This is a genomic window from Methylobacillus caricis, assembly GCF_020532705.1.
Taxonomy (GTDB): domain Bacteria; phylum Pseudomonadota; class Gammaproteobacteria; order Burkholderiales; family Methylophilaceae; genus Methylobacillus; species Methylobacillus caricis.
Genome location: NZ_JAJAVD010000001.1, coordinates 1,608,037 through 1,665,707, shown reverse-complemented (window position 1 = coordinate 1,665,707; position 57,671 = coordinate 1,608,037). Strand labels below are relative to the sequence as shown.

General features: G+C 51.6%; 56 protein-coding genes (1 of these 56 running past the window's edge). 28 read left to right on the top strand and 28 right to left on the bottom strand.

The genetic code is table 11. The features are described 5' to 3' along the window. The first annotated feature begins 48 nt into the window (after positions 1–48). The 6 genes from fabA (at position 49) to LG200_RS07790 (ending at position 6,369) form a co-directional block, all read left to right on the top strand. Positions 49–564 carry a 3-hydroxyacyl-[acyl-carrier-protein] dehydratase FabA gene (gene fabA, locus LG200_RS07815; protein ID WP_226757009.1) on the top strand — a complete coding sequence of 172 codons (516 nt, stop codon included), beginning with the start codon at positions 49–51 and terminating at the stop codon, positions 562–564. Positions 565–643: 79 nt separating this feature from the next. After that, positions 644–1,873 carry a beta-ketoacyl-ACP synthase I gene (gene fabB / locus LG200_RS07810; RefSeq protein WP_226757008.1) on the top strand — a complete coding sequence of 410 codons (1,230 nt, stop codon included), beginning with the start codon at positions 644–646 and terminating at the stop codon, positions 1,871–1,873. A 63-nt stretch (positions 1,874–1,936) separates the two neighbouring features. Further along, positions 1,937–3,358: an aminotransferase-like domain-containing protein gene (locus LG200_RS07805; RefSeq protein WP_226757007.1), complete on the top strand. Its 1,422-nt coding sequence runs from the start codon at positions 1,937–1,939 to the stop codon at positions 3,356–3,358. A 187-nt stretch (positions 3,359–3,545) separates the two neighbouring features. Beyond that, complete coding sequence (locus LG200_RS07800) at positions 3,546–4,484, top strand: LysR family transcriptional regulator (RefSeq protein ID WP_226757006.1); 939 nt, start codon at positions 3,546–3,548, stop codon at positions 4,482–4,484. A gap of 87 nt (positions 4,485–4,571) precedes the next feature. Further along, positions 4,572–5,771: an NAD-dependent formate dehydrogenase gene (locus LG200_RS07795; RefSeq protein WP_226757005.1), complete on the top strand. Its 1,200-nt coding sequence runs from the start codon at positions 4,572–4,574 to the stop codon at positions 5,769–5,771. Between the two features lie 91 nt (positions 5,772–5,862). Then, positions 5,863–6,369, top strand: coding sequence for an HPP family protein (locus LG200_RS07790; RefSeq protein ID WP_226757004.1), 507 nt, complete (start codon positions 5,863–5,865; stop codon positions 6,367–6,369). A gap of 47 nt (positions 6,370–6,416) precedes the next feature. Here LG200_RS07790 and ccoG read toward each other — a convergent pair whose 3' ends face one another. Next, positions 6,417–7,832 (bottom strand): cytochrome c oxidase accessory protein CcoG, encoded by a 1,416-nt coding sequence (ccoG, locus tag LG200_RS07785; RefSeq protein ID WP_226757003.1) that lies wholly within the window; start codon positions 7,830–7,832, stop codon positions 6,417–6,419. Between the two features lie 132 nt (positions 7,833–7,964). After that, on the bottom strand, positions 7,965–8,333 hold the full coding sequence (locus LG200_RS07780; protein WP_226757002.1) for an Mth938-like domain-containing protein: 369 nt from the start codon (positions 8,331–8,333) through the stop codon (positions 7,965–7,967). Positions 8,334–8,461: 128 nt separating this feature from the next. On the opposite strand from LG200_RS07780, the gene LG200_RS07775 reads away from it, so the two are divergent. The 7 genes from LG200_RS07775 to LG200_RS07745 all read left to right on the top strand — a co-directional run bounded on the left by LG200_RS07775 (position 8,462) and on the right by LG200_RS07745 (position 16,398). Beyond that, complete coding sequence (locus LG200_RS07775) at positions 8,462–9,736, top strand: pyridoxal phosphate-dependent aminotransferase (protein WP_226757001.1); 1,275 nt, start codon at positions 8,462–8,464, stop codon at positions 9,734–9,736. Between the two features lie 52 nt (positions 9,737–9,788). Further along, positions 9,789–11,102 (top strand): homoserine dehydrogenase, encoded by a 1,314-nt coding sequence (locus tag LG200_RS07770; protein ID WP_226757000.1) that lies wholly within the window; start codon positions 9,789–9,791, stop codon positions 11,100–11,102. A gap of 61 nt (positions 11,103–11,163) precedes the next feature. Beyond that, positions 11,164–12,594, top strand: a complete 1,431-nt coding sequence (gene thrC, locus LG200_RS07765) for a threonine synthase (RefSeq protein WP_226756999.1) — start codon at positions 11,164–11,166, stop codon at positions 12,592–12,594. Between the two features lie 12 nt (positions 12,595–12,606). After that, entirely contained in the window at positions 12,607–13,401 is a 795-nt protein-coding gene (locus LG200_RS07760) for a thymidylate synthase (protein ID WP_226756998.1), read from the top strand. A gap of 142 nt (positions 13,402–13,543) precedes the next feature. Beyond that, on the top strand, positions 13,544–15,415 hold the full coding sequence (locus LG200_RS07755; protein ID WP_226756997.1) for a putative bifunctional diguanylate cyclase/phosphodiesterase: 1,872 nt from the start codon (positions 13,544–13,546) through the stop codon (positions 15,413–15,415). Between the two features lie 107 nt (positions 15,416–15,522). Then, entirely contained in the window at positions 15,523–16,050 is a 528-nt protein-coding gene (locus LG200_RS07750) for a PepSY domain-containing protein (protein ID WP_226756996.1), read from the top strand. A 147-nt stretch (positions 16,051–16,197) separates the two neighbouring features. After that, entirely contained in the window at positions 16,198–16,398 is a 201-nt protein-coding gene (locus tag LG200_RS07745) for a YjfB family protein (RefSeq protein ID WP_226756995.1), read from the top strand. 170 nt (positions 16,399–16,568) lie between these two features. Here LG200_RS07745 and LG200_RS07740 read toward each other — a convergent pair whose 3' ends face one another. The 4 genes from LG200_RS07740 to LG200_RS07725 all read right to left on the bottom strand — a co-directional run bounded on the left by LG200_RS07740 (position 16,569) and on the right by LG200_RS07725 (position 20,637). Continuing rightward, on the bottom strand, positions 16,569–17,015 hold the full coding sequence (locus tag LG200_RS07740) for a hypothetical protein (protein ID WP_226756994.1): 447 nt from the start codon (positions 17,013–17,015) through the stop codon (positions 16,569–16,571). 231 nt (positions 17,016–17,246) lie between these two features. Next, positions 17,247–18,617, bottom strand: coding sequence for a sigma 54-interacting transcriptional regulator (locus LG200_RS07735; RefSeq protein WP_226756993.1), 1,371 nt, complete (start codon positions 18,615–18,617; stop codon positions 17,247–17,249). Beyond that, positions 18,614–19,204, bottom strand: coding sequence for a hypothetical protein (locus LG200_RS07730; protein ID WP_226756992.1), 591 nt, complete (start codon positions 19,202–19,204; stop codon positions 18,614–18,616). Before LG200_RS07730 ends, LG200_RS07735 begins: the two co-directional genes overlap by 4 nt. Further along, positions 19,201–20,637 (bottom strand): HAMP domain-containing sensor histidine kinase, encoded by a 1,437-nt coding sequence (locus tag LG200_RS07725; RefSeq protein WP_226756991.1) that lies wholly within the window; start codon positions 20,635–20,637, stop codon positions 19,201–19,203. Before LG200_RS07725 ends, LG200_RS07730 begins: the two co-directional genes overlap by 4 nt. A 118-nt stretch (positions 20,638–20,755) precedes the next feature. Between LG200_RS07725 and LG200_RS07720 the strand changes: the two genes are divergently transcribed. After that, positions 20,756–21,241 (top strand): dihydrofolate reductase, encoded by a 486-nt coding sequence (locus LG200_RS07720; protein ID WP_226756990.1) that lies wholly within the window; start codon positions 20,756–20,758, stop codon positions 21,239–21,241. A gap of 61 nt (positions 21,242–21,302) precedes the next feature. Here the strand turns inward: LG200_RS07720 and LG200_RS07715 are convergent, their stop codons facing one another. The 4 genes from LG200_RS07715 to gnd form a co-directional block, all read right to left on the bottom strand. Beyond that, a complete protein-coding gene (locus tag LG200_RS07715) occupies positions 21,303–23,543 on the bottom strand; it encodes an arginine/lysine/ornithine decarboxylase (RefSeq protein WP_226756989.1) in 2,241 nt (746 codons plus the stop codon). Positions 23,544–23,642: 99 nt separating this feature from the next. After that, positions 23,643–24,209 (bottom strand): dCTP deaminase, encoded by a 567-nt coding sequence (gene dcd / locus LG200_RS07710; protein ID WP_226756988.1) that lies wholly within the window; start codon positions 24,207–24,209, stop codon positions 23,643–23,645. 71 nt (positions 24,210–24,280) lie between these two features. Further along, on the bottom strand, positions 24,281–25,759 hold the full coding sequence (zwf, locus tag LG200_RS07705) for a glucose-6-phosphate dehydrogenase (protein WP_226756987.1): 1,479 nt from the start codon (positions 25,757–25,759) through the stop codon (positions 24,281–24,283). A gap of 84 nt (positions 25,760–25,843) precedes the next feature. Beyond that, on the bottom strand, positions 25,844–26,755 hold the full coding sequence (gene gnd / locus LG200_RS07700) for a phosphogluconate dehydrogenase (NAD(+)-dependent, decarboxylating) (RefSeq protein WP_226756986.1): 912 nt from the start codon (positions 26,753–26,755) through the stop codon (positions 25,844–25,846). 124 nt (positions 26,756–26,879) lie between these two features. Here gnd and pgl point away from each other — a divergent pair, with 124 nt between their 5' ends. Beyond that, positions 26,880–27,587, top strand: a complete 708-nt coding sequence (gene pgl, locus LG200_RS07695) for a 6-phosphogluconolactonase (RefSeq protein ID WP_226756985.1) — start codon at positions 26,880–26,882, stop codon at positions 27,585–27,587. A gap of 225 nt (positions 27,588–27,812) precedes the next feature. Further along, positions 27,813–28,385: a hypothetical protein gene (locus LG200_RS07690; protein ID WP_226756984.1), complete on the top strand. Its 573-nt coding sequence runs from the start codon at positions 27,813–27,815 to the stop codon at positions 28,383–28,385. A gap of 69 nt (positions 28,386–28,454) precedes the next feature. On the opposite strand, the gene apbC is transcribed toward LG200_RS07690, so the two are convergent. Beyond that, on the bottom strand, positions 28,455–29,543 hold the full coding sequence (gene apbC / locus LG200_RS07685; RefSeq protein ID WP_226756983.1) for an iron-sulfur cluster carrier protein ApbC: 1,089 nt from the start codon (positions 29,541–29,543) through the stop codon (positions 28,455–28,457). A 120-nt stretch (positions 29,544–29,663) separates the two neighbouring features. Here apbC and metG point away from each other — a divergent pair, with 120 nt between their 5' ends. Then, a complete protein-coding gene (metG, locus tag LG200_RS07680; protein WP_226756982.1) occupies positions 29,664–31,721 on the top strand; it encodes a methionine--tRNA ligase in 2,058 nt (685 codons plus the stop codon). A gap of 64 nt (positions 31,722–31,785) precedes the next feature. Here the strand turns inward: metG and LG200_RS07675 are convergent, their stop codons facing one another. From LG200_RS07675 to aat, 11 genes are all read right to left on the bottom strand, one after another. Beyond that, positions 31,786–32,088, bottom strand: coding sequence for a ComEA family DNA-binding protein (locus tag LG200_RS07675; RefSeq protein ID WP_319004542.1), 303 nt, complete (start codon positions 32,086–32,088; stop codon positions 31,786–31,788). A gap of 128 nt (positions 32,089–32,216) precedes the next feature. Continuing rightward, the gene (pyrF, locus tag LG200_RS07670) at positions 32,217–32,912 is read right to left on the bottom strand and encodes an orotidine-5'-phosphate decarboxylase (protein WP_226756981.1); all 696 of its coding nucleotides are present in this window, start codon (positions 32,910–32,912) and stop codon (positions 32,217–32,219) included. Next, entirely contained in the window at positions 32,909–34,072 is a 1,164-nt protein-coding gene (gene lapB, locus LG200_RS07665; protein WP_226756980.1) for a lipopolysaccharide assembly protein LapB, read from the bottom strand. The genes pyrF and lapB overlap by 4 nt, the downstream gene beginning before the upstream one ends. A 65-nt stretch (positions 34,073–34,137) precedes the next feature. Further along, complete coding sequence (locus LG200_RS07660; protein ID WP_226756979.1) at positions 34,138–34,395, bottom strand: LapA family protein; 258 nt, start codon at positions 34,393–34,395, stop codon at positions 34,138–34,140. A 115-nt stretch (positions 34,396–34,510) separates the two neighbouring features. Continuing rightward, a complete protein-coding gene (locus LG200_RS07655) occupies positions 34,511–34,795 on the bottom strand; it encodes an integration host factor subunit beta (RefSeq protein WP_226756978.1) in 285 nt (94 codons plus the stop codon). Between the two features lie 11 nt (positions 34,796–34,806). Beyond that, positions 34,807–36,516 carry a 30S ribosomal protein S1 gene (rpsA, locus tag LG200_RS07650; protein WP_226756977.1) on the bottom strand — a complete coding sequence of 570 codons (1,710 nt, stop codon included), beginning with the start codon at positions 36,514–36,516 and terminating at the stop codon, positions 34,807–34,809. A gap of 88 nt (positions 36,517–36,604) precedes the next feature. Further along, positions 36,605–37,276: a (d)CMP kinase gene (gene cmk / locus LG200_RS07645; RefSeq protein ID WP_226756976.1), complete on the bottom strand. Its 672-nt coding sequence runs from the start codon at positions 37,274–37,276 to the stop codon at positions 36,605–36,607. 27 nt (positions 37,277–37,303) lie between these two features. Then, positions 37,304–38,587, bottom strand: coding sequence for a 3-phosphoshikimate 1-carboxyvinyltransferase (aroA, locus tag LG200_RS07640; protein WP_226756975.1), 1,284 nt, complete (start codon positions 38,585–38,587; stop codon positions 37,304–37,306). Further along, a complete protein-coding gene (locus tag LG200_RS07635) occupies positions 38,575–39,462 on the bottom strand; it encodes a prephenate dehydrogenase (RefSeq protein WP_226756974.1) in 888 nt (295 codons plus the stop codon). The genes aroA and LG200_RS07635 overlap by 13 nt, the downstream gene beginning before the upstream one ends. Before the next feature lie 201 nt (positions 39,463–39,663). After that, complete coding sequence (locus LG200_RS07630; protein ID WP_226756973.1) at positions 39,664–40,410, bottom strand: arginyltransferase; 747 nt, start codon at positions 40,408–40,410, stop codon at positions 39,664–39,666. Continuing rightward, on the bottom strand, positions 40,407–41,102 hold the full coding sequence (gene aat / locus LG200_RS07625; protein WP_226756972.1) for a leucyl/phenylalanyl-tRNA--protein transferase: 696 nt from the start codon (positions 41,100–41,102) through the stop codon (positions 40,407–40,409). Before aat ends, LG200_RS07630 begins: the two co-directional genes overlap by 4 nt. Before the next feature lie 140 nt (positions 41,103–41,242). Between aat and LG200_RS07620 the strand changes: the two genes are divergently transcribed. The 4 genes from LG200_RS07620 (at position 41,243) to LG200_RS07605 (ending at position 44,768) form a co-directional block, all read left to right on the top strand. Beyond that, positions 41,243–41,626 carry a hypothetical protein gene (locus LG200_RS07620; protein WP_226756971.1) on the top strand — a complete coding sequence of 128 codons (384 nt, stop codon included), beginning with the start codon at positions 41,243–41,245 and terminating at the stop codon, positions 41,624–41,626. A gap of 74 nt (positions 41,627–41,700) precedes the next feature. Then, positions 41,701–41,991 carry a hypothetical protein gene (locus tag LG200_RS07615; RefSeq protein WP_226756970.1) on the top strand — a complete coding sequence of 97 codons (291 nt, stop codon included), beginning with the start codon at positions 41,701–41,703 and terminating at the stop codon, positions 41,989–41,991. A gap of 3 nt (positions 41,992–41,994) precedes the next feature. Then, a complete protein-coding gene (locus LG200_RS07610; RefSeq protein WP_226756969.1) occupies positions 41,995–43,383 on the top strand; it encodes a TolC family protein in 1,389 nt (462 codons plus the stop codon). 2 nt (positions 43,384–43,385) lie between these two features. Further along, on the top strand, positions 43,386–44,768 hold the full coding sequence (locus tag LG200_RS07605; protein WP_226756968.1) for a multicopper oxidase family protein: 1,383 nt from the start codon (positions 43,386–43,388) through the stop codon (positions 44,766–44,768). A gap of 107 nt (positions 44,769–44,875) precedes the next feature. Here LG200_RS07605 and LG200_RS07600 read toward each other — a convergent pair whose 3' ends face one another. Further along, positions 44,876–45,067: a heavy-metal-associated domain-containing protein gene (locus LG200_RS07600; RefSeq protein WP_226756967.1), complete on the bottom strand. Its 192-nt coding sequence runs from the start codon at positions 45,065–45,067 to the stop codon at positions 44,876–44,878. Positions 45,068–45,215: 148 nt separating this feature from the next. Between LG200_RS07600 and LG200_RS07595 the strand changes: the two genes are divergently transcribed. Genes LG200_RS07595 through LG200_RS07580 form a run of 4 tightly spaced genes read left to right on the top strand, consistent with a single transcriptional unit; the run spans position 45,216 to position 50,426 of the window. Beyond that, positions 45,216–47,405, top strand: a complete 2,190-nt coding sequence (locus LG200_RS07595; protein ID WP_226756966.1) for a heavy metal translocating P-type ATPase — start codon at positions 45,216–45,218, stop codon at positions 47,403–47,405. Further along, positions 47,398–47,607 carry a hypothetical protein gene (locus tag LG200_RS07590; RefSeq protein WP_226756965.1) on the top strand — a complete coding sequence of 70 codons (210 nt, stop codon included), beginning with the start codon at positions 47,398–47,400 and terminating at the stop codon, positions 47,605–47,607. The genes LG200_RS07595 and LG200_RS07590 overlap by 8 nt, the downstream gene beginning before the upstream one ends. Continuing rightward, complete coding sequence (locus LG200_RS07585) at positions 47,594–49,255, top strand: sensor domain-containing diguanylate cyclase (RefSeq protein ID WP_226756964.1); 1,662 nt, start codon at positions 47,594–47,596, stop codon at positions 49,253–49,255. Before LG200_RS07590 ends, LG200_RS07585 begins: the two co-directional genes overlap by 14 nt. Before the next feature lie 22 nt (positions 49,256–49,277). Then, a complete protein-coding gene (locus tag LG200_RS07580; RefSeq protein WP_226756963.1) occupies positions 49,278–50,426 on the top strand; it encodes a mechanosensitive ion channel protein MscS in 1,149 nt (382 codons plus the stop codon). A 66-nt stretch (positions 50,427–50,492) separates the two neighbouring features. Here the strand turns inward: LG200_RS07580 and LG200_RS07575 are convergent, their stop codons facing one another. Further along, on the bottom strand, positions 50,493–51,761 hold the full coding sequence (locus LG200_RS07575) for an OmpP1/FadL family transporter (RefSeq protein ID WP_226756962.1): 1,269 nt from the start codon (positions 51,759–51,761) through the stop codon (positions 50,493–50,495). A gap of 90 nt (positions 51,762–51,851) precedes the next feature. Here LG200_RS07575 and LG200_RS07570 point away from each other — a divergent pair, with 90 nt between their 5' ends. The 3 genes from LG200_RS07570 (at position 51,852) to speG (ending at position 55,916) form a co-directional block, all read left to right on the top strand. Beyond that, positions 51,852–54,098, top strand: coding sequence for a YgiQ family radical SAM protein (locus LG200_RS07570; protein ID WP_226756961.1), 2,247 nt, complete (start codon positions 51,852–51,854; stop codon positions 54,096–54,098). Positions 54,099–54,230: 132 nt separating this feature from the next. Next, positions 54,231–55,034, top strand: a complete 804-nt coding sequence (locus LG200_RS07565; RefSeq protein ID WP_226756960.1) for a TraB/GumN family protein — start codon at positions 54,231–54,233, stop codon at positions 55,032–55,034. 315 nt (positions 55,035–55,349) lie between these two features. Beyond that, the gene (gene speG / locus LG200_RS07560; protein WP_226756959.1) at positions 55,350–55,916 is read left to right on the top strand and encodes a spermidine N1-acetyltransferase; all 567 of its coding nucleotides are present in this window, start codon (positions 55,350–55,352) and stop codon (positions 55,914–55,916) included. A 20-nt stretch (positions 55,917–55,936) separates the two neighbouring features. Here the strand turns inward: speG and LG200_RS07555 are convergent, their stop codons facing one another. The 4 genes from LG200_RS07555 to LG200_RS07540 form a co-directional block, all read right to left on the bottom strand. After that, positions 55,937–56,251 (bottom strand): DMT family transporter, encoded by a 315-nt coding sequence (locus tag LG200_RS07555; RefSeq protein WP_226756958.1) that lies wholly within the window; start codon positions 56,249–56,251, stop codon positions 55,937–55,939. 146 nt (positions 56,252–56,397) lie between these two features. Beyond that, a complete protein-coding gene (locus tag LG200_RS07550) occupies positions 56,398–56,547 on the bottom strand; it encodes a DUF2474 domain-containing protein (RefSeq protein ID WP_226756957.1) in 150 nt (49 codons plus the stop codon). Then, positions 56,534–57,541, bottom strand: a complete 1,008-nt coding sequence (cydB, locus tag LG200_RS07545) for a cytochrome d ubiquinol oxidase subunit II (RefSeq protein ID WP_226756956.1) — start codon at positions 57,539–57,541, stop codon at positions 56,534–56,536. The genes LG200_RS07550 and cydB overlap by 14 nt, the downstream gene beginning before the upstream one ends. Before the next feature lie 6 nt (positions 57,542–57,547). After that, a protein-coding gene (locus LG200_RS07540) for a cytochrome ubiquinol oxidase subunit I (protein ID WP_226756955.1) crosses the window boundary here: on the bottom strand, positions 57,548–57,671 show its end. Its footprint extends 1,307 nt past the window's final position; the window shows 124 of its 1,431 coding nt (coding positions 1,308–1,431); its start codon lies off the right edge, out of view — the gene reads right to left on this strand; the stop codon is at positions 57,548–57,550.

The following is a 57,671-nucleotide window of genomic DNA, read 5'->3' as shown; positions in this document are numbered from 1 at the left end:
CAGCATTTCAGGCGAAAATACCGAAATTGATAAGTACAGAATAATTAAATGCAAAAACAGAATAGTTTTACCTTTGAAGAATTGCTCTCATGTGGGCGTGGCGAAATGTTTGGGGAGGGAAATGCACAATTACCCCTGCCGCCCATGTTGATGTTTGACCGGATCGTCTCCATAACAGAGGATGGTGGGAGATATGGTAATGGCCAGATTGTGGCCGAGCTTGATGTGAGGCCGGACCTTTGGTTTTTTGGCTGTCATTTTGAAGGTGACCCGGTAATGCCTGGCTGCCTGGGCCTGGATGCCATGTGGCAGCTGGTAGGTTTTTACCTGGGCTGGATGGGTGGCCCGGGCCGTGGTCGTGCGCTTGGTGCTGGCGAGGTGAAGTTTTCTGGCCAGGTATTGCCTAGCGGTAAGCTGATTACCTACAGGATAGACTTGAAGCGTGTGATCATGCGCAAGCTGGTAATGGGTATTGCAGATGCCCGCATGGAAATTGATGGCCGTGAAATTTATGCAGCCAATGATTTGCGTGTCGGCCTGTTTACACGTACCGATAATTTCTAGTCATGTTAGCAGGGCATAAGGCCCTGCGGCGACAGTGTCACTGTCGTTGTATCAACGAATTAATGTAGGAGAACACGCAATGCGTCGTGTCGTCGTCACTGGGATGGGCATTGTTTCCAGTCTTGGTAACAACAAATCTGAAGTGCTGGACAGCCTGCGTGAGGGCCGTTCCGGTATCACGTTCAATCAGGAATATGCAGATCATGGTTTGCGTTCGCAGGTGGCGGGCTCGGTCAAACTGAATGTGCAGGAGCTCATAGACCGCAAACTGATGCGCTTCATGGCCAATGGCCATGCCTACGCCTGGATCGCCTTGCAGGAAGCGATTGCTGATGCCAGCCTGAGCGAGGACCTGGTTTCCAATGTGCGCACCGGCATTATTGTCGGAGGAGGTGGCCCGTCCACTGAAAGCATAGAGCAGAGCAATGCCGTGCTGGCAGAAAAGGGTATCCGCCGGGTTGGCCCTTACATGGTGACCAAGGCCATGTGTAGCGGCATTGTGGCGACCCTGGCTACTGGGGCCAAGATCAAGGGCGTCAATTACAGTATCAGCTCTGCCTGCTCAACCAGCGCCCATTGTATAGGTGCCGGTGTGGAGCAGATCCAGCTTGGCAAGCAGGACATTGTGTTTGCTGGCGGTGGTGAGGAAGAGCACTGGACCTTGTCATACTTGTTTGATGCCATGGGGGCGATGTCTACCAAGTACAACGACACCCCGGACAAGGCCTCGCGGACTTATGACTCGGACCGTGATGGTTTCGTAATTTCCGGTGGCGGCGGTATTGTCGTCCTGGAGGAGTATGAACATGCCAAGGCACGTGGTGCCAGGATATATGCTGAGGTTGTAGGCTATGGCGCCACTTCCGATGGCTACGACATGGTGGCACCAAGTGGCGAGGGCGCGGTGCGCTGCATGCAACTGGCATTGCAGGGAGTGGATGATGTCGATTACATCAATACCCACGGCACCAGTACCCCTGTTGGCGATACCAAGGAGCTGGAAGCCATCCGCGAAGTATTCGGTAGCGGTGCGCATGGCAAGCTGCCAGCAATTGCTTCCACCAAGTCATTGTCTGGCCATGCGCTGGGGGCTGCTGGAGTGAATGAGGCAATTTATACCCTGCTCATGATGGAAAACAATTTCATAGCGGCTTCAGCCAATATCGACAATCTTGATCCTGCCGCAGAAGGCTTGCCGATTGTGATCAAACGTATTGACAACGCCAACATCCAGACGGCATTGTCCAACAGCTTTGGCTTTGGCGGCACCAATGCCACACTGACATTCTCGCGCAAGAATCTGGATTAGTATGCACTGCAGGCGTCTGACGCCTGTAGTCTTCCAGCCGGGTTTGTCGCCTGCAGGGATTGCATGAAACTATACGAAAAACTCGTGCATGATATTGCCGAGGCCATACGCGCAGGCGTACTGGCACCTGGCGAGAAGCTGCCCTCCATACGCCAGGCCTGCCTGAATCACAAACTCAGCCCTGCCACCATCTTCAAGGCATATTACGAACTTGAAAACCTGGGCTTGATCCGTGCCCAGCCCAAGTCTGGATATTATGTCAGCAACCATGTGCTCAAGACGCTGGCAGCGCACAATACGCCGTTGCCCGAACAGGAAAGCATGACGGTTGCTGTCAGCGATATGGTGTTTTCCATATTGAGCTCCATCAAGGACCCGGCCACTGTTCCCTTGGGCTCCGCATTCCCATGGCCTGCATTGTTTCCGCTAGAGCGCCTCTCCCGGTCCCTGGCGCGGGCGACCAAACATATGGGCGCTGCGGAAATCGTGGAGTCCTTGCCACCCGGTAACCGTCATCTGCGCAGGCAGATTGCACAACGCTATCTCATGACCGGTATCCAGGCGGATACAGACAGTATAGTGATTACCAATGGCGCATTTGAGGCGCTTAATCTATGCCTGGAGGCCGTGACTAAGCCAGGTGACCTGGTGGTGATAGAGTCCCCGGCTTTTTACGGTTGTTTGCAGGCATTGGAGCGTTTGCAACTGAAAGCGGTGGAGATTCCGGTGGATCCGGTGCGCGGCATGGATCTGGAGTATCTGGAGCAGATGCTGGAGAAATGCCCGATACGGGCTTGCTGGTCCATGACCAGCTTCCAGAATCCCATGGGAGTTTCCATGCCTCCAGATCGCAAGCAGGCATTAGTTGAGCTAGTGACGCGCTACGAGATTCCCCTGATAGAAGACGATGTGTACGGCGAACTTTATTTTGGCTTGCAGGAGCATCAACCGGCCAAGGCCTATGATAAGCAAGGCTACGTGATGCACTGCAGCTCTTTCTCCAAGACCCTGGCGCCAGGCTACCGTGTTGGATGGGCCTTGCCGGGCCGCTATGAAAAAGAAGTGGAGCGACTCAAGGTCATCACCTCGCTTTCCACCAGCACTATTGCCCAGGCTGCCATTGCTGATTTTCTCCAGCATGGTGGTTACGACCGTCATTTACGCAAGCTGCGCGCCGGGTTTGAGCTGCAACAGCATCAATACCTGCATCTGGTCGCACAGTATTTTCCAGAAGAAACGCAGGTGACACGACCTAACGGAGGTTATTTCCTCTGGATTGCCTTGCCTGAGTATGTGGATGCCTTGTTGTTGTTCCGGCAAGCGCTGGAACAGGGCGTCAGCATTGCCCCTGGGCCTATTTTCTCGGTCAGGCACCAATGCAGGCATTGCATCAGGCTTAATTACAGCAAGCCTGTAGGCCCGGATGTGGAGCGTGCATTCAAGACTTTGGGACAATTGATCTCGGCCATGAAGCTGGGCAAATAGCATTCATTAAAAGGGTCCTAATGAGCGGCTGCCGTGTCGCGACAATGGACTGTCCCATAGGTTAGCAGTAAGCTTAAGCCTTTATTTATATTACCTTATAGCAAAACAGCATAATTTCATGTTGGGCGGCAATGCATGATTGTTTGAAAGACCGATCAACCGATACGTAAGCTAAAACAAGGCCTCCATGTTTATCCGCCAGATTACTTACCTCATTGCATTAGCGAAAACAGAACATTTTGGCCGGGCAGCCCAAAGCTGCAATGTATCCCAGCCAGCTTTGTCTTCAGCTATACAGCATCTTGAGGAAGAGTTGGGCGTTACCATCATTCAACGTGGCCAGCGGTTCCAAAAATTCACGCCGGAAGGTGAACGGTTATTGATGTGGGCCCAGCGCCTGGTAGCCGACTGGGAAAGCATGAAGGAGGAAGCTTTCCGCTTTAACAATCTGTTATCTGGGGTGCTTCGCATCGGCGTCATCCCTACTACAACCTCTGTGCTGCCCCTCATTACCGGACCTTATCAAGCTGCACACTCAGGCGTGCATCTGAAACTGCTATCACTCTCAGGTGAGGAGATTGCCCGGCAACTTGATGCTTTCGAACTTGATCTTGGCATCACTTATCTTGAATATCCTGGGCTGCAAGGGTTCCGCATTCTCCCCTTGTATCGTGAACGCTATGTACTGCTGACCAGGAGCACGGGAGAGTTTTCACCTGATAAAGCCTTGAGCTGGTCGGAGATCGCGGCGCTTCCTTTATGTTTGCTTGATGGCAGTATGCAAAATCGGAGGATCATCAATGCTGCGTTCAGGGATGCCGGTGTGACGCCGAATGTGGTTGTGGAAACCAATTCGGTTTTTGCCCTCTATTCACAGGTCCGGTGCGCCGGGTTGTACAGTATCGTGCCGCATAGTTTATTAAGCTTGTTTGAAATGCGTCAGGAAGTCACGGCTATTCCATTGAGCCCAGAACTTTCAAGGCAGATTGGTTTGATTGCCCCCAAGAACCATTTATTACCGCCTGTGCTTGAAGAGTTCTGGTCAGTCACCCAGGCACTTGATTTGCAAACAAGGTTTGATAAGTTGATAACCGGCGTCTATGAACAGATTCATCTAAACAATTAGCCTTAGAGCCCCTCCGCAAAACAGAATCAGAAGCTCATGGCACTAGTATGCCATGCAACATAAAGCGAACTTCTGAGGAGAATCTAAATGGCTAAGATAGTACTGGTTTTATATGATGATCCCATGGATGGCTATCCGACATCCTATGCCCGGGATGACCTCCCACAACCTGAACGCTACCCTGACGGACAGACGTTGCCGACTCCCAAAGCTATAGATTTCAAGCCTGGTGTTTTGCTGGGCAGTGTGTCTGGAGAGCTGGGATTGCGCCAATATCTTGAATCGAATGGTCATCAACTGATCGTAACATCCAGCAAGGATGGCGCTAGTAATGTTCTTGATAAGGAATTGCCTGATGCCGAAATCGTGATATCCCAGCCCTTCTGGCCAGCTTATATGACAGCTGAGCGCTTTGCCAAGGCCGAGAAACTCAAGATGATCGTCACTGCAGGTATTGGCTCAGACCACACGGATTTGCAAGCGGCGATGGAGCACAATGTCACGGTGGCCGAAGTGACTTATTGCAATAGCAACGCAGTCGCTGAGCATGTCGTCATGTCGATACTGGCACTGGTCCGCAACTTCATTCCTTCCCACAATTGGATTACCAAGGGCGGCTGGAATATTGCAGACTGTGTATCACGTTCTTATGACCTGGAAGCCATGAATGTGGGCACGGTAGCCGCTGGCCGTATTGGTTTACGTGTATTGCGCTTGCTAAAGCCTTTCGACGTGAAGCTGCATTATATGGATCGCCACCGTTTACCAGAAGCTGTTGAAAAAGAACTGGATCTGACCTATCACAGCACGCTTGAAAGCCTCACCAAGGTGAGCGATGTGGTGACATTGAACTGTCCATTGCATCCTGAAACCGAGCATATGATCAATGAGAAAACGCTGAAGAATTTCAAGCGAGGCGCTTATCTGGTGAATACGGCTCGCGGCAAGCTGTGTGATCGTGATGCCATTGTCAGTGCGCTGGAAAGTGGCCAACTCGCTGGATATGCTGGCGACGTTTGGTTCCCTCAGCCTCCTGCGAATGATCATCCATGGCGCACCATGCCATACCATGCCATGACCCCACACATTTCAGGTACCAGCCTGTCTGCCCAAGCCAGATATGCAGCCGGAGTCCGTGAAATCCTGGAATGCTATTTCGAAAACAGGCCTATTCGCAATGAATACCTTATTGTCCAGAACGGTCAGCTGGCTGGTGTTGGCGCCCATTCTTACAGCAAAGGCAATGCCACGGGTGGTTCTGAAGAGGCGGCCAAGTTTAAGAAGTAGCGCTCTTGAATTTACTTTGTTCAATTTGAATGAAAACAGGCAATACAGTGTTGGTATTGCCTGTTTTTTTGCATAGCATGAAGGAGTTATCTTGTCTCTTATTCAAAAACTGAAAGGCGACGGTGCGGACCTGCCCGTACGTCCTGGCAATCAAGCCATTGCTTTGGCCTGGTTGGGCGGATTCCTGGCAATTGCCGTGGTTGCGATACTTTCGGATGCATTTGCTACCACTCTGGTGCTTGGCTCTTTTGGCGCCAGTTGCGTCCTAGTTTTTGGTTATCCTGATTTGCCATTTGCCCAGCCCAGAAACGTTGTCTTGGGCCATGTCCTCAGCTCATTGATCGGCCTGTTGTTTTTGAGCATATTCGGGTTTCATTGGTGGTCATTGGCGCTAGCGGTAGCAACTGCTATAGCATTGATGATGTACACCAGGACCACACATCCGCCTGCTGGCTCCAATCCTGTGATTGTTTTTCTCATCCTTCCAGGCTGGAATTTTCTGATTTTCCCCACATTATTTGGCTCTCTATTGATCGTTCTGGTGGCTCTCATTTACAACAACATCTCTCGCAAAGCCAAGTATCCGAAGTACTGGTAATAAAGAGTGGTTTCAAGGCTGAAGTGCGAGAGAACGTTAACGGAAGTTTATTTTGCAAAGAAGCTCATTTCCTGCGTCTTGGCTGCTCCGGGCTGTTTTTCTGGTGTGATGGTGAGGCTGAAACGATTGGTGCGAGCAGCCATGGGTCCTGCAAGGGATACACTGAAATCACTGGTGTAGGATTTTCCCGCCGGCACCACAATGCGCTGCCAGCCCCTGAAGCTGCCTTCAGGCAGGCCGCTGGTTTGGATGTGATAGGTTTCCCTTTCACCGGTTTTGTTGGTGATGCGTACCTGATAACGGTTACGTAGGCTACCATCGGAAAGCTGGGTCACGAGCGGCTGCCTTCCCTGCTCGACAATTGCGGTATAGGGCTCAAGTGAACTGGCAAGGTGCCAGGTGAAGATGGCGCTTGCTGCGAGCATGCTCATATAGCCCCCACGCTTGATTCTGGACCATCGTTTCATACCCTGATCGGTTTCCTTGATATTTTCATCGCGGTCAAAGCGGATCAACCCCCTGGGCAGCTTGACGGAGTCCATGATGTTGTTGCAGGCATCGACACACAGTCCGCAGGAGATGCAGCCGATCTGGAAGCCCTTGCGTATATCCACCCCGGTTGGGCAGACATTGACGCAGTAGTTGCAGTCTATGCAATCGCCAAACTCCTGCTCCTGACGGGATTGCGGAGTCTTTAGCTGGGCGGTTGGTGCCTGGCGGCCCTTGACGCCTTCACCTCGTGCACGGTCGTAGATAACGGTCACGGTGGAAGGATCCTGCATGACGCCCTGGAACTTGCCGTAAGGGCAGGCCACGAAACAGATGTCCTCACGTGCAAAGCCGGCTGCCACATAAGTGGTAGAGGTCAATACAGAAATGGTGATATAGGCTGCAATTGCCGCTTGTCCTGCAAAAATATCACCGAGCAGCTTGCCGGCATCTGCAAAGTAGAGGGTAAAGGTGAGGGCGGTGGCAAAGGATAGCAGCAACCACAAAGCATGAGTGCTGGCTATCAGTGCAATTTTCTTTGCGCTCCATGGGGCATTGCGCAGCCGTTTCTGTGCCTGGGCTTCACCCTGTATCCATTTTTCGATAAAGCGGAATGCATCGGTCCATAAGGTCTGGAAGCAGAAAAAACCGCAGAAGATGCGGCCAAACATGGCGGCGGAGACAAACAGCAGGATGGCTGCAAACACCAAGATGCCTAGCAGTACCATCAGGTCTTGCGGGAATAACACCAGGTTGAATATATAAAAGCGCGAATGCTGTATATCCAGCAATATAGCCTGTCCGGCACCCGAATCATTCTCCCATGGCATCCACGGCAAGAAAAAATATATGGCGAATGCGATGTTGAGAATAATGGATTTTACATTCCGGTAACGTCCCTTGACGCTGTAAGGGATGATGGGAATGACCTTGCGTACGCTGGTATGGCTGGATAAAGCGGCTTCTGCTTGCATAGCAATTCCTGAGATTTATGATGCTATGCAAATAATGGGGGCGTGGCGAGAATTAATACAGATTCAGATATGATTAAAAAAACCGTATCAGATTGATGCTGGCTATTGATGTGTATGGGTTTTATTGTATGGTTAGATAATCAGGGCCGCCGCCACATGCCGGCCTTCTGCCATCAGGATATTATAGGTGCGGCAGGCGGCTGCCGTAGTCATGCATTCGATACTGATTCCGGCTTCTATAAGCTGATGGCTGATGCGAGGGTGCAGGAATCGATGCGTACTGCCGGTGCCGAGCAGGATGACTTCCGGCTTGAGGGCAATGAGCTGGCTGAAATGTTCGGGAGCCAGGCTGTCGAAACTCTTTACATCCCAGTGCTCAATCAGGACGGCAGGCAGCACGATAATGCTGCCGCTGTGTTTTGCATGATTGACTTCTACCCAGTGGTCACCATAGCCGGTAATTAGTTGGCTTCCGGCAGCCTGTGTCAGATGTAATTTCATATCCAGAGTGTTTTGTCTTGAAAATTAAAGCGGATGGAACAAAGCGGCACTTGAGGATTACCCTTCAATTGCATGTCAACTCAAGGTAAGATAGCACATTTTTCCAATCCGAATTTAGCGGGCCAACCATGCAACCCATTGCCAAATCCAGCAAGCTCAATAACGTGTGCTACGACATTCGCGGCCCGGTATTGGCGCGAGCGAAGGAAATGGAAGAGGAGGGCCACCGCATTATCAAGCTCAATATCGGCAACCCGGCGCCATTCGGTTTTGAAGCCCCGGAGGAAATCCTGCAGGACGTGATCCGCAACATGGATGCCGCTTCAGGGTACACGGATTCCAAGGGGTTGTTTGCGGCGCGCAAGGCCATCATGCATTACACCCAGCAGAAGAACATTCGTGGTGTACACATTGATGACATCATCATAGGCAACGGTGTTTCCGAACTGATCGTGATGGCGATGCAGGCATTGCTGAACAATGGCGACCAGGTGCTGGTGCCCATGCCAGATTATCCGCTGTGGACTGCGGCCGTGACCCTGGCCGGAGGCGCTGCACGCCACTATCTCTGTGACGAGCAAACCGGTTGGCTGCCTGACCTCCAGGATATGGAGAACAAGATTACCGCGAATACACGCGGTATCGTGCTGATCAACCCGAACAATCCGACAGGCGCCCTATATCCGCGCGAAATACTGGAGGGCATCATAGAGATTGCCCGCCACCATGGCCTAGTGATTTTTGCAGACGAAATCTACGACAAGGTGTTGTACGACGGCAATACGCACACCTCGATTGCTTCGCTGGCGGATGATGTGCTGTTTGTGACCTTTAACGGCTTGTCAAAGAATTACCGGACCTGTGGCTACCGTGCCGGCTGGCTGGTTATCTCAGGGGAAAAGCGTCATGCCGCAGATTATATCGAGGGCCTCAATATGCTGGCCTCCATGCGCCTGTGTGCCAATGTGCCAGGGCAACTGGCGATACAGACTGCGCTGGGCGGCTATCAAAGCATAGATGATCTGGTGGCGCCTACTGGCAGGCTATGCAAGCAGCGAGATCTCGCTTACAGGATGCTTACGGAAATTCCAGGTGTCAGCTGCGTCAAGCCCAAGGCAGGTTTGTACCTGTTTGCGCGCCTGGATCCCAAGATATACCCGATCAAGGATGACCAGCAGTTCATCCTTGACTTGTTGCTGGAGGAAAAAGTCCTGCTGGTCCAAGGTACAGGCTTTAACTGGCATTCACCTGACCATTTCCGTGTAGTGTTTCTGCCCAATCTGGATGACCTGACTGAAGCTTTTACCCGGATTGCACGCTTCCTGGAAAATTACCGCAAGCAGCACAGCACTATCGCGCTGGTTGAGAAGAAAGAGACAAAACAGCATAGCGTGCAGGCTTGATCGCAGGCTGTGCTGATTACCGTTTGAAAAAAGCAAGAGAGCTGGAAACTGAATGAAACCCATCAATGTTGGTTTGCTTGGCATCGGCACTGTCGGTGGTGGCACCTATACCGTCCTTACCCGTAATCAGGAAGAAATTGCCCGTCGTGCCGGCCGTCCTATTCAAATTACCCGCGTTGCGGACCGTAATCTGGAGTTGGCCCGTGAGGTCACCGGTGGCAAGGCCGATGTGACAGATGATGCATTTGCCATAGTCACTGATCCTGCCATTGATATCGTGGTGGAATTGATTGGCGGTTATACCGTGGCCAAGGACCTGGTGCTCAAGGCTATAGAAAACGGCAAGCATGTTGTCACTGCCAACAAGGCCTTGATTGCCCTGCATGGTAACGAGATTTTTGCTGCCGCACAGAAGAAGGGCGTGATTGTGGCTTTCGAGGCTGCGGTTGCTGGTGGCATTCCCATCATCAAGGCTGTGCGTGAGGGCCTGGCAGCCAATCGTATCGAGTGGATTGCCGGCATTATCAATGGCACGACAAACTTCATTCTGTCAGAAATGCGCGAGAAAGGTTTGGCCTTTGCCGATGTGCTCAAGGAAGCGCAGCGCCTGGGTTATGCCGAGGCAGATCCTACCTTTGATGTCGAAGGAGTGGACGCCGCTCATAAACTCATGATTCTGGCCGCGATCGGCTTTGGTATCCCCATGCAGTTTGACAAGGCCTATGTCGAGGGAATCAGCAAGCTTGCTGCTGTTGATATTCGCTATGCCGAGGAGTTGGGCTATCGCGTCAAGCTGCTGGGGATTACCAAGCGCACAGACAAAGGCGTGGAGCTACGCGTACACCCGACCCTGATCCCGGAAAAACGCTTGATTGCCAACGTCAATGGCGCCATGAATGCAGTGCTGGTGAAGGGCGATGCTGTTGGCCCTACACTTTACTATGGCGCTGGCGCTGGCGCCGAGCCTACGGCCAGTGCTGTGGTGGCTGATATTGTCGATGTGACGCGTACCCACACGGTTGATGCACACCAGCGTGTTCCTCATCTGGCTTTCCAGCCCGACCAGCTGGTGGATCTTCCCATACTGCCGATTGGCGAGGTGAGCAGTGCTTACTACCTGCGCCTGCGCGTAGTGGATAAACCGGGTGTGCTGGCCGATATCACGCGTATTCTGGGTGACCGCCAGATATCCATAGATGCCATGATCCAGAAAGAACCACAGGAAGGCGAGGACCAGGCAGATATCATTATCCTGACCCACGTCACAGTAGAAAAGAACATGGATGCTGCCATCACCGAGATTGAAGCGCTGGATGCGGTGACAGGCAAGGTCACGCGCCTGCGTATGGAAGAGTTGAGCCGATAATGAAGAAAGGGTTGCAAAGCATGGAGATATTGTTGAACCTGCATGCCTTGCCTAGTTTGCGATGAAATACATTTCCACCCGCGGGCAATCGCCCGCTCTCAGTTTCACTGAAATCCTGCTGGGCGGCCTGGCTCCTGATGGCGGCCTTTACCTGCCGGAAAGTTATCCGCAGTTCAGTACAGCGGACCTGGATGCCATGCGTGGCATGAATTATCGCGATCTTGCATTTACATTGTTGTCACGGCTGATTGATGACATCCCTGCGGCAGACCTGCGTGCCATTGTTGACAAGACCTACCGTGCAGACGTCTATGCCTATGCGCGTCCAGGCCAGAGTGCGGAAGATATCACGCCGGTACTGAAGCTGGAAAAAGACCTTTACCTGCTTTCGCTTTCCAATGGACCTACGCTGGCGTTCAAGGATATAGCGATGCAGTTGCTTGGCAACCTGTTTGAGTATGTACTGGCCAAAAAGGGCCAGATCACCAATATTCTTGGAGCGACCTCCGGCGATACCGGATCGGCTGCTGAATACGCCATGCGCGGCAAGCAGGGCGTGAATGTATTCATGCTTTCGCCCCACCATAAGATGAGCCGGTTTCAGACCGCCCAAATGTTTAGCCTGCAAGATGACAACATATTCAATATTGCGGTCAAGGGCGTATTCGACGACTGCCAGGATATCGTCAAGGCGGTATCCAATGACCATGCATTCAAGGCCGAGAACAGGATAGGCGCAGTCAATTCCATCAACTGGGCCCGCGTTGCAGCGCAGGTGGTGTATTACTTCAAGGGGTATTTCGCGGTGACCAGCGATAATAGCCAGAAAGTCAGCTTTGCCGTGCCTTCGGGTAATTTCGGCAACGTCTGTGCTGGCCATATTGCCCGCATGATGGGCTTGCCGGTAGCCAAGCTAGTAGTGGCTACCAATGAGAACGACGTGCTGGACGAGTTCTTCCGTACCGGGATTTATCGTCCCCGAGGTGCTGCAAACACCTATCACACCTCCAGCCCATCCATGGACATCTCCAAGGCTTCCAATTTCGAGCGCTTTGTGTTCGACCTGGTAGGCCGTGATGGCGCCAAGGTACGTGAGCTATGGAAGCAGGTGGATGCAGGCGGTGCATTTGACCTGAATGCTGATGGCCTGTTTGAGAAAGTAGCGGATTACGGCTTTGTTTCGGGAAGCAGCAATCATGCCCATCGTATGCAGACGATCAAGACCATACGTGATCAATATAATGTCACAATTGATACGCACACTGCGGATGGCCTCAAAGTGGCCTTGGAACATCTCGAGGAAAATATACCAATGCTGGTATTGGAGACTGCACTGCCGGCAAAATTTGAAGATGCGATTATCGAGGCGCTAGGTGAGAAGCCAGAGCGCCCGGCAAGCCTTGAGGGCCTGGAAAGCCTGCCGCAGCGGTTTGAGGTGATGGATGCAGATATTGCTGCCATCAAGCAGTTTATTGTTGCTCATACTAAATAATCGGGAGATGGAATGAAGGTCTATCACGACTTGATGCGCCACGTACTGGAGCAAGGCCACAAGAAGGAAGACCGTACCGGTACCGGCACGTTATCCGTATTCGGCTACCAGATGCGATTTAATCTGGAACAGGGCTTTCCGTTGCTGACCACCAAGAAAGTCCATCTTAAGTCCATTATCCATGAGCTGCTCTGGTTCCTGCAGGGCAGCACCAATATTGCCTACCTCAAGGAAAACGGCGTCAGTATCTGGGATGAATGGGCTGATGAAAATGGCAATCTGGGCCCTGTGTACGGCTATCAATGGCGTAACTGGCCCAAACCGGATGGCAGCCATATAGACCAGATCAGCCAGGTAGTGAATACCCTCAAGAGCAATCCAGACTCACGCCGTATTATTGTGTCGGCATGGAACGTGGCGGATGTTGACCAAATGAAACTCCCGCCGTGCCATGCTTTTTTCCAGTTCTATGTCGCCGAAGGCAAACTGTCATGCCAGCTTTATCAGCGCAGCGCAGATATTTTTCTCGGGGTGCCGTTCAATATTGCTTCTTACGCCTTGCTCACCATGATGGTGGCCCAGGTTTGCGGTCTCAGGCCGGGGGATTTTGTACATACTCTGGGCGATGCCCACATCTACCTCAATCATGTGGATCAAGTGAAAGAGCAGCTTTCGCGTGAGCCTTTCCCATTACCTAGCATGCACATTAATCCAGATGTGAAAGATATTTTCAGTTTTCACTATGAAGATTTTACATTGGAAAATTATCAGTCGCACCCTGCAATCAAGGCGCCTGTTGCAGTCTGAGCCGGTTCGGCTGGCGGGATGCGAGCACCTGCTCGTGATATAGCCAGTTTGTATCTATGATAAAACCGACATGATATGTACTCATCGACGATGCCAGTACAGGCTATGTATAGCCATAGAATTTAAAAATGCGACTTAAGTAATGACTTCCTCTTCTTATAAATCCATGCCGCCGGTCTTACGTAAAGTCCATATACTTGCCGTTGGCCTGGCATTGCTGATAGCCACCTTTTCCCTGATATTGGTAGAGTATGCGGCTTTGAAAAACAGCCTCTCAGAGAAGTTGCAGGTGCAGATGCAGATTGTTGCCAGCAATATTTCTCAAGCCATTACTTCAGGCAAGCATGAAACGATAAACGATGTGCTCATGAGCTTGTCAGCGGCACCGGAGATTGATGTCGTGGCATTGTATGGTGCGCATCAGGAGCCTCTGGCTCAGTATATCCGCCGGGGGAAGCTGCCAGAGATGACAGCAATGTCGTCTATCAAGGAAGTCACTGTCGATGCAAATCTAGTGCAAGCTGAGATCTGGCAGCCCGTCATGGATAAAGGGGCGCCACGAGCCGTACTTTATGCCAGGGCCAACCTCAAGCAGCTCTATCGCCAGCTGCTTTGGTATATTGGCACGACCATCATGGTCATGCTGGTGACATTATATGCCGCCGCTACCTTGCTGAGCCGCCTGCAGCGCGCCGTACTCCATGCTGAAGAGCGAGCCGGATTCCTGGCCAATTACGATACGGTGACCCATCTTCTCAATCGGTATGCATTTAATCAGCGTTTCCAGACCTTGCTGGATGAGGCGCAACGCAATAATAATGTCTTGGCTCTCTTGGTATTCGATCTTGACGACTTCAAGGTCGTGAATGACACCTTGGGCCATGATGTCGGCGATATGCTGTTGCGGGTGGTGGCACAAAGGATGGTGGCGACAGCGGATCATGGCCATGTGATTTATCGTGTGGGTGGGGATGAGTTCGCCATGATCCTAGATAAGAGTGAAGAGGTGGAGAATATCCATGCAATTGCCAACCGCTTTATTGAAGCCCTCGCTGTTCCAATAGGATTGAATGACCGTAACCTTTATGTTGGGGTCAGCATTGGCGCCAGCCTCTATCCTTATGATGGCGAGGATGCCGCACATCTATTGCGGGATGCAGATGCCGCCATGTATTACGCCAAGAGTCGGGGAAAGAACAATTTCCAGATGTTCTCTGTGGAAATGCACCATAAAAGCTCCAACCGGCTAACCCTGGAAAGTGAGATGCGTGTTGCACTGGAACAAGGCCAGTTTGCATTGCATTACCAGCCGCAGGTGGCATTGCCAAGCCGGAAGCTGACTGGGATGGAAGCATTGATCCGCTGGCATCATCCTGAACGTGGTGTGCTGATGCCAAGCAGTTTTATTCCTATTGCCGAGGAAATAGGCCTGATTGTACCGATTGGACAATGGGTATTGCGAGAAGCCTGCAAGCAGGCCATGCAATGGAAGGCAATGGGCATGGGTCAGATGAGAATGAGCGTCAACCTTTCAGGCCGACAGTTTCGCCAAGAGTCCCTGGTGCAGAGCGTGACAAGCATTATTGAAGAAACCAATATGGATACAGACCTGTTGGAGCTTGAAATTACTGAAACAGTATTGATGGAGGATGCAGAAGCAACAATTACACGCCTGAAGGAGCTGAAAGCCATGGGTATTCATCTCTCCATTGATGATTTTGGAACGGGGTATTCCTCCATGGCATACTTGAAGCGTTTCCCGGTGAGCAGACTGAAAATAGATCGCAGTTTTGTCCGGGATATTCCGCATGATTCGGACGATGTTGCGATTACAATTGCCACTATACAGATGGCACACAGCCTTAAACTTGAAGTGGTTGCCGAGGGAGTGGAGAACCAAGTGCAGTTGCAATTCCTTTGTAAGCAGGGTTGCGATATTGCCCAAGGATTTTTATTCAGTCATCCTTTGGATCATCAAGCAATGGCGGCCATTGTGGCTGCTGGGCAGGCATGAGGTTGAGAGATTTTTGGGATTTTTTGGAATATTATGTCGGGATTTTTTCCCGAAATGTGAATTACAATATATAATTCAGCCAGTTCGTAATTCAATGGAGATGGAAAATGAAAAAAATTACAATGAGCATTAGCGCCTTGCTACTGGCTGCTGCCAGCAATCTGGCACTGGCTGACCATCATGAATTTCCCAAGACCAAAGTGAGCCTGGAAAAGTGTATGCAAGCTGCACTCAAGGTCAAGTCTGGGGATGTGGTCAAGGTTGAACTCAAGCTTGAAGATAAAACCCCGGTTTATGAGTTTGATATTGAATCCAGCGATGGTACTGCCTGGGATATTGAATGTGACGCCAACACTGGTAAGATAGTTGAAATTGAACAGGAAGTTGATTCTGCTGATCATCCTTTGTTCAAGGCCAAGATGAAGGTTAATGAAGCTGATGCACGCAAGACTGCACTGGCTGCCTATCCAGGTGAAATCATAGAAGTTGAATATGAAATCGAAAAGGACGGTTCTGCTTCCTACGAGTTTGATATCAAGACCAAAGATGGCAAGGAAATCAAAGTGGAAGTTGATGCTACTAGTGGCAAGATTGTAGAAGCCCATCAAGAGTTCTACCAAATCGGCAAGGAATAAAAGTTTCGACTGGACGGACAGTCAGCGCTCCTTCGGGGGCGTTTTTTTTGCCTGTCATTCAGGTAATAATTTTAGGATATGCTCAATCTGTATTCATTCTTGCCGTTAATTCAATATAAACCGAGAGTGTTATGAAGGAGTACCTCAATGGATGTGAATGCAATTGCCAGTGTGGCGACTGAATTGTCTGCTACCAAGTTACAGCAGGAGGTTGGCATGACAGTATTGAAGAAAGCGCTGGATATCAGTTCTTCCAATGCCCTGGCCTTAATTCAGGCCTTGCCTTCGATACCATCCTCGGCCAATCTTCCGGATCATTTAGGCCAGAATGTGAATACCACGGCTTGAAAGCCGTATATGAAACGTTCATCCAATCATCATGAGCAGTAAGCTGATCATATGAGTTAAGACAAAAATAAAGCCCTGTATGACAGGGCTTTATTTTTTGAGTAAAAAAAACAGACCTTCTCGGGGAGGATAAAGGCCTGCTATGAGGAGCTTGGAGATAACTTGTGTTGTTAAGCGCTGATCAGCTTGCCGCTTCTGATTCTGACCTGATCACCTACAGAGTAGCGGGGTTTGCTGTATTGCATAACGGTATTGAAGTTACCGTTAACCATTTTAACTTTAACCATATATGAAACGCCTGTTTTCTCGGCGTCATATACATTGTCAATTGCATTTTCAAATGAGCTAATCGACATCACTATACCGCAATCTTGGCAAGATTTTTCTTCACCAACGTCATTTGACTGGCGATTGGAGCTCATATGACTATTCATCGTACTGCCGATAGCCATAGTGGCATTCGGGTCAGTAATTAGCTCACGTGCCAGATCGGGGCGATAAGTGTGTGCAGTCGGGATTAGGCCGGTAATGGCTGCGCTGCCAAGAAGGCTGAATACGGTAAGAGCCGTTGCAGCTACCAGAACCATCGGGTGCGTCTTTTTAATATTGTTAGCCATTTTTTCTCCGACTGATTATCTTTTACTCACACTTTGCAGAAGCTGAGCTTTGCGATTACTACAGATATAGCGAAGAATGTGCCAACTTTAAAAAATATTTAAAAATCAAATAGATAGAATTTTTATAATATATCTGGTTTCATTCTAATCGTCTCCAAAATGAGACGGTTAGAATGGTGTCCGTGCAACCTATTGAAAAATAACAAAAATATACGTCTCTTAATTGAGACGTTAGCCTGGGTTGCTGTCGTTCTTGAACAATGCAGGCGTAAGCTGGTGGCGTTGCAAGAGTTTATAGAATTCCGTCCTGTTGCGCTGGGCTAGCCTGGCTGCTTGTGTCACCCCGCCATTGGTGGCTTTCAATAGTTTCACCAGATAGTCCCGTTCAAAGTTCTTGCGGGCAACCTCAAATGGTACGATCCCGCCTATATCTTCTTGCAGCGCTTTTTGTACAAGGGTAGCCGGGATGAGCGGAGTAGTGGACAGGACTACTGTTTGCTCCACAATATTTTGCAATTGCCGTACGTTGCCTGGCCAGGGTGCTGCAATGAGCAATTCCAGCGCTTCGGGTGCGAAGCCATTTAGTTTTTTCCTGTATTTGGTTGTCAGTTCATTCAGGAAGTTGTTGGCGAGCAAGGAAATATCCTCACGGCGTGCAGCTAGTGCTGGAATATCAAGTCCTACTACATTGATACGATAATAGAGATCTTCACGGAAGCGCCCGGCTTTCATTTCCTCGGCCAGATTGCGATGGGTGGCAGAAATCACGCGGACATCGATATTAATACTGGCGTTTGAGCCCACTGGTCGAATGGCACGCTCTTGCAATGCTCTCAGCAGTTTTACCTGCAGCGGCAAGGGCATGTCGCCGATTTCATCCAGGAAAAGCGTACCGCCATTCGCGGTCTGGAATAAGCCTTTATGGTCCCGTACTGCGCCGGTAAATGCGCCCTTGCTATGGCCAAACAGTTCAGATTCCAGCAGGGCCTCGGGGATGGCCCCGCAATTGATGGCAATAAACGGTTGCTGGTTGCGCGGACTGGCCTGGTGTATGGCACGGGCCAGTAACTCCTTACCCGTACCGCTTTCCCCTTGAATGAATACGCTGGCATCAGAGATTGCCATGAGTTTTGCTTGTCCCAGCAGGTTTTCCATCTGCGGGCTGCGAGTGATGATCGCTTTGCGCCATTCATGGTCATCATCAGTATTTGTGTGGGGCAAAGCGCCAGTACCAACGCGCAGAGCGGCTTCCACTTGTTGTAACAGGGATTTGCTATCAAACGGCTTGGTGAGAAAGCCAAATACACCGCGTTGAGTGGCATCGACGGCTTCGGGGATTGAGCCATGGGCGGTGACCATGATCACTGGCAATGATGGGTCGGACTTGTGGATGACATCAAACAGTGCCAGGCCATCCATCCCTGGCATGCGTAAATCGGTAATGACCAGGTTGGGACGACTGATGGCAATTTGCGACAAGGCTTCTTCTGCATTGGTGGCTGTCATTACCTGGTACCCTGCTGCCTTCAGTCTCATGCCCATTAATTTCAATATGTCGGGGTCATCATCGACAGTAAGGATTTTCTTTGTAACTTCAGTCATTTACTGCTTCCTCGACTAGAGTCTTTTAGTGATTTCTGCATCATGGTCCTCTCAATTTTTTTCAGCTCATCCAGCTTTTGCTGCAAGGCATCTGCCTTTTGCTGGGCATCATCTGCGCGTCTTTGTTCATCGCGGATGCGCTGGCTAAGTTTATTGGCTTCTATTGCATATTCCTTGAGAATAGCGGTGATTATTTTCTCTTCGGAAGTCAGCCGTTTTTCGCGCGCCAACTCATCAAGCAAGGGTTGTGCCTTGCTTGAATCGCGCAAACGGCTGCCGGGAATCGAATAGATCATGGCAGCCCTGACTTTTTGATGCAGTTCATCGTGATGGGCGCTGATTTTTTCCTGAATTTGTATTAATTCTTTTTTTTGCGCTTCTGCGTTCATTTCTGAAAAATCAGAGGCAAATTCCAATAGTGACGGGTTATGTACACTTGTACTGATAGAGGGGGGAGATGGATGCAGGGGGGTGCTATTTGATTTTGCTGTATCGGCGCTGCTTCCTGAAGGAGCGGGTGTTGTATGCGCACATGCCGTGACTAGCACACCAAGTAATAATGGGGGGAGTGAATAATGCAATTTCATGATTTTACGGCTTTCAATGGCAATGAAACGCGGAAATGTGCCCCGCGTTCTGAGGGCAATAAGATAATTTCGCCGCCGTGGGCATCAACATATTCCTTGGCAATAGAAAGCCCAAGGCCGCTGCCGCTGACCAGGCTTTCATATACGCTGTCGCCACGATAGAAGGGGTCGAACAGCTTCGCCTTGTCTGCGGACATGACGCCGGGGCCGCCGTCATGTACTTCAATAATGGCATGGCCCGACTGCTGTGTGATGCTGATGCGGATATTGCTGGATTGGGGGCTGTACTTGATCGCATTGGAGACCAGGTTGTCAATGACCGAGTGAACTTTCTCCCGGTCACCCATGATGTCGGTAGGGAAAAAGTCGCGTTGAATGTTGATGTGCTTGCTTGAAATAGTCAGCGAGTAGTCGCCAAGGATCTCTTCTGTCAGCTTGGTTAACGCAATCTGTTCAATCTTCAATTGTGGCGCATGAAACTGGACAGCGGTATAGCTCAGCAGGTTCTCAATCATTTTTTGCAAGCGCAGGCTGCTTTCACGCAATATGCCTGCAATTTCGCGCTGTTGTGGGGTAAGGGCGCCGCCAACCTCATCGCTGAGCAATTCGCTCCCTTCACGAATGGCAGTGAGCGGGGTTTTCAGCTCATGCGAGACATTGCGCAAGAAGCGCTGTTTCTGCTGATCCAGTTCATTAAGCTGTGCGCGCAGCCAATCCAGCCGTTCGCCCAGGCTGCGCAGGTCGCCTGGGCCATCAATGCTGATAGGCTCCTGATAATCGCCTTCTCCCAGCTTGCGGATGGCGGCATCCATACGGCGTATAGGTTGTGCCACTAGGAACGTAATGATGATGGCAACCAACAGGGCAACAGGAATCAGGGTAAGGGTCTGCCATAACATGATTTGCTGGGTACGTTCCGCCGTTTCCGCAAGGATGGCGGACTCACGGTCAATCTGCCTGTTGTTTTCATCGAGAATATTCTGGGCTTTGCTGGTAAGTTCGGTAAACTTCCCCACAATATTGTCAGCCGATATGGCCTGGGTCGGATGCTGCATCACGTCTTGATAGAGCGCCACTTCTTGCTGCGCTAGCTGGTGCAGTGAGCTTTTCTGTTTGCTTGTCAGTGGTAGCAGGTGCAGATCTTGCAATGAGTCAATAAATTTGTCATGGGCACGTTCGTAGTTATCCAGCAGCAGTTGGTCCTCCAGTACCAAGTATTGGCGTGCACTGCGCTCCATGAAGGTAATCTGTTCAACCAGGGCACGGCTGGCCCGTGTTGCCTGCACTGCCTGCGTGACCGTATCGCGGCTCTGTGTCGCCAACCTGTCCAGATAGAGTGCTGCATTACCAAAGGCAAAAAGCAGCGGCAACATGGCCAGCGCAAAGCCGATCAGTAAAAGTTTCAGGAATGATTTGGGGTAGGCGATCTGCAAACTTGTTATCCAGTATTGTTCAATGAGAACAATTTTATGTTAACCCATCTGTAAATTTATCGGGAGCGGTGATTGTCTTACAAAGTTGATAGACAAAAACTCCACGTATAATGGGAACATGGCTAATCTTTCTCTTATTGTCGCAGTTGCCCAGCAGCGGGTGATTGGGTTGAACAATACATTACCCTGGCATTTGCCCGAGGATCTGAAGCGATTCCGTGCATTGACTACGGGCCACCACATCATCATGGGACGCAAGACTTATGATTCCCTGAATAGGCTGCTGCCCGAGCGTACTACGGTAATTGTGACACGTAACCGTGATTATCAGGTGCCAGGCGCGTTGATAGCCCATTCCTTGCAGGAAGCTGTTGAATTGGCACGGGATGATAACGAGGTTTTCCTGATTGGCGGCGCTGAGTTATATCGTGAAGGCTTGCAGCTCGCAAACAGGCTTTATATCACAGAGATTGATGCCGTTTTTGAAGGGGATGCCTTTCTGCCGGAATTTGATCTGGAGGACTGGCGGGAAGTAGCACGCGAGCAACACATCAGTGCCAAGGGCCTGCCATTCAGTTATATTACCTATCAACGTCAAGCATGATTAAAGAACAAGGACCTCGAGATACATGATCAGCGAGGTCCTGATTGAATGATGGCTTAAGTTAGTTGGCGACGCAGTCTACATAATAGTTTGCCTTGCCATCCACGATTTCCTTGACCAATCCATGGACATCTGTCTCAAAGCCAGGGAAGCGCTCGTTGAACTCCCGTGCAAATTTCAGATAATTGATGATCACCTGGTTGAAGCGTTCCCCCGGAATCAGCAAGGGAATGCCTGGCGGGTATGGAGTCAGCAGCACTGCGGTAATCCTGCCTTCCAGCTCATCAATCAGTACACGGTCTATCTTGCGATGCGCTACCTTGGCAAAGGCGTCGGTAGGCTTCATGGCCGGCACCATATTGGATAAATACATTTCCGTAGTCAGGCGGGCAACGTCATTGGCCGTGTATATCTCGTGAATCTGCTTGCAAAGCTCTTTCAGGCCTATGCGCTCATAGCGCGGATGCTTGGCAACAAACTCAGGCAACACTTTCCATAGCGGCTGGTTCTTGTCGTAATCGTCCTTGAATTGCTGCAATGCTGTCACCATGGTGTTCCAGCGGCCTTTGGTAATGCCGATGGTGAACATGATAAAGAAGGAATAAAGGCCGGTTTTCTCCACAATCACGCCATGCTCGGCCAGGTACTTGGTGACGATGGCGGCAGGAATGCCAATCTCATCGGAGAATGCGCCATCCACGTCCAGTCCGGGCGTGATGATGGTGGCCTTGATCGGGTCCAGCATGTTGAAGCCTTCGGCGAGATTGCCAAAGCCATGCCAGCGTTCGCCAGCTTTCAGCATCCAGGCAGCGCGCTCTTCAATGCCTTCCTCGGACAGGTCATCCGGTCCCCAGACCTTGAACCACCAGTCGCTGCCCCATTCCTCGTCCACCTTGCGCATGGCACGGCGGAAATCCAGCGCTTCCATGATGGATTCTTCCACCAGGGCTGTCCCGCCTGGGGCTTCCATCATGGCCGCGGCGACATCGCAACTGGCAATGATGGAATATTGCGGACTGGTGGAGGTGTGCATCAGGTAAGCCTCGTTGAAGAGGTCGCGATCCAGTTGTATATCCTGGGCATCCTGCACCAGGATTTGCGAAGCCTGACTCAAACCAGCCAGCAGCTTGTGCGTAGATTGGGTGGAAAATATCATGGACTCCTTGCAGCGTGGACGGTCTGCGCCAATGGCATGGTAGTCGCCATAGAAGTCATGGAAAGTGGCATGTGGCAGCCAGGCTTCGTCAAAATGCAGCGTATCGATCTTGCCATCCAGCATTTCCTTGATTTCCTCGACGTTGTAGAGCACGCCGTCGTAGGTGGATTGAGTGATGGTCAGCACGCGCGGCTTGACTGTCTTGTCGCCGATGAAAGGGTTTGCTTCCAGCTTTTTCTGGATATTTTCCCAGGAAAACTCTTCTTTCGGGATGGGGCCGATGATGCCGAAATGGTTGCGGGTCGGCATCAGGAAGATCGGGATTGCACCAGTCATGATGATGGAATGCAATACTGACTTGTGGCAGTTGCGGTCCACAATCACCACATCACCCGGCGCTACCGTGGAGTTCCAGACGATCTTGTTGGAGGTGGACGTGCCATTGGTGACGAAGTAGAGGTGGTCACAATTGAAGATGCGTGCGGCATTGCGCTCGGAAGCCGCCACTGGGCCGGTGTGGTCCAGCAGTTGCCCCAGTTCGTCCACTGCATTGCAGACATCGGCGCGCAGCATGTTCTCGCCGAAGAACTGGTGGAACATCTGGCCGACTGGCGACTTGAGGAAGGCAACCCCGCCGGAGTGCCCAGGGCAGTGCCAGGAGTAGGAGCCGTCCGCGGCATAATGTGTCAGGGCGCGGAAGAAGGGCGGTGGCAGGCTGTCCAGATAGGTACGGGCCTCGCGCACGATGTAGCGCGCGACGAATTCCGGGGTATCCTCGAACATATGGATGAAGCCGTTGAGTTCTCGCAGTATCTCGTTGGGAATATGGCGCGAGGTCCTCGTTTCGCCATGCAGGAAGATGGGAATTTCCTCGTTGCGGAAGCGGATTTCATCAACGAACTTGCGCAGATTCTCCAGGGCTTCAGGTGATTCCTCGATGAATTCTTCGTCATCAATCGACAAGATAAAAGCGGAGGCGCGGCTCTGCTGCTGGGCAAAAGATGTCAGGTCGCCGTAGCTGGTGACGCCCAATACTTCAAAGCCCTCATCCTCTATGGCCTTCGCCAGTACGCGGATACCAAGCCCGGAAGAGTTTTCTGAACGGAAATCTTCGTCAATGATGACGACTGGAAAGCGAAATTTCATGAGGCCTCCTGAAGGCTGCCTGGATTTAAAAAAGCGGAATATAACACACTCAATTGTGCTTGATATGGCTAAAAGCCAATTGAGTGCTCGTGTGGTAAATCAGATCTTTGGCAGGGTCACGCCAACCTGGCCCTGATACTTGCCGCCGCGATCCTTATAGGAAGTTTCGCATTCCTCGTCCGACTCCAGGAACAACACCTGGGCACAGCCTTCACCGGCATAAATTTTGGCTGGAAGCGGGGTAGTGTTGCTGAACTCCAATGTGACATATCCTTCCCACTCAGGTTCAAATGGGGTGACATTCACTATGATGCCGCAACGCGCATAAGTGGATTTACCAAGGCACACGGTGAGTACGCTGCGCGGAATACGGAAATACTCAACAGTGCGGGCCAAGGCGAAAGAATTGGGGGGAATGATGCAATAATCGCTATCAAACTCCACAAATGAGTTTGGGTCAAAATTCTTGGGATCAACGATAGTGCTGTTGATATTGGTGAATACCTTGAATTCATTGGCACAACGAATATCGTAACCGTAACTGGAAGTGCCGTATGAAACGATCTTCTGGCCATTGACCTCACGGATCAGGGTAGGCTCGAACGGCTCTATCATACCGTGCTGCTCGGCCATGCGGCGTATCCATTTGTCGGACTTAATGCTCATTGTGTTCTCTTTCGCTGGAAAGACAAAAAGCGGAGTGCATTCACTCCGCTTTGGGTTGTTATGAAAAGGAATTACTTTTTATCGCCACCCAGCTCAATGCTGTAGCGCCAGAACTGGTCTTCATGTTCAAAGATGACCTTGGAAGCTTCCGGGTCGCTGCTGCCGGCAGGATATTGGTGTACAGGCTTGCGATCCTTTGCCCAGGCTTCAATCACCGGGTCAACCAAGCGCCATTGCGCTTCTACTTCGCTGATATGGAGGTAAAGGGAATTATCGCCTTCCATCAAGTTGAGCAGGAGCGCCTCGTAAGCGTCAATGCTTTCATCGCCGTCCTGACGATTGGCGGCATCCAGTTGGATAGTGCGTGTTGCGATATCCAGTCCTGGAATCTTGGACTGGATTTCCAGCTTGATGCATTCACGTGGCTGGATGCCGATAATCAGCCAGTTTTGGTCTTGGCCGTTGCCCAGTTGCAGCGGGGCCTTCTTGAAACGGATGGAGATGCGGGTGTCGGCTTCATGCAGGCGCTTGGCTGTGCGGATATAGAACGGCACGCCTTTCCAGCGCGGATTGTCGATAAATAGCTTGAGGGCGGCATAGGTTTCCACCACGCTGCCGTTGTCGCCAAGTTCCTCCAGGTAACCCGGGACTTTTTCTCCCTTGACTTCGCCTGCGGAATATTGCGCGCGGAAAGCATTTTTTTCCAGTTCGTTGACTGGGATGGGACGAATCGCCTCGAGTACCTTGATCTTTTCCGCACGGATGTCGTCCGGGCTAAGCGATGCTGGCTGCTCCATCGCGGTGAGAGCCAGGGTTTGCAGCACGTGACTCTGGATCATGTCACGCAGGGCACCGGTCGCATCGTAGAATTGGGTACGTTCGCCTACACCAAGTTGCTCTGTATTGGTGATTTGCACATGATCAATGTACTGGTTGTTCCAGAGTGGTTCCAGCACTGCGTTGGCAAAGCGTTGCAGCATGATGTTCTGCAATGCGGATTTGCCGAGGTAGTGGTCGATCCGGTAGATCTGGCTTTCCTTGAGGTGTTTGGTGATCGAGGATTGCAGTTCCTGTGCGGACTTGAGGTCGGTGCCGAATGGCTTCTCGACTACGACACGGCGCCAGTACTTGTCTTCCTGGGTCAGGCCGACTGCAGCCAACTGCTCGACGATGGTGGCAAAGTCGGAAGGGCGCACGGACAGGAAATAAGCCAGGTTTTGCGGGAAAATCGATTCATTAGAAAGTGTTGCCTTGAGACGGTTGAATGCATCTTTGTCATCAGGCGGGTTGGCGTGATACTGATGGCGTTCGATAAAACGCTTGAATACTGCCTGGTCATAACCTTTGGGAAACTTAGCATCCAGCATGCCCTTGATGTCGGCTAGCCAGTCTTCACGGGCAACTTGGCCACGGCCTACGGACAAGATGGTCATTTTTTCCGGCAGGCGTCCGGCCTGATCCAGGCGGAACAAGCCAGGCATGAGCTTGATACGGGAAAGATTGCCACTGGCACCAAACAGCACAAGTGTACAAGGGTCTATGACTTTCATTCAGTATTCTCTAAGTAATGTTGATAATTTGGAGATAGATGCAGAACATCATACGCCAGGCATGAGGTTCTGCATGTGATGCCTTTACTTGGTTTTAACTGCGTGACCGCCAAATGCATTACGCATCAGGGACAGCAGTTTGTAGCTATAGCCTTTGGAATCCTGGCTTCTGAAACGTGCTTGCAATGCCACGGTCAGTACCGGAGCTGCCACGCCTTGATCTACGGCTTCCACCACAGTCCAGCGGCCTTCGCCTGAGTCTGCGACATACGGGACAATCGAGGACAGCTCCTGGTCATGAGCCAATGCTTCTGCCGTCAAGTCCAGCAGCCAGCTACGGACAACGGAACCATGACGCCAGAGTTCAGTGATCTGAGCCAAGTCCAGGCCAAATTCTTCCTTGCCCTTCAATAAGTCCAGGCCTTCAGCAAATGCCTGCATCATGCCGTATTCAATACCATTGTGTATCATCTTGGTGAAATGGCCGGAACCGACGGGGCCTACGTGTGCCCAGCCACGGTCTTCATGAGTAAGTGCCTTGGCAATCGGCTCAAGTACATCAGCTGCTTCTTTGGCTCCCCCGTACATCAGGCAGTAGCCATTTTCCAGCCCCCAGATGCCGCCAGAAGTACCGCAGTCGACAAAATGAATGCCATGTTCCGCCAAAAAGGCACCACGCCGCTGACTGTGTTTGTAATTCGAGTTACCGCCGTCGACAATAATGTCGCCCTTGTTCAGCAAGGGAACCAGGTCTTTGATCTGGTTTTCGGTAATATCACCGCTTGGCAGCATGAGCCAGACAATTTTTTGTTGTTCACTAGACAGTTTTGCAATCGCATCTTCTACAGAGTTTGCCGGGATCATGCCATTGGCCAGAGAAATCTGATTCACGGTATCTTGATTGAAATCGAAGCCAACCACTTCAATACCATGTTTCAGGAGGCGGCGAGTCATGTTGCCACCCATTTTTCCAAGACCTATCATTGCGAGTTTCATTGGGTTTTCCTTGATGAGGATAATGCCATCTTCCTTTTGGGTAAGACTTTTGGGGTAAGATGAACTTAGTTGATAATTAAGATCAGCGTGTAACTTGATAATTATAACGTGAAGGTTTTACATCATGCAAAATACAACACAGTCCCTGGTAATTAATGGCCAGGTGAGCCGATGGCAGGTTTTTACTGCCCAGGAAGCGCTTTATAGCAGCGCTGTGCGCCACATTGAAGAAGCTGCAAAGAATGCGATAGCCCGTTATGACAAATTCAGCATCGTACTTGCTGGGGGCAGCACCCCCAAGAGCGTGTATCAGATGTTACCTGACATTGATACTGACTGGAGCAAATGGCACGTGTATTACGGCGATGACCGTTGCCTGCCCCCGGATCATGAGGAACGCAACAGTCTGATGGCCCATGAAGCCTGGCTCAAGCACGTTGCCATTCCTTCTGCCCATATCCATGATATCCCTGCAGAGCGCGGCCCGGTTGATGCCGCCGCCGCATATAGCGAGACTCTGGCTGCAGTTAACGAGTTTGATCTGGTCTTGTTGGGGTTGGGAGAAGATGGCCACACGGCCAGCTTGTTCCCTGGACATAGCTGGGATGACAGCCAGGCCGCAGTGCCGGTGTTCGATGCGCCCAAGCCACCGCTTGAGCGTGTTTCCGTCAGTGCAGGCTTTTTGAGTAAAGCACGTGAAGTGGTGTTCTTTGTTACCGGGGCAGGCAAACAGGAAGCTGTAGATAACTGGCGTAAAGGAGTGGATATCCCTGCCAGTTTGATCAGACCTAAAAACGGTGTGGATGTCTATATTTTTGGGGTGAACCTCTAACGTTTTAGCGTTAATGGACCTGTACGCATGATGCGGCTGGTCAATGCCCCGACCGTGCCTTAAATTGTGTGCCGAGATTTTCAGGCGGAGCCATGCATGTGTTGTTGAAGTTCATTGAATATGTGCTGGCATCCGCGTGATAACCCGGCGCATGATCAATGTGTACTTTCTTTCAGGATTTAGAAAAATAATATGAAATCAAGATGCTTTACCATCACTCTCCTCATGGCAGCAATGGTTACCGCTGGCTGTGCTACGAATGTGCGTACGCCGACCATTGCGCAGAATCCTGCCCCGCTTGAGCCATTCTCGAAATTCTCAAGCTTTGAGTTGAAACCTATCAATACTGCTGAGGATTGTGCCAAGCAACATGGCGCTGATGTCGTCTTAACCGATGTTCAAGGCCAACTGAATTGGAAGTTGGGGCCGATTGTGAAGGACTGGAATAGCAAGAACTCCAATGGAATGCGTAAATTGGTGATAGAACCAATCTGTAGCGATGTGAAGCTGGTGGGCACTGCAGGGCGTATTCTTGCGGGGGCGCTTGCCGGCAGTTCAGCGATTGTCATGAAAGTGCGTTATACCGAGGCTGACACTGGCAAAGTGATTGCCGAACCTGTGTTCTACCAGCGCGCTAACGCAATGGGGGCGGCTTATTCATTGGGTGGTACGGATCGCAATATGACGACTCGCATTAGCGAATTGATGATTACATATGCACGGAATAATTACGAAACTGCGGTAGGTGGGCCGACTGGTAGTGCCGATGTGGTCCCAGTCACTACTAGCAGGAAGTAATTGTACTATTGCAAACCATTAAGCCCACGGTTTCCCGCGTGGGCTTTGTTATGGTCTTAATTTTGGCTGTTATGTGTTCTGAATCACAATGTTCGGGAACTTACTGCTGTAATCCTGACTGAGCTGGGCCAGTTTGATCGCCGTGGTGCGGGCAATCTGTCTGTAGGTGGCTGCAATAGCGCTGTCCGGTTCTGCGACTACCGTAGGTTTGCCGCCATCGGTCTGTTCGCGGATGCGAATATCCAGAGGCAGGCTGCCCAATAGCTCGGTCTTGTAGTCCTGGCACATGCGTTCTGCTCCGCCAGCGCCAAAGATGTGTTCCTCATGACCACATTGGGAGCAGACGTGGGTGCTCATGTTCTCCACTATCCCTAAGATGGGAATGCCGACTTTTTCAAACATCTTCAGCCCCTTGCGGGCATCCAGCAGGGCGATGTCCTGTGGGGTGGTCACAATGATGGCGCCAGTGACAGGAACTTTCTGCGAGAGCGTGAGCTGAATATCACCAGTGCCCGGCGGCAGGTCAATGACCAGATAGTCCAGATCCTTCCAGCGCGTATCGCGCAGTAGTTGTTCCAGTGCACCGACCACCATCGGGCCACGCCAGACCATGGGGGTATCCATATCTACCAGGAAGCCGATAGACATGGCTTGCAGGCCATAGCGCTCCAGTGGCTCCATGCTTTTGCCATCTGTGCTGTCCGGTCTGCCGCTAATTCCTAGCATTTGTGGTTGTGATGGACCGTAAATATCTGCATCCAGGATGCCCACGCGCGCACCCTCAGCGGCTAATGCCAGTGCCAGATTGACTGCAGTGGTGGATTTGCCCACACCGCCCTTGCCTGAGGCGACCGCAATGATGTTTTTAACGTTGGGGAGCAGTTGTATGCCACGTTGCACCTTGTGCGAAACGATGCGGCTAGTGACACCAACGGAGACATTGCTGACATCGGGCAGGGTTTTCAGCGCTGTTTCAACCTGGCGCCTGATTTCACCGAATATGCTATTGGCCGGATAATCCAGCACGATATCGACAGCAACATGGTTGCCATTGATCTGGATGTTGCGTACCGCCTTGCTACTGAGAAAATCCTTGCCGGTGTTTGGGTCTGTCACCGTCCTGAGTATGTCCTGAACCTGGGATTCCATAAGCGCCATGAGGGAGATTTCCTGCAAATTCTGAATGTAACCATTCTAGCGCATGCGGATTGCTTATGTGAAACGGCTTCAGTTTGCTAAAATGCAGGATTACATTGTCTGAATGCCTGCGATTCCATTATGTCTGAAAATGCGTCACGTAAAATCCTCGTTACCTCAGCTTTGCCTTATGCCAATGGCAGTATTCACCTGGGGCATATGGTCGAGTATGTGCAGAGTGATATCTGGGTGCGTTTTCAGAAGATGCAGGGCCATACAGTGCACTATGTATGTGCGGACGATACTCATGGCACTCCCATCATGCTGCGCGCCGAGAAAGAGGGCATTACGCCGGAAGAGCTGATTGCCCGTGTACATAACGAACACTATGCAGATTTTTCTGATTTCCTGATCGAGTTTGACAACTATTATTCAACCAACTCGGAGGAAAATCGCGAGTTATCCAGCCGAATTTATCGAGAACTCAGGGCCAATGACAAGATAGCCACCCGTACCATTGAGCAATATTACGACCCGGTCAAGAACATGTTCCTGCCGGACCGTTTCATCAAGGGCGAATGCCCGAAGTGTCATGCCAAGGATCAATATGGCGATTCCTGTGAGGTCTGTGGCACCACCTATAGCCCGACTGAACTGATCAATCCGTATTCAGCAGTATCGGGTGCTACGCCTGTGCGCAAGGAAACCGAGCATTACTTCTTCAAGCTGAGCGAGTGTGAAGAATTTCTCAAGCAATGGACACGCTCAGGTACCTTGCAGGCTGAAGCGGCCAACAAGATGGGTGAGTGGTTTGGTTCTGGCTTGTCCGATTGGGATATTTCGCGTGATGCGCCTTATTTCGGCTTTGAAATTCCTGATGCGCCAGGCAAGTATTTTTATGTCTGGCTGGATGCACCTATCGGTTACATGGCTAGTTTCAAGAACCTGAGCGATAGAATTGGGCTGGATTTTGACGAGTACTGGAAGGCGGATTCCAAGACCGAGCTTTACCATTTCATCGGCAAGGACATTTTGTATTTTCATGCCTTGTTCTGGCCAGCCACGCTGCAGTATTCTGGCTATCGCACGCCGACCAAGGTATTTGCCCATGGTTTCCTGACGGTCAATGGCGAGAAAATGTCCAAGTCGCGAGGAACCTTCATCACGGCGCGTAGCTATCTTGAGCATGTGAAGAACCCGGAATACCTGCGCTATTACTATGCGGCCAAGCTCAATGGCACCATGGAAGATATAGACCTCAGCCTTGAGGACTTTATCGCGCGCGTCAATAGCGACCTGGTTGGCAAGTACATCAATATTGCCAGCCGTACCGCGGGTTTTATCAGCAAGCGTTTCGAAGGCAAGCTTGCCGCGATTGATGACAATGTCGTGATCAACGAGTTGCGAGCTGCTGCTGAGTCCATCCATGCAAGTCTGGAAAGCCGTGATTCTGGCCGCGCCTTGCGTGAGATTATGGCATTGGCAGACAAAGCAAATGGCTATGTGGCTGAACATGCGCCATGGGAATTGGCCAAGCAGGATGGACGTGAGGCTGAGTTGCATCAAGTATGCTCGGCCTCCCTGGAAATGTTCCGCTTGTTGACACTTTATCTCAAGCCGGTGCTGCCGGGCCTTGCCAGTGCAATTGAAGATTTTCTGAATATCAGCCCCCTGGCCTGGGCTGATGTTAATCAAACCTTGCCGCCAGGCCATAGCATCAAGCCTTACCAACATTTAGTGACGCGGATAGACCCCAAGCAGGTAGAAGCAATGATTGAGGCCAACAAGGAATCTTTGAAGCAAGATGCTGGCAATGTCCCTGCTGCAACGCCTGCCGCCGCGGATACTCAAGCCAAAGCAGCAGGAGATGATTACATCTCGATTGATGACTTTACCAAGGTTGACTTGCGTATTGCACGTATTGCCAATGCTGAACATGTAGAGGGCGCTGAAAAGTTGCTCAAGTTGACTTTGGATATTGGCGAAGAAAGGACGCGGCAGGTGTTTGCAGGCATTAAGTCTGCCTATGACCCGGAAACCCTCAAGGGGCGGTTGACCGTCATGGTGGCTAACCTGGCACCGCGCAAGATGAAGTTCGGTTTGTCTGAAGGTATGGTGCTTGCAGCCAGTGATGAGCGCGGTGGGCCGTTCATACTCGGTCCGGATAGCGGTGCCCAGCCTGGTATGCGTGTGAAATAGCCTTGACTTGCTCCGCTTAAATAAAAGCCCCACTGGGGCTTTTATTTTTCAGTCAATTTGTGATTTAGTTTGATTTCTTATCGGATTTGGCAGGTTTCTCGACTTTGGCAGACTTGCCTACGGTGACTTCGCTACGCAGATTGTCTACGCTTTTCTTGCCGAATCCCTTGACATTGTCCAGGTCATCAATTGATTTAAAGCCTCCATGAGCCTTACGGTAGTCAATAATGGCCTGGGCTTTTGCCGGGCCTATTCCCTTCACGGTTTCCAGTTCCGTGACAGAAGCGGAATTCAAATCTACCGCAGCAAAAGCATTGATTGCGAAACTGAATGCTATAACAAAAACCAGGAACAATTTTTTCATCATTTTTTCTCCGAACCTAATGTGTTATGTAAACCTGCATATACCTGCATGAAGCAGGCGATATATCATATGTCGGCTAATTCAAAAAAAGTTCTACGGATAATAATGATTATTAAGCGTGAATAATTCCTTTAATGGCTTAATGATGTGTTGATGGCTTGCAGCGCCTGCAGAGGGTCATGTGCTTTTGTAATCGGGCGGCCAATCACCAGGTAGGTGGAGCCCAGTTTCAGGCCTTGTGCTGGCGTTACTACGCGAGACTGATCATCCAGGCTGGCATCGGCGGGACGGATGCCAGGGGTGACCAAACAGAAATCCTGACCGAGCGCCTGTCTTAATACAGGTGCTTCCTGTGCTGAGCACACCACTCCATCCAGGCCTGCTTGCTTTGTGAGGTTGGCAAGGTTCAGTACATGTTGCTCAATCGGGATGCTGATACCGACTTGCTGTAAATCTTCCTGCTTCATGCTAGTCAGCACAGTGACGGCAATTAGCCGCGGGGAGTGGCCGCTGCGGGCGACGCCTTCGCGGGCGGCCTCCATCATTTTGTTGCCTCCCGAGGCATGGACATTGAGCATCCATATCCCCAGCCTGCTCGCGGCTTCGCATGCCTTGGCAACGGTATTGGGAATGTCATGGAATTTCAGGTCCAGGAATATCCCGAAGCCTTGATCGACCAACTGTCGTACCATTTCAGGTCCTGCCGCAGTAAAGAGTTCCTTGCCTACCTTGAGGCGGCAAAGTGCAGGATCAAGTGTCTTGGCGAGGGCGAGGGCACTAGCAGAATCAGCATAGTCGAGCGCAACAATAATCTTGGGGTCGGTCATACGGCAGCTTCTTTACTCTCAGGAGATAGGGATTCCCAGGCATTGCAGGCCGGGCATTGCCAGTGGAAGTTACGGGCACGGAAGCCGCACTGGTCGCAGTAGTGTGCGCTACGATTGCCTATGGCATAGCGTACAGTCTGCTGCATGAGCAGGGTATCTTGTTGATTGGTATCCTCCAACATGGATTGAGCGCGCAGGAACTGATCCAATGTCTGCAGGCTGGGTTTTCGGCTGAGCTCTTCACGCGCCAGTTTTTCTGCACTGGCAGGACCTTCTTCGGTCAAGGTGGTTTCATATACCAGATTGAGGATAGAGGGCAATTTATAGGACTGTAAATATCCCTTGAGCAAGGCGATGCCTTCTTCCATATTGCCTTGCGCTTTGTAACTGCTGAGCAGCTTGGGGGCAACCAGCCCCAGGTATTCCGGTTGCTGGAACTCAATCCTCTTCCAATAGGAAATGGCAAGCTTATGTGTCCCATTGGCGGCTTCAAGGTCACCCAGCATGATATTGGCACGAACGCAGCGCTTATCCGCTTCTATCGCTGTTTCCAGTGCGTGGCGCGCAGTGTGCGTGTCATGCTCCAATATGGCCTTCATGGCAATCTCACAGTGAAACTGGGCAACTTCCTTACGGAAAGAAATACCGGACAGGCGTTCCAATTCAATCGCGCTTTTGATTGCGTTGTTCCATTCGCGCTCACGTATATAAATCTCCAGCAAGGCGCGGAGCGCTGTCTGTTTGTAGCGGCTGTCATGCAGTGAGGTGAATAGCTCTTCCGCACGATCAAACAGCCCTGCCTTGAGATAATCCTGGGCAAGCTCAGCCATGACAGCCTGTTTTTGCTGGTCTGGAAGCTCCTTGCGCTCGAGCAGGTTGAGGTGCAGGTGGATGGCACGATCCACTTCACCCCGGCGCCGGAACAGGCTGCCGAGGGCAAAGTGTAGCTCCATGGATTCTGCGTTTGCTTGTACCGCTTCGATAAAAGCTTCAATCGCCTTGTCATGCTGATCGCTGATGAGGAAATTCAAGCCCTTGAAATAGGCTGCTGGTAAGGCCGTTGACTCGGTCAGCAGTTGATTGATATCAACCCGGGCCGCAAGCCAGCCTAACGTAAAAAAAAGCGGTAGGGCGAGAAGCCACCAGTATTCAAATTCCATGATATTGTTCCAGGAGCACCCCAAGTTCTATGCTTGAGGATTTAAGTTGGGTAAAGCGGAGTTCGCTAGCTGTTCAGTTTCAGGTTTTTCAGTTCACGTTCCAGCGCCAGCAACTTTCGTTTTTGGCGTATCAGTGATCCCAGGCAGGCAATGATGCCTGCAATAATGCCGGTGAAAAAGGTGATTAACAGCATCAGGGACAGGGGGGCCCGCCAAGAGTAGCCCAGGTAATAAGCCAGTTCAACCGGGGCTGAATTCTTGAAGGCAAATCCCAGCAGCAGGATAAACAGCAATATGCTTAAAATCATGTATAGGGTGCGCATGGTTCAATTTTACCCAAGCAGAAGTAAAAGCGTTAATGAATTGATGTAAAAAAGCAAAAAAACGGCAGCATCTTGATGGATGCTGCCGTTTTTTCTTCAGCGCGAACTTCCGCGCTTATTCACTCAGATCAACACGTTCACGCAACTCCTTACCCGCCTTGAAGTGTGGAACATACTTCTCAGGCACTTGTACCTTGGTACCAGTCTTGGGGTTGCGGCCTAGCCTTGGAGGGCGGTAGTTCAGACTGAAACTACCGAATCCACGGATTTCGATACGCTCACCAGTAGCCAAGTTGTCCGTCATCGAGTCAAGGATAGCCTTGACTGACAGTTCGGCATCCTTGACCACCAGTTGCGGAAAACGCGCAGCCAGATTGGCAATCAACTCTGATTTGGTCATGGCTTAACGCCTTACTCGTTGTTTTTGCCGTCAAGCTTGGCCTTCAGCAACGCACCAAGGTTGGTGGTGCCGGCAGAACCTGCGTCATTGCTGAATTTTTGCAGTGCATCAGCTTCGTCGGCCATATCCTTAGCCTTGATTGACAAGGTGATGGAGCGGTTCTTGCGATCAATATTCGTGATGCGAGCTTCGATTTCTTCACCTTCCTTGAGCACTGTAGAAATATCCTCTACCTTGTCACGCGAAACTTCGGAAGCGCGCAGATAACCTTCAACTTCACCGTCCAGGGTAATGACTGCACCCTTGGCTTCAATAGACTTGACGGTACCTTTGACGATAGCGCCCTTGTCGTTCAAGGAGGTGTAGGCACTGAATGGATCGCTATCCAGTTGCTTAACGCCCAGGGAAATACGCTCTTTCTCAACGTCAATGCTGAGAACAACGGCTTCTAGTTCATCACCCTTCTTGAAGTTACGGATTGCTTCTTCGCCAGTCTGGTTCCAGGAAAGATCGGACAAGTGCACCAGGCCATCGATACCGCCTGGCAAGCCGATAAATACGCCGAAGTCAGTGATGGACTTGATCTGACCGCTAACCTTGTCGCCCTTCTTGTGGGAAGCGGCAAAGTCATCCCATGGGTTGGCCTGGCATTGCTTCATGCCCAAGGACAGGCGGCGACGGTCTTCGTCGATTTCCAGGATCATGACTTCTACTTCGTCGCCCAGTTGAGCGATCTTGGCAGGATGGACGTTCTTGTTGGTCCAATCCATTTCGGAAACGTGTACCAGGCCTTCAATGCCTGGCTCGATTTCAACGAATGCACCGTAGTCGGTCAGGTTGGTTACTTTGCCGAACAAGCGTGTGCCAACAGGGTAGCGACGTGTCAGTGCAACCCATGGATCATCACCCAGTTGCTTGATACCCAGGGAAACGCGGTTCTTTTCTTGATCGAACTTCAGGATCTTGGCTTCAACTTCTTCACCAACAGTCAGCACTTCGGATGGGTGCTTAACACGGCGCCATGCCAGGTCAGTGATGTGCAATAGGCCATCAATGCCGCCCAGGTCAACGAATGCACCGTAATCAGTGATGTTCTTGACGATACCCTTAACCACTGCGCCTTCTTTCAAGGACTCAAGCAGTGCTTCGCGGTCAGCGCCCATGCTTTCTTCCAGCACGGCACGGCGAGAAACCACAACGTTGTTACGCTTGCGATCCAGCTTGATAACCTTGAAGTCCCATTCCTTGTTTTCGAATGGAGTGGTGTCCTTCACGGGGCGCAAGTCAACTAGTGAACCTGGCAAGAATGCACGAATGCTGTTTACCATGACAGTCAAGCCACCCTTGACGCGGCCATTGACCATGCCTTTGATGATGCGGGATTCGTTCATTGCTTCTTCAAGATCCAGCCATGCAGCCAGACGCTTCGCCTTCTCGCGGGAAAGCTTGGTGGAACCATAACCATCTTCCAGGGATTCGATACATACTTTAACGAAGTCGCCTGCGCTTACTTCAAGTTCGCCACGGTCGTTACGGAATTCTGACGCCAGAATCACGCTTTCGGATTTCAGGCCAGCGTTAACAATAACGAAATCATCATCAACTGAAATCACTTCAGCAGTGATGACTTCACCGGAGCGCATTTCCTGGCGAGCCAGGCTTTCCTCGAAAAGAGCTGCAAAGCTTTCCATGGAGGGGGTTGTGGTTGAAAGGTTAGCCATTAAAAAATATCCAGATAATCCCGCCGAGCAGCGGGTCAAATTAAAAAAACCATGAATCGGTGGGATTCACGGCACACTCACTATAAAATTAACTGCTGGTGCTTTGCTCGCTGTAATCAAGCACAGCCTGAACTGCTTGCTCTATACTAAGCATGCTGGTTTCCAGCAATTTGGCATTCTCGCTTTTCTGCAACGGTGCAACAGATCTTTGCTGATCTCGCGTGTCCCGAGTTTGCAAATCCTGCAAGATGTCTGCCAGATTAGCATGTATCCCTTTTTCTTTCAACTGTTTATAGCGTCTTTCCGCACGTACCTCAGCACTTGCCGTGAGATAAATCTTGGTCTGTGCGTCAGGAAAGACAACGGTTGCCATATCACGTCCATCTGCCACCAATCCAGGGGCCTTGCGGAAGCCCTTTTGTAAACCCAGTAGCACTGCACGCAACTGCGGGTGTACTGCCACTTCCGATGCGCCGCGGCTGATTTCTTCAGTGCGCACAGCCTCTGTGATTATCTTTCCATCAAGATATATCTGGTTTTGCTCAAAACGGATATTCAGTTTTTTTGCCATGTTTGCCAGTGCCGCTTCATCCTGCCAGGAAATTCCCTGGTTTTTTGCTGCCAATGCAGCAATGCGGTAGATGGCCCCCGAGTCTAGGTAGTGGTAGCCCAGCTCGCTGGCAACCAATTGGGCGATGGTGCCTTTGCCTGAGGCCGATGGGCCATCAATAGCGATCACTGGAATAGAAGGTTGGGGCATAGGTAAGCAATTCGGTATTTATTTGATCTAATGACTAATGCTTGCAAAGCGTTCAAAGTAGTCAGGAAATGTCTTGGCAACACAATTGGGATCGTTGATAGTGATGGGTACGCCGCCTAGTGCCACCAGCGAAAAACACATGGCCATGCGATGGTCATCATAGGTGTCTATGATGGCATTCGGGATGAGTTTTTCCGGCGGCGTAATGGTCAGGTAATCGCTACCTTCTTCTACGGTTGCCCCGACTTTCCTCAATTCCGTTGCCATCGCGCTTAGGCGGTCAGTTTCCTTGACACGCCAACTTGCAATGTTGCGCAACGTGCTGCTGCCGTCTGCAAACAACGCCAATATTGCCAATGTCATGGCGGCATCGGGGATGTGGTTGCAGTCCAGATCAAGTGCCTTGAGTTTCCTGCTGCTGCTGACCTCTATCCAGTTTGCACCCGTGCTGATGTTGGCACCCATCAATTCCAGTGCCTCAATGAAGCGTATATCACCCTGGATGCTTCTGCTGCCAACACCTTCAACCCTTACCGGGCCGTGACCTATAGCGCCTGCAGCAAGGAAGTAGGAGGCGGAGGAGGCGTCACCTTCCACATGAATATTGCCTGGACTTTGATAGCGGCTATTTGCCGGGATAGTAAATGAGCGCCATTCATCACGTTCAACTATGACGCCGAATTGTGCCATCAGGTTGATAGTGATTTCGATATATGGCTTGGAAATTAGTTCGCCTGTGACTTCTATGGTGATTGCTTCGCCAGCCAGTGGTAATGCCATCAACAGTGCAGTGAGGAATTGGCTTGAAACGTCCCCGCGCACCTTGATTGGCGCAGCAGTATTCAGTGTTGCAGGCTTGATTCTGAGTGGCGGAAAGCCTGGATTGGCCAAGTATTCGATATTGGCGCCGGCTGCATTGAGCGCATCCACTAAATCCCCAATCGGGCGTTCATGCATGCGGGCAATGCCCGAGAGTTCATATTCACCTTGTGATAAGGCAAGTGCCGCGGTCAATGGGCGAAAGGCTGTGCCGGCATTGCCCAGGAAGAGTTCGGCATGCTTCACTGGGAAATGGCCTGCCGTCCCGCGTACATGCCATTGGTGCGGGCCGGTTTGCTCCAGGCCTACTTCCAGGGTTTGCAAAGCCTCCAGCATGCGCTGGGTATCATCGGATGCCAGCAGTTCGTGAATGTCAGTGGTCCCTGTAGCCAGGGCTGCCAGTAGCAGGGTGCGATTGGAAATACTCTTGGAGCCAGGGAGCTTGATGCTTCCCTGGGCTTTGCTGGCAGCTTGGAGGGTTAGTTTTTCCATGACGAAGCCTGTTGAGGGTGCTGCTGTGCCCAATCGGTACGGGCACGGCTGGCACGTTCAAATAATGCAAGCAATTGGTTGCCATCCTGCTTGTGCAAGAGTTCACGCAGCTGCGAGAGGGTTTGCTGGTAGGTATCCAGCTCCTGCAGCAGGGCTTCGCGATTGGCCAAGCTAATATCACGCCACATTTCCGGCGAGCTGCCGGCAATACGGGTGAAATCGCGAAAGCCACTGGCGGCAAGTTCAAAGAACTGCGCTGAGTTTGGCCGGGAGGCAAGGTCATCAACCAGCGCAAATGCCAGCAGGTGCGGAAGGTGGCTTACTGCAGCAAAGATGCCGTCATGTTCGGCAGCACTCATCCGGCGTACGCGTGCGCCGGTAGCCAGCCATAGTTCGCTTACAGCATCGAGCGCCTTGGAATCAGTGGCTTCCAAAGGCGTGAGCACTACATTCTTGTTGACGAACAGGTCAGCATTAGCCGCTGCCGGGCCGCTTTTTTCTGCGCCTGCAATCGGGTGGCCCGGTACAAAACGGGATGCAGCTGCACCCAGCAGGCGTAAGGCATCCGCTGCGACATCGGCTTTGGTACTGCCGACATCGGTTATCACTGTATTGACATCAAGCAGGGGCGCAATTGAGCTGAAGATAGCGGGAGTTTGGGCAACTGGTGTTGCAATGACGACTACATCGGTATCCTGCAATGCGAGAGCCAAGTCTGTCGCCGCCTCGTCAATAATTCCCAAATCGAGGGCTTCCTGCAGGCTGTCGCCATGACGGCCCACGCCTACTACATGCCAGTCGGACTGCGAGCGCCTGAGCGCAAGCGCAAGGGAGCCGCCAATCAGGCCTACGCCGAAAATAAGCAGTTTTTTCAAGTTTTAGTGCTACGGCTGTCGGGTTAAAACCGCGATTGTATCATGCCAGCAAGGCATTTCGGGACGGGCATGGTGTAAGCAAGGACGGCGTTTTAGTGAGGCAACAAACACTAAAACGCCGGTTGCTCTGGAGATGACAAGGAGTAAAAGCTCAGAGTGGGTGCTGATGAATAAAGTTCAATTCACAACGAAACTCAATGATTATTTGCTTGTTGCATCGAGATCAAGATGTATGGGTTGCCATATCCCATCTACCAAACCTTCTTGCGGCAGGAAGTTCTTTTTATAGGCCATTTTGCGGCTTTCCTTGATCCAGTATCCGAGATACAGGTAAGGCAAGTTGAGGGTTTTGCACCATTCCAACAGCCACATCACATTGTAGGTACCATAACTGGCGTGCAGGTCGCTGGCATCATAGAAGGTATACACCGCGGAAACGCCATCCCGGACAATGTCCACGACGCTGACCATTTTGAGTATGCCATTCTCCCGGAATTCGACCATCAGGCTTTCCACATTGCTTTGCACCAGGAAGTTGCGGTATTGCTCGGCAGTTTCCGGATCACCCAAGCCGCCTTCATGGCGTGTGATCTGGTAAGCAGAGTAAAGTGCAAAGTGCTCTTCAGAAAATGTCAGCTCCATCAGCGATGCGGACAGGTTCTGGTGCTGTTTCCAGGCGCGCCGTTGGCTGCGTTTGGCTTTGAACTGGGATACTGGCAACCGGACAGGAATACAGGCATGGCATGTTTCACAGTGCGGGCGGTAGGCAAACTTGCCGCTACGACGGAAACCCAGTTTGATCAAGCCACTGTATGCATGAGCATCTATCAGGTGATGCGGAGTGGCAATCAGTGATTGCGCCGGTTGGTCCTTGAGGTAGCCGCATGCGTATGCAGTAGTCGCATAGAACTGGATTTTCTGCAGATGTTGTTCGCCAGGCAATGTCATGAGGGGTAGTGTACCAATTCATACAGGCGTTGGGAAAATTCTGCCCGGGAAATTTCCCGGGCGCCAAGAGAGGCCAGGTGCGAAGTTTTCATCTGGCAATCTATCATGCCGCAGCCAAATGTCTGCAAATGCCTGACCATATGGACAAATGCCAGCTTGGATGCATCGGTGACATGATGAAACATGGACTCACCATAAAACATGTGACCAATACGTACGCCATAAAGTCCACCTACCAATATGCCGTCCATCCAGGTTTCTGCGCTATGGGCATAGCCTAGCTCATGAAGCTGGATGTATCCATGCATGATCTCTTCAGTAATCCAGGTGCCATCCTGGCCTTCGCGACCAGTGTTTGCGCAGGCCTTGATCACTTGATCGAAGGCAGTATTGAAACGTACTTCGTAATCGGGTTTTCTTAGACGCTTGCCGAGTGATCTTGAAATCTTGAGCTCCTCCGGGAACAAGACCATGCGAGGGTCAGGGCTCCACCAGAGGATGGGGTCACCCTCGCTGAACCAGGGGAATATTCCCAGTTGGTAAGCTTCCAACAGGCGTGCTGACGAAAGGTTGCCACCCACCGCAATCAGGCCATTAGGCTCTTGCAGGGCCTCATTCAGGGCGGGGAATGGTGTGTTGGCATCCAGTACCCGTACCAAACCACCAGGCAAACGGTAATAACGATGACTCATCTGCTAAACAGCGCTTTAATGAAATGTAGGGAATGAGCGGTTTCAGCATGATTCATGACTGAGACACGTGCCTAGCTTATCATTTAGATCACGGTTCTGGGCTGCTTTACCGCCCTGTGGCGGTATGCTTTAATAGGCCCATGCGCTATCTACGCACTTTTGCCTTTTGCTTGCTCTCTATCTTTCTGATCGATACCGTATCGGCCAGTACAGTGCTGCACCTGCCATCCGAGGGTTCAATGCAGCAAGGGCATGCCGTGGAAGTGCAGTCTGCAGGTACGCAAGCAGAGGATGCACATCATGGCCAGCACGCAGTGCAACATGAAAAACAGCATGCAGGCCACGGCAAAAGCAGTTCGGACTGCGGCAGTTGCCATGATTGTCTCTTCTGTTTCAGTGTGCTGCTACCCTTGAACCAGTTGAATACGGCAGCACGACCCTACACTCCTCAGGATGATACAGTCGCGGTCATTTATTTTTCTCCTGCTTTAGCCCTGTTGCAACGACCCCCCATAAGTTCATGATCACAGCGGCATTGCCGCAACTTCAAGTCAGTTCTTGGATATAAGGCTTATTGATCATGCACGGAGTCAGCATCATGTCATCTATTTTATCCGCTATTGTTGCGGCATTAATTCTTGTCGTTTCCCCCGTTATTTACGCAGATACCACACAGCATCACGATCATAGTACGCATGACAGCAATGCCCATGCGCAGCATTTGGACTATCAACCAGTTCTGGACAAGTACCAGGCATTTGAGCAGCCGTCAGATACATCTGCCGGAAAAGACCTGCCTCCTCAGCAGAATCACACAGACCATCACGATATGGCGAATCATGCAGAGCATGGACACAACCATGATATGCATATGCAGCAAGGGAAATAAGCCATGAATGCCAGCAGGGAAATAACAATCCGTGGCGGTGCTGCATTGTTATTGTTGTTATCACTGGGCGGTTGCGCCAGTTTCAGCCGGGATGGTGGGTTTGAGGATGTGAAGCAAGGCGTGGGCAAGCACCTCAAACAGGAGCTGATCAGGGAGAAAAGTGACAGTCCAACAAATGCTATCAGTGTCCGCATGAAGGAGTTGCTGGCGCAGCCATTAAGCATTGATGATGCCGTGCAGCTTGCCTTGTTCAATAACAAGGATTTGCAGGCCAGGTATGCCAGCCTTGGTGTGGCGGAGGCGGACCTGGTACAGGCGGGCCGTTTGCCCAATCCGCGCTTTTCCATGCTCTATGCGCGCAATAATGGCGATTACAAGATAGAGCAGGCATTCACAATGAATGTCTTTGCCCTTGTCACCATGCCTAAAGCCAAGGAAATGGAGCGGCAAAGATTTGAACAAACCAAACAGGCAGTCAGCCTGGGAGTAATCCAGCTGGCACAGTCTGTACGTCGTGCCTGGGTCAATGCGGTCGCTGCCAACCAGGCGGTGGCCTATGCTGCGCAGGTACAGCAATCCGCACAGGCTGCTGCAGAACTGGCGCGCCGAATGTACCAGCGAGGCAACTGGAGCAAGCTGGACCAGGCGCGTGAACAAGGGTTCTATGCGGATGCTGCATTGGAATATGCCAGGGCGCGCGAGCAACAGGTAAGTGCACACGAGCAATTGGCGCGTTTGTTGGGGCTTGCGGATAGATCACTTTTTACATTGCCAGCACACCTCCCCGATTTACCCAGCAGTGAAGCCAGCCTGGCGCAGGTGGAACGAAATACCTTTGATCTGAGGCTGGACTTGCAGGCTCAACGCTTGGAAGTGGAAGCATTGGCAAGGCGTCTGGGCCTGACAAGGACAACGCGCTTTATCAATGTATTGGAGCTGGGGCCTGCACGGGTTCTTGAAGGACGGCGGGGCGATGACTACAAGAATGGCGTGGAAATCGCTTTTGAGCTGCCGCTGTTTGATTCCGGCAATGCCCGGGTGGCGCGTGCTGAGGCGATTTATACGGAAGCCTTGAACCATACTGCGCAGTTGGTAGTTGATGCACAGTCTGAAGTGCGCACGGCTTATAACAGTTATCGGGTGCGTTATGAGATTGCACGGCACTACCGGGATGAGATCGTGCCCTTGCGTCATCGTATCCTGCAAGAAAACCAGCTGCGTTACAACGGCATGCTGGTCAGCGCCTTCGATCTGCTGGCGGATGCCAGGGCGCAAGTAAATAGCGTAAATCAATATATGGCAGCCCTGCGTGATTTCTGGCTGGCGGAGGCCGACCTGGAGTTGGCGACCGTAGGCCCGGTAGCGCAGGCTGTTGGCAAGGGAAAGGAATGAACATGTTGAACAGGCGAGATTTTTTCAAGCTTGGAGGCGCAGCAGTGGCTGCTGCCAGTGTGAGCAAGGTAGCCATGGCTGCTTTGCCCGAGATCGTCAGTGTGCAGCATGCCGACACTCAGCCGCCCTTGGTGCCAGGCAGTGGCCGTTCTTATAATCCAGTGGTGACTCTCAATGGTTGGACATTGCCTTGGCGCATGAAAAACGGTGTGAAGGAATTTCACCTGGTGGCAGAACCGGTAGTGCGCGAGATTGCACCGGGCATGAAAGCGCACCTCTGGGGCTATAACGGTCAGAGTCCCGGCCCCACCATAGAAGTGGTGGAAGGTGATCGTGTACGCGTTTATGTCAGCAACCGCTTGCCGGAATCTACCAGTATTCATTGGCATGGGCAGCGCCTGCCGAACGGCATGGATGGGATCAGTGGTTTGACTCAACCTGCGATTGCACCAGGCAAGACCTTTGTCTATGAGTTCGAGGCCCGGCGGGCCGGCACTTTCATGTACCACCCACATTCGGATGAAATGGTACAGATGGCTATGGGCATGATGGGGTTTTGGGTCACTCACCCCAGGAGTCCTGACCTGATGCGCGTGGACCGTGATTATGTGTTTCTTATCAATGCGTATGATATTGCTCCCGGCAGCTATACCCCCAAGGTCAGTACCATGTTGGAACAAAATCTGTGGACATTCAACAGCCGCGTATTTCCCGGCATTTCTCCCATGGTCGCAGGCAAGGGGGAAAGGGTGCGGATACGGGTGGGAAATCTCAGCATGACCAACCACCCCATACACCTGCACGGACATGAGTTTGTGGTGACCGGTACCGACGGGGGCTGGACACCGCCAGCTTCGCGCTGGCCTGAGGTCACCACGGATATTGCCGTGGGACAAATGCGGGCCATAGAGTTCATCGCTGACGAGCCGGGAGACTGGGCTTTCCATTGCCACAAGAGCCATCACACCATGAATGCCATGGGCCATGAAATACCCACCATGATAGGCGTGGGCCAGCAAGACCTAGTGGAGAAAATCACGGACCTGTTGCCGGGCTATATGCCCATGGGGGAAACCGGCATGGGGGAAATGGGGGCGATGTCCATGGCATTACCTGAAAACACACTGCCCATGATGAGTGGGGGTGGCCAATTTGGACCCATGGATATGGGAGGTATGTTTACCACGGTGAAGGTGCGTGAAGGCCTGAATAAAGGGGATTATCGTGATCCTGGGGATTTCAGGCATCCTGCAGGGACGGTTGCCCATGAAGTTGACAATGCAGGCCTCAGCATTGATCGCGCCCCATCTTCCCATGAAACAGGACAGAGTGCAGGAGGACATGAGCTGCATATAAGGAAGCCCGCCACGCATGATCATCATTGACTAATCAGTGCTTGGCTTGGCTCTTGCTTGGAATAGTCAGCTGGCAAATAACAAGACTGTTAATGCAACGAACCCACTCGTTGAAATCATGTAGTGGTTTATTGCCATTATTCAGGAGTGTAGCCTGCTTCAGTGATGGCTGCCTTGAAGAGCGGTTGGGCCGTGTTGCTTTCTATGCTGACGGTTTTGTCAGCGATATCCACGTTAATCCTGGCATTGCTATCCACTTCAAGCGCAGCCTGGGTAATGGCCTGCACGCAGTGGTTGCAACTGATATCGTTTACTTTGAATACATACATTGTCTGTCTCCATTAGTACCTGAATGATGTAAGTATGGGGTCTTGCACCATGGTAAAGTCAAGTCTTGATATTGCCGTTATTGATATTGGGGATGTGCTTGATTGAAACAAGCCCATCATAATTGATTCATTTCAACAAAGCCCGGATATGCCCGAACAGGATGTACAAAAACTCGACTTTGCCATCAGCGGCATGACCTGCGCAGCTTGTGCTGCCCGGATAGAAAAGGCTTTGCGTAAGCTGCCCGGCGTAAGCCAGGCATCAGTCAATCTGGCAACTGAGCGGGCACACGTGGAAGCTGCTGTTCCGGCAGTGACGGAGTCAGTCACTGCGGCAATTGCCAAGCTGGGTTATGGTGCTCAGCTCATCAGCCCGGAAACACGATTGCCAGGGGTTGATGCCGGACAGGACGGGTGGAAAGTGGTATGCGCGGCTTTGTTGACCATACCGCTGGTATTGCCCATGGTGGGTAGCGTATTCGACTGGCATTGGATGTTGCCCGGTTGGCTGCAGTGCTTGCTGGCGACACCGGTCCAATTCTGGTTGGGTGCGCGTTTTTACCGGTCTGGATGGAAAGCGGCCGTCAATTTTTCCGGCAACATGGATTTGCTGGTGGCAATTGGTACTTCTGCCGCCTACGGATTGTCACTGTACTTATTGTTCCGCCATCCAGATCATTTATATTTTGAAGCATCCAGCGCAGTCATCACGCTGGTACTTCTCGGCAAATGGCTGGAAACCCGCGCGAAACGGCAAACCACGGAAGCAATACGTGCCTTGCAATCATTGCGTCCAGAGAGCGCCAGGGTCAGGCGGGATGGGCAGGAGTTCGATATATCGCTTGCGGATATCAGGGTGGGCGATTTGGTCGTTGTGAGGCCCGGCGAGCGGGTTCCAGTGGATGGCCGCATTCTGGAAGGGGCGAGTCATCTGGATGAGTCTCTGCTGACTGGGGAAAGCAAACCTGTAAAGAAAACGTTGAATGCGCGTGTGACGGGCGGAGCGGTCAACATGGATGGCGTGTTGCTGGTGGAGACATTGGCAATCGGTGCCGAAACCACTTTGGCGCGGATTATCCGCATGGTGGAGGATGCACAGATTGCCAAGCCTGCCATCCAGCGCCTGGTAGACAAGGTCAGTGCGGTATTTGTGCCTGTGGTATTGGTCATTGCGTTGTTAACCCTGCTGGGCTGGGGGCTCCACAATGGGGCCTGGGAGCAGGCCTTGCTCAATGCGGTGGCGGTATTGGTGATTGCATGTCCTTGTGCGCTTGGGTTGGCAACGCCGACCGCGATTATGGCAGGTACCGGCGTGGCGGCACGGTACGGTATCCTGATCAAGGATGCAGATGCCCTGGAGTTGGCACACCATATTGATTATGTCGCTTTCGACAAGACGGGAACTCTTACTGAGGGCAAGCCTGTTGTCACTGATGTGCTGACAGCAGCTATTGATGCAACCACGCTGGTGAGCCTGGCCGCTTCTCTGGAAAGTGGCAGCCAGCATCCTCTTGCACAAGCCGTGCTGGAATATGCCAAACAGCACTCAATTGCCTACTCAATTGCCAATGATGCCCAGGTGCTGCCAGGACGTGGCTTGCAGGCAACAGTCGAAGGGCACACGGTATTTTTTGGCAATTCGCGCTGCATGCATGATATCGGTGTGGCTACTGATATGCTGGAGGTCCAGGCGCAAGTCTTGTTGCAAAATGGACGCACCATTTCTTGGGTGGCAGACAGGATAGAGGGGCAGGGCAGGCTGCTGGGATTGTTGGCTTTTGGTGATGAGGTCAAGCCTCAATCCAAAGCCGCAATTGATCACCTGCATCGCCTTGGAGTGAAGACCCTATTGCTTACCGGAGACAATCCGGTCAGTGCGCAGCGTGTGGCAGACCAGGTCGGCATAGATGAGGTGTATGCCGAGCAGTTGCCGGAAACCAAGGCCAGGGTGATCATGGGACTGCGCCAGCAAGGCTATGTGATCGCGATGGTAGGTGATGGCGTTAATGATGCGCCTGCGTTGGCTTCGGCTGATATTGGTTTTGCCATGTCCAGCGGTACAGATGTTGCCATGCATACTTCCGCCGTGACATTGATGCGCTCTGATCCATTACTGGTGGCAGACACCATTTCGGTTTCCCGGCGTACTTACAACAAAATCAGGCAGAATCTGTTCTGGGCGTTTATCTACAATATGATCGGGATTCCCCTGGCAGTTTTCGGCCAGCTAAATCCAGTAGTGGCGGGCGCTGCGATGGCGCTCAGTTCTGTCAGTGTGGTGGTCAATGCATTATTGCTGCGTCGTTGGCGGCCTGATAGCAAAGAGCAGCATGAGTGATCAAATTTTTCAATTTAATAGATATAAATCAAGTGGCTGCAAGGTAGAATTTGCGCTCATGGAAATCAATCATGCGGTTCCACACCCCGTTATCAATGAACGCCCACACGCGGTACGGCGTTTTTTTGCGCCAAATATCCATGTCATGGCGCGTGACTTGCTGGCTAGCCATCCGTATTGGTGGATCTATGCTTTTCCATAAAAATAAAGACTCCGCCTGGAAAAAAAGTCTGTTTTTCTGGATTTTGCTGACCTGGCTGGGGCTGCAACCTTGCCTGTCCTTGGCAGACTCGTACATGTTGACAGGGCAGTGGTTCGAGGTAACCGATGATACTGCTGACCTCGCTACGCAAGGCCCGAAGGACACCGGACTAATCCCGGTACTGCATCCTGCGAGCAACGGCGGGCATTTTCTGTATAAAGCCGATCTTGTACTTCCAACCAATGCTCATTATGTCATTGATTTTAAAAATTCCAGCGTGATAGGCAGGTTTGTTCACAGGATATATGACCCTGAAGGCAGGGAGCTTTTAGCGTTGCATGGTGGCATCCAGTCCAGGGAGCCCAACCCTTATATTTTGCGTCACGGACGGGATATCATGCTGCCGGCAGGGCATTACCAGGTGGTAAGCGAACTTGAATCACCTTTCTTCCTTGCCCGTCCTCAACCCTATGTAGCATCGCTCAAGGCCTATCAGCAGTCGATCAAGCCTGGCAATGCCATGGTGCTCCTATGTTATGGCGCCATGTCCATCCTCATGATTTATTACGCTGCCTTGGGTTATGTGCGCAAGCAGGTGACAGATTACATGTATGCCCTGTTCATTTTTGGCAACCTGTTTTATAACGGGGCCGCCTTAATGATATTGCCGGACTTGATGGGTATCCACTGGTTTTACCTGATCAGCTTTCCTATCCTGTTTTCCAATATTGCATATGTCTTTTTTGTCATTCATCTGCTGGGCATAAACCAGCAAAAGCACTCCGTGCTCTATCGCGTGGGACGAGGAATACTCTATATCCTGCTGGCTTTTATCCCCGCGGCCGTGTTGTGGCCACATTGGTCGTTGGAGTTTGACCGCTATGGGGTCGGCCTGATCATGATATATGGGCTGATTGCGGGGATTAGGCGGGCGTGGCGTGGCCATCTGATTGCCAAGTATTATCTGGTGGCGGTGTTTGCATTCTTCATCATTGGCTCCTATTCCATTACGAATACAGAAGTGCAGGGTTCCAATACTTTTTACATAGAACATTTCGGCATGCTGGCGGTGACGGTGGAAATGATCTTGCTGGCATTGGTGCTTGCACGCCAGTTTGCGCTTTTGCACCATGAAAAAGAATATGCGCTGACGCTCTCCGAACATCATCTGCAAATTGCACGTACCGATGCACTGACAGGCCTGCCCAATCGTTATGCCCTGGATCAGCGGTTGGATATGTTGCCGCCTGAAGGAGTGCTGGTATTTATTGATATTGATGGCCTGAAGTTCTACAACGATAACTTTGGGCATAAGCGTGGGGATGAGCTGCTTTGCAGTTTTTCCCAAGTGGTGCAGGAGGCCATGGGCGAAATGGGCGTGCTGCACAGAATCGGTGGTGACGAGTTTGCCATTACCAGCCCATCGGGGAATGTCAGCCAGTTGGAAAGCCGCCTGCAGGCTGCGATGAAGATACTGCATGGCCGCGGGTTTGAGTTTTCCGGGATGAGTTACGGTATTGCCCATGCAATGGAAAGCCGGGACGGGAACGTTCTGAAATACCTGGCTGATACACGTATGTATGCCAATAAACGCGAACGCCAGAGAGGCATGCCGCAATTCACGAAGAAAATAACAACACAATCATAATTCTCAACAAGGGGAATACAAGATGAAAAAGTGGTCGCTAGTGTGGCCGGTGCTTTTGTGCCTGGCATTGCCATTAATCGCTGCATGGTTTGCTTATCCGGATACCCATTTCCCACCAGGGTTCGGCGTATTTCCGCCCGACTATAGTGAACCTGTCCCTGGGTTCAACCTGACCATATTCATCGTCATTGCCCTGGTGGAAATCGCCTTCGGCGTATTCCTGCTGTTTCCAACCTGGTTTGGCTTCAAGCCTGTCACCCCCACACCTCAGCCTGCTAAAAAGCCGTTTCCGGTTTGGTTCTGGATTGGATCTGTATTCACATTGTTCTTCTGGTGGTTGATGTGGACCCGCATCACCCCTTTCGGCAACCTCGTCTATTATGCTTTCAGCCCAATGTGGTGGGGTTTCATCCTGGCGCTTGATGGAATGACCTACAGGCGCAACAATGGAGTATCGCTGGTATCCAGCAAGCCGAGGACATTTGCAATCAGTGCATTGGTGTCGGTATTTGGCTGGCTGTTCTTTGAATACTATGATTATTTCGTGCTGGGTAACTGGTATTACCCTAATACCCATATCCCGGGGTTATCCCATGAGTTGATCGTGGTATTGTTCCTGATTGCCTACACTACTGTATGGCCTGCCATCTTTGAGTGGTACACATTGCTCAAGACCTGCCCCAAGCTGGCGACACGTTATAGCCAGGGTCCCAAGTTGGTGTTGCCATCCTGGCTACTTATCTGGAGCGGTTTTGCCCTGATTTTCCTGATGACCTTTCTGCCTTACCCCTTGTTCTGGGTAGTCTGGATTGGACCGTTTGCTGTGGTGGCGGGTGTGCTGATGCGACTCAAGATTTGGAATCCAATCAGCGCCTTGGCTGAGGGCAACTGGACCCCAATGATCCTGGTAGCGCTGGCATCGTTGTTCAATGGCTTCTTCTGGGAGGCCTGGAACTACGGTAGTGCACATCCCTTGCCCGAGCTGCAAACCAATCCCAATTACTGGATTTATGACATCCCCTATGTGAACGTAATCCATATTTTCGCCGAAATGCCGCTAGAGGGCTTCTTCGGGTACCTGCCGTTCGGGGTGCTGGTCTGGGTAGTGTTTATCTGGGCGGGAAATTTGTTCGGTTTCGATACCAGTATAGACCTGGATCAAAAGCAGTAAAGTGATCATCTGGAAGTAAAAAGGCCGGCGGATGCCGGCTTTTTTATGTTGTGAAATCAATTGACGCTATTGCCACTGGCGGCTGAGCATGAAGTGCAGGAATAAAGCCTCATTCCTTAGTTGGGCGTTGCCAAAAGGGAGTTCGGGATTGTTATAGTTGACCTTGACCACGGGCGAGTACTCAAAACCGCTGGTGAACGTCCATTCCGGACTGACTTTATAAGCTGCCCCTGCCGTGTAGTGATGCTCTAGTATGCCGGCAATGAACGGTGTGGTCGTCGCCCGTGGAATCGGGTTCTTGCCGTAGTTGTAGCCCGCATACAGCGTCGTCTTGTCATTGAGCTCATAGGCCAGGCCCATGGCGATCACGACCTGGTTGTGCCAATCCAGGCGATTGTTGGCGACAAGCTCGGGGAAAAACGCGCTGGCACTGTTTGGCTTGCGTGCGGTCAATGTGCTGGTGTTTAGCGCGTCATCCCAGTTGATCCAGTTGAGCTTAAGCGAGAGCAGCCATTGATCATCCGGTTTCCACGCAGCGCCCACGGCAAACTCGCGTGGAGTCGCAAGGCCCTCCAGCTTGGCATCACCATATTCGATGATTTCACTACCTTGATTGAAGCGCAAGGTGCCGCCAGTCATCGGTAACTTGGTCTTCTCAGTATATGCCGCTCCTAGAGTGATGGTGGGCGTGAGCTTGTATTGCATGCCTATCTTGAAATGCGGCCTGACGCCGTCGGCGTCCTCAAATTCAGTGCCGAAGGGGGAGCTGCGATAGAGGGATTGCTTGATGCTGGCATAGGTCAAACCTATGGTGCCGCCTAGAGCCAGCCGCTCCGTGACTTGGCAGCCTATGCCTAAGCTGATCTTGGCGATGCCGAACTTGGCCGCAAAGTCATCTCGGCCTCCGCCATTTTTGTTAAAATTGCGGAACACGCCACCCGCACCACCTTGTACGAAGCTGCCTATTCCTGCGGTACACGGCAGGGCATCCAGCGACTGCACATAGCCACCACCACCTAGCAAGGTGTAGCGGTTAGTCGCATGGTCATCGGTGCCGAACTGGTCTGCATGGGAGAGATTCAATGTACGCAGCAAGCTGCCGAAACCATTGAAAACCTTGCCGTGAATCTGCGCGAGGCCTGCCGGGTTGGTATTGATCGCAGATGAATCGCGGGCAACGGCCACGTCGGCCCCGCCCATGAGCAAGGATTCGGCTCCAAAACCAATCAAATTGAAACCATTGGTGGCATGCGCTGGCAGTGCCAGGCTGAGTAACAAGGTTGCCGCTCCCCGGCCTACTTGTTGCGCCGAGCGGCGCACGGATATGGTTTTCATTCAATAATTACCTGATTTATCAGTTGATTTTAGATTTTTTTGCCGTTTTTTTGTGTTGGGGCAAGCTTTCCAAGGTAAAATGCACGCCCTATGGAGTCACCTCGTTTATTAAGCGCTTATCGTCCCTATTGGGCCAAGCGTTTCGGCACATCCCGCATTCTACCCATGAGTCGCGCTGAAATGGATATTTTGGGCTGGGACAGCTGCGACATTATTCTGGTCACGGGCGATGCCTATATTGATCACCCAAGCTTTGGCATGGCTCTTGTGGGCCGTTTGCTTGAAGCCCAAGGTTTTCGTGTGGGTATTATTGCACAACCGGATTGGCAGTCTGCGGACCCTTTCCGTGCGCTGGGCAAACCAAATCTGTATTTTGGCATTACCGCTGGCAATATGGATTCGATGGTCAATCACTATACTGCTGATCGCAAGATACGGTCCGACGATGCCTATACCCCGGATGCGGTGGCAGGCAGGCGTCCTGATCGCGCTATCCTGGTTTACTCCCAACGTTGCCGTGAAGCCTTCCCAGGTGTTCCGCTGGTGATAGGCAGCATAGAAGCTTCCTTGCGTCGGATTGCGCATTACGACTATTGGTCGGACAAGGTCCGTCGTTCCGTATTGGTGGATTCCAAGGCCGATATACTGATTTATGGAAATGCCGAGCGCGCCTTGGTGGAAATCAGTCACCGTATTGCCAAGGGCGAGAAGATCAGTGAAATTACTGATATCCGTGGTACGGCTTTCTTGCGCAAGGTCTTGCCTGAGGGCTGGCAGGAAGTGGCGTCTACTGCACTTGATCGTCCGGGAAAAGTAGATACCCCCGTGGATCCGTATGCCATGGAGCCCGCCATGGAAAAAACCGGTGCCTCCTGCGCATCGACTTCCGCGGCGGCCAAGGCCTCTTCCGACCTGGAGCCGGGTGTGCACGCCATCACCATAGTGCGCAAGCCCAAGGCTGACCGTAGCAAGCAATTCATCCGACTGCCGGATTATGAGGAGGTCGCCCGCGACCCAGTGCTATATGCACATGCCTCCCGGGTATTGCACCTGGAAGCCAATCCAGGCAATGCTCGTGCGCTGGTCCAGCGCCATGGCGACCGGGAGGTCTGGCTGAACCCGCCGCCTATTCCGTTGACTACCAAGGAAATGGACTATGTCTACGACCTGACGTATGCGCGGGCACCGCATCCTGTCTATGAAAAAGCCAGAATCCCCGCCTGGGAGATGATTCGCTTTTCGGTCAACATCATGCGCGGTTGTTTTGGCGGCTGTACTTTCTGCTCGATCACTGAACATGAAGGCCGCATCATCCAGAGCCGTTCTGAAGAGTCCATCCTGAAGGAGATTGAGGAAGTCAGAGATAAAGTGGAAGGCTTTACCGGGACAATCTCCGATCTTGGCGGCCCGACTGCCAATATGTATCGGCTTGCCTGCAAGAGCGAGAAAATCGAGAAATCCTGCCGCAAGCTGTCGTGTGTGTTTCCCGGCATTTGCGAAAACCTCAATACCGACCATTCGGCATTGATACAGCTTTATCGCAAGGCACGGGCCATCAAGGGCATCAAGCGCATCCAGATCGGTTCTGGCCTGCGTTACGACCTGGCAGTGAAGTCGCCGGAGTATGTCAAGGAACTGGTGCAGCATCATGTGGGAGGCTATCTCAAGATCGCGCCCGAGCATTCGGAGGAGAACGTGCTCAACAAGATGATGAAGCCGCGCATGGATGCCTATGACGAATTCAAGGCCATGTTCGAGAAATTCTCCAAGGAAGCGGGCAAGGAGCAATACTTGATCCCTTACTTCATCGCGGCCCATCCCGGTACCACTGATGAAGACATGCTTAACCTGGCGTTGTGGCTCAAGAAATATGATTTCAAGCTGGACCAGGTGCAAACCTTCACCCCGACCCCCATGGCAATGGCTACTGCCATGTACCATTCTGGCAAGAATCCCTTGCGCAAGGTGACTGCGGATAGTGAAGATGTACCTATCCCCAAGGCAGGTAGCGTGCGCCGCCTGCATAAGGCATTTATTCGCTACCATGACCCTAACAATTGGCCAATGTTGCGTGAGGCGCTGAAAAACATGGGCAGGGAAGACTTGATCGGGAATAGCAAGAAACACTTGATTCCGGCCTGGCAGCCGATTGCTGCCAAGCAGCTTGTGCCTGCCAACGGAAGTCGTCGTCCGGCCAAGGCTCCGTTTGCTACTTCTACGAGCGGCAAGCTTGGCAATGGTAAACCTGGTGTGGCAAGACCCGCTTTAGGCAAGCCCGTGGCGGCAAAGCCGAGCCAGGGTAAACCGGTCAAGAAAAACAACCGCCCACATCGCTAGGGAAACCAGGTGGCTCAACTATTTTCTTTTAAAAGCCTCGAAAGAGGCTTTTTTTCTGTTCTGGCCATGCTGCTGCTATCTCAGTCAGCAATCGCCCAGGATAAAGCCAGGGTCTCGACAGCTGAGCATAGCATGCTGTGGAGGCTGGAATCTCAACAAGGCAGCATCAGTTATTTGTTTGGCACGATACATACCGATGACCCGAGAGTCACAAATCTTGCTGAACCTGTGACCAAGGCAGTGGAAGAGAGTGAAATATTCTTGATGGAAATACTGCCTTCCAGCGACACGGCGCCTTATTTCATGCGGGATACCACCTTGGACAAGTTGCTCAGCCAGCAGGAGCTGGAGAAAGTATTTGAGCTGGCTGATTTCCATGGGATCGACCGCGATATGGCCATGCGCATGAAGCCCTGGTTGCTTGCCATGGTGTTTGATCTGCCCAGCTCGCAATCGCCTTATACCCTGGATGTGCAGCTTTATATGCAGGCGCAGCGCGCAGGCAAAAAGGTACAGGCGCTGGAGAGCGCCACCGAGCATTTTGGTGCACTGGAAAGCATCACTTGGGAAGAGCAGATGCTGATGTTACGCAGTGTGCTGGCACGCAGCCAGGAAGAGAAAGAGGCAGATTTCGAGCGGCTGGTCAGCGCCTACGAAGCAGGCGATTTGCGTAAAGTCGGCGAGCTGGATGAGCAGATGACAGGAGATACCCTGCCTAAAGCGTTATGGGACAAGCTTAGGGTGAAATTGCTGGATGAACGTAATGTGGTGATGACGCAACGTATTGCCATCCAGGCTAGCAATCATAAAATGTTTATAGCAGTTGGCGCGGCGCATTTGCCGGGTGAGTCAGGTTTGTTGAGAAGGCTGGCGATCCTTGGATTCAAGGTGTCGCCAGTGAATGCGGCAGGCCTGCCCTTGCCGCATGCAGATTGACCTGATTACGTCAGAAGCAGCAGATCAGGCTGAGTTGCGCTTTCTGTTTCAAGTTGCGAAATGGTCTTCCAAAATACTAAGTTATTGGCGTTTAGCCCAATCCTGTAGCGGTAAACTTCATACGCCAAGGTAAGTCTGCCACGGTTGAAGCGTCGTTTGTATAAGCCGCCCTATGGAACTGACTGCATCGTATACCCGCTCTCAGTATCTTTTAGCGAACATCATGTGAGAGCTCTGCAATGCATTTGCGTCAGACTATTTGCCTGCAAGCCAACCGGCTATAATCTGCATATACCATCCTCAGGATCACAGCTAATGGCTGACCGTATCAATCTGCGTCCCCTGGAGCGTAACGACCTGCACTTTGTGCACAAACTCAACAACAACGACACCATCATGCGCTACTGGTTTGAAGAGCCGTACGAAGCCTATGATGAGCTGGTGGCCTTGTACGACCGTCACATCCATGACCAGAATGAGCGGCGATTCATCATCCAGCTGGAAAGCGGAGAGCTGGCAGGATTGGTCGAGCTGGTGGAAATCAACTATATCCACCGCCGAGCCGAGTTCCAGATCATTATAGCGCCGGACTATCAGGGGCGCGGGCTTGCCAAGTCAGCTACAAGGATTGCGGTGGGGTATGCTTTCCGTGTGCTTAACCTGCACAAGGTCTACTTGGTGGTGGATACAGAGAACCAGGCTGCGATTCATATTTATGAAAGTTGCGGGTTTGAGGCGGAAGGGCACCTGAAGGAAGAGTTCTTTTCCAACGGCTCCTATCGTGACGCCTTGCGTATGAGGCTGTTACAGGATGATTATCTGCGGCATGTAGGGGCTGCCCCCGTGGACGCTTCGGTGCTGCGTGAATGGCAAGACAAATAATCTTGCCATCTGTCCGATCATTAAGACACCACCTTCAGGCCGATAATCGAGCCTATCAATAACAGTAGGAACAGCAAGCGCAAGGTTCCTGCCGGGTCGCCAAATATCCAGATGCCTATTATGGCAGTGCCGCAGGCGCCAATACCAGTCCATACTGCGTAAGCCGTGCCCAGGGGTATTCCCTCCAGGGCTTTGGTCAGCATGACGAAACTCAGGATGGCAAACACAAGGAAGCCCGCCGATGGCAATGGCTTGGTGAAGCTTTCAGACATTTTCAGGCAGGTGGTGAAGCCGACTTCAAGCACGCCAGCCAGCAATAGATATATCCAGGACATATAAACCCCTTTCATGCAGATCGGGTCGTCCCGCAATTAGTTGAGTGATGATGGGGCCGTCCCCATCATGTGGCAAATAGCCAACCTAGTTACTGTGAACTTTACATGATTTTTTCACGCCAGGGATAGGCTGTCAAACCGGGCAATCAGGAATGAAGGCCAATGGCATACATGAAAAGGCGCATGAGATAGGCTGCCCCCAGCATGGCGCCCACACTGGCTGTCCAGATCAGTAGAAGCCAGAGCACACGCTTGACCCAGATCCAGCGCTGTTTTTCAGAGTTAGTGGTAGCCATCGCCATGACGTACCTTGCCTTTGAATACACGATAGGACCAAATGGTGTATACCAATATGACGGGGACGATCAGTAATGTGCCAACCAGGGCAAATATCTGGCTTTGTGCTGGCGCTGCGGCATCCCAGATTGAAATTGAAGGCGGGATGATGTTGGGCCAGATGCTGATGGCCAACCCTAACAATCCAAGTAAAACGATGATCAGCGCGGAAATGAATGGTTGCATGTCATAGCCCGATTTCAGCTCGCGCATGAGGGAGTAGATGCTGATTGCCACCAGGATGGGCACCAGGGCCAGGAAATAGAAGTTGGGCAGGCTGAACCAGCGTTCCGCAATGTCTTCATGGGCAAGAGGGGTCCATATGCTGATGACCGCCAGCGCTACAATCACTAGTGCCACCAGCGGGCGTGTCAACTCCAGCATACGTTGCTGCAGGTGTTCGTCCGTTTTCATGATCAGCCATGTGCTGCCTAGCAGAGCGTAGGCAATCATGACGCCTAGCCCGGTAAAGAATGAAAATGGGGTCAGCCAATCCAGGGCGTTTCCTGCGAACTCGTTTTGCTCAACCGGTATGCCATTGATATAGGCACCCAGAATCACGCCCTGGAAAAATGCCGTCGTGATAGAGCCTCCGATGAAGGCTTTATCCCATAGGTGCTGTTCTTTTTCCGGTGCCTTGAAACGAAACTCAAAGGCGACACCACGGAAAATCAGGCCCAGCAGCATGAGGATGATGGGCTGATACAACGCGCTCAGGACCACTGCATAAGCAAGGGGAAAGGCTGCCATCAGCCCTGCACCCCCCAAAACCAGCCAGGTTTCATTCCCGTCCCAGACGGGTGCCACGGTATTCATCATCACATCGCGATCATGCTTGTCCTTGACGAAAGGGAAAAGGATGCCGATACCCAAGTCAAAGCCGTCCATAATCACGTACATGGTGATGGCGAACAGAATAACTATTAACCAGATCACAGGTAAATCAAAGTCCATGAAACACTATTCCTTGGGGTTGGATAATGGCGCCTCAAGCGAAAAAGACGCGTCAGTGGCTGAAAGAGGCCGCATCGGTTGCTTGCTTTGTCCAGGCCCGCCTTCTTGTGGGTGGTCTGCCTTGATCACC

Coding starts and splice junctions, on each gene's coding strand:
- fabA (WP_226757009.1), top strand. CDS start 49: ATGCAAAAACAGAATAGTTTTACCTTTGAAGAATTGCTCTCATGTGGG.
- fabB (WP_226757008.1), top strand. CDS start 644: ATGCGTCGTGTCGTCGTCACTGGGATGGGCATTGTTTCCAGTCTTGGT.
- LG200_RS07805 (WP_226757007.1), top strand. CDS start 1,937: ATGAAACTATACGAAAAACTCGTGCATGATATTGCCGAGGCCATACGC.
- LG200_RS07800 (WP_226757006.1), top strand. CDS start 3,546: ATGTTTATCCGCCAGATTACTTACCTCATTGCATTAGCGAAAACAGAA.
- LG200_RS07795 (WP_226757005.1), top strand. CDS start 4,572: ATGGCTAAGATAGTACTGGTTTTATATGATGATCCCATGGATGGCTAT.
- ccoG (WP_226757003.1), bottom strand. CDS start 7,832: ATGCAAGCAGAAGCCGCTTTATCCAGCCATACCAGCGTACGCAAGGTC.
- LG200_RS07780 (WP_226757002.1), bottom strand. CDS start 8,333: ATGAAATTACATCTGACACAGGCTGCCGGAAGCCAACTAATTACCGGC.
- LG200_RS07775 (WP_226757001.1), top strand. CDS start 8,462: ATGCAACCCATTGCCAAATCCAGCAAGCTCAATAACGTGTGCTACGAC.
- LG200_RS07770 (WP_226757000.1), top strand. CDS start 9,789: ATGAAACCCATCAATGTTGGTTTGCTTGGCATCGGCACTGTCGGTGGT.
- thrC (WP_226756999.1), top strand. CDS start 11,164: ATGAAATACATTTCCACCCGCGGGCAATCGCCCGCTCTCAGTTTCACT.
- LG200_RS07760 (WP_226756998.1), top strand. CDS start 12,607: ATGAAGGTCTATCACGACTTGATGCGCCACGTACTGGAGCAAGGCCAC.
- LG200_RS07755 (WP_226756997.1), top strand. CDS start 13,544: ATGACTTCCTCTTCTTATAAATCCATGCCGCCGGTCTTACGTAAAGTC.
- LG200_RS07750 (WP_226756996.1), top strand. CDS start 15,523: ATGAAAAAAATTACAATGAGCATTAGCGCCTTGCTACTGGCTGCTGCC.
- LG200_RS07745 (WP_226756995.1), top strand. CDS start 16,198: ATGGATGTGAATGCAATTGCCAGTGTGGCGACTGAATTGTCTGCTACC.
- LG200_RS07740 (WP_226756994.1), bottom strand. CDS start 17,015: ATGGCTAACAATATTAAAAAGACGCACCCGATGGTTCTGGTAGCTGCA.
- LG200_RS07735 (WP_226756993.1), bottom strand. CDS start 18,617: ATGACTGAAGTTACAAAGAAAATCCTTACTGTCGATGATGACCCCGAC.
- LG200_RS07730 (WP_226756992.1), bottom strand. CDS start 19,204: ATGAAATTGCATTATTCACTCCCCCCATTATTACTTGGTGTGCTAGTC.
- LG200_RS07720 (WP_226756990.1), top strand. CDS start 20,756: ATGGCTAATCTTTCTCTTATTGTCGCAGTTGCCCAGCAGCGGGTGATT.
- LG200_RS07715 (WP_226756989.1), bottom strand. CDS start 23,543: ATGAAATTTCGCTTTCCAGTCGTCATCATTGACGAAGATTTCCGTTCA.
- dcd (WP_226756988.1), bottom strand. CDS start 24,209: ATGAGCATTAAGTCCGACAAATGGATACGCCGCATGGCCGAGCAGCAC.
- zwf (WP_226756987.1), bottom strand. CDS start 25,759: ATGAAAGTCATAGACCCTTGTACACTTGTGCTGTTTGGTGCCAGTGGC.
- gnd (WP_226756986.1), bottom strand. CDS start 26,755: ATGAAACTCGCAATGATAGGTCTTGGAAAAATGGGTGGCAACATGACT.
- pgl (WP_226756985.1), top strand. CDS start 26,880: ATGCAAAATACAACACAGTCCCTGGTAATTAATGGCCAGGTGAGCCGA.
- LG200_RS07690 (WP_226756984.1), top strand. CDS start 27,813: ATGGCAGCAATGGTTACCGCTGGCTGTGCTACGAATGTGCGTACGCCG.
- apbC (WP_226756983.1), bottom strand. CDS start 29,543: ATGGCGCTTATGGAATCCCAGGTTCAGGACATACTCAGGACGGTGACA.
- metG (WP_226756982.1), top strand. CDS start 29,664: ATGTCTGAAAATGCGTCACGTAAAATCCTCGTTACCTCAGCTTTGCCT.
- LG200_RS07675 (WP_319004542.1), bottom strand. CDS start 32,088: ATGATGAAAAAATTGTTCCTGGTTTTTGTTATAGCATTCAGTTTCGCA.
- pyrF (WP_226756981.1), bottom strand. CDS start 32,912: ATGACCGACCCCAAGATTATTGTTGCGCTCGACTATGCTGATTCTGCT.
- lapB (WP_226756980.1), bottom strand. CDS start 34,072: ATGGAATTTGAATACTGGTGGCTTCTCGCCCTACCGCTTTTTTTTACG.
- LG200_RS07660 (WP_226756979.1), bottom strand. CDS start 34,395: ATGCGCACCCTATACATGATTTTAAGCATATTGCTGTTTATCCTGCTG.
- LG200_RS07655 (WP_226756978.1), bottom strand. CDS start 34,795: ATGACCAAATCAGAGTTGATTGCCAATCTGGCTGCGCGTTTTCCGCAA.
- rpsA (WP_226756977.1), bottom strand. CDS start 36,516: ATGGCTAACCTTTCAACCACAACCCCCTCCATGGAAAGCTTTGCAGCT.
- cmk (WP_226756976.1), bottom strand. CDS start 37,276: ATGCCCCAACCTTCTATTCCAGTGATCGCTATTGATGGCCCATCGGCC.
- aroA (WP_226756975.1), bottom strand. CDS start 38,587: ATGGAAAAACTAACCCTCCAAGCTGCCAGCAAAGCCCAGGGAAGCATC.
- LG200_RS07630 (WP_226756973.1), bottom strand. CDS start 40,410: ATGACATTGCCTGGCGAACAACATCTGCAGAAAATCCAGTTCTATGCG.
- aat (WP_226756972.1), bottom strand. CDS start 41,102: ATGAGTCATCGTTATTACCGTTTGCCTGGTGGTTTGGTACGGGTACTG.
- LG200_RS07620 (WP_226756971.1), top strand. CDS start 41,243: ATGCGCTATCTACGCACTTTTGCCTTTTGCTTGCTCTCTATCTTTCTG.
- LG200_RS07615 (WP_226756970.1), top strand. CDS start 41,701: ATGTCATCTATTTTATCCGCTATTGTTGCGGCATTAATTCTTGTCGTT.
- LG200_RS07610 (WP_226756969.1), top strand. CDS start 41,995: ATGAATGCCAGCAGGGAAATAACAATCCGTGGCGGTGCTGCATTGTTA.
- LG200_RS07605 (WP_226756968.1), top strand. CDS start 43,386: ATGTTGAACAGGCGAGATTTTTTCAAGCTTGGAGGCGCAGCAGTGGCT.
- LG200_RS07600 (WP_226756967.1), bottom strand. CDS start 45,067: ATGTATGTATTCAAAGTAAACGATATCAGTTGCAACCACTGCGTGCAG.
- LG200_RS07595 (WP_226756966.1), top strand. CDS start 45,216: ATGCCCGAACAGGATGTACAAAAACTCGACTTTGCCATCAGCGGCATG.
- LG200_RS07590 (WP_226756965.1), top strand. CDS start 47,398: ATGAGTGATCAAATTTTTCAATTTAATAGATATAAATCAAGTGGCTGC.
- LG200_RS07585 (WP_226756964.1), top strand. CDS start 47,594: ATGCTTTTCCATAAAAATAAAGACTCCGCCTGGAAAAAAAGTCTGTTT.
- LG200_RS07580 (WP_226756963.1), top strand. CDS start 49,278: ATGAAAAAGTGGTCGCTAGTGTGGCCGGTGCTTTTGTGCCTGGCATTG.
- LG200_RS07575 (WP_226756962.1), bottom strand. CDS start 51,761: ATGAAAACCATATCCGTGCGCCGCTCGGCGCAACAAGTAGGCCGGGGA.
- LG200_RS07570 (WP_226756961.1), top strand. CDS start 51,852: ATGGAGTCACCTCGTTTATTAAGCGCTTATCGTCCCTATTGGGCCAAG.
- LG200_RS07565 (WP_226756960.1), top strand. CDS start 54,231: ATGCTGTGGAGGCTGGAATCTCAACAAGGCAGCATCAGTTATTTGTTT.
- speG (WP_226756959.1), top strand. CDS start 55,350: ATGGCTGACCGTATCAATCTGCGTCCCCTGGAGCGTAACGACCTGCAC.
- LG200_RS07555 (WP_226756958.1), bottom strand. CDS start 56,251: ATGTCCTGGATATATCTATTGCTGGCTGGCGTGCTTGAAGTCGGCTTC.
- LG200_RS07550 (WP_226756957.1), bottom strand. CDS start 56,547: ATGGCTACCACTAACTCTGAAAAACAGCGCTGGATCTGGGTCAAGCGT.
- cydB (WP_226756956.1), bottom strand. CDS start 57,541: ATGGACTTTGATTTACCTGTGATCTGGTTAATAGTTATTCTGTTCGCC.